Source organism: Kitasatospora sp. NPDC057500 (assembly GCF_042802195.1).
GTDB lineage: Bacteria > Actinomycetota > Actinomycetes > Streptomycetales > Streptomycetaceae > Kitasatospora.
The window spans coordinates 57,672-115,342 of record NZ_JBHVER010000001.1 but is presented as its reverse complement, the minus strand read 5'-3'; the positions used below and the strand labels follow the sequence as shown (position 1 = coordinate 115,342).

The 57,671-nt window shown below is 75.3% G+C and carries 21 protein-coding genes and 1 pseudogene (2 of these 22 cut by a window edge); 15 read left to right on the top strand and 7 right to left on the bottom strand.

The window, feature by feature from the left end; genetic code table 11:
* The 7 genes from ACFU74_RS00235 to ACFU74_RS00205 form a co-directional block, all read left to right on the top strand.
* Nucleotides 1-5,037 carry the 3' portion of an SDR family NAD(P)-dependent oxidoreductase gene (locus tag ACFU74_RS00235; protein WP_380749264.1) on the top strand. It extends 6,759 nt beyond the left edge of the window, so the window shows 5,037 of its 11,796 coding nt (coding positions 6,760-11,796); the start codon falls outside the window, past its left edge; it ends in the stop codon at nt 5,035-5,037.
* Between the two features lie 76 nt (nt 5,038-5,113).
* Entirely contained in the window at nt 5,114-15,406 is a 10,293-nt protein-coding gene (locus tag ACFU74_RS00230; protein WP_380749261.1) for a type I polyketide synthase, read from the top strand.
* Between the two features lie 31 nt (nt 15,407-15,437).
* Nucleotides 15,438-21,791, top strand: a complete 6,354-nt coding sequence (locus tag ACFU74_RS00225) for a type I polyketide synthase (RefSeq protein ID WP_380749258.1) — start codon at nt 15,438-15,440, stop codon at nt 21,789-21,791.
* Between the two features lie 17 nt (nt 21,792-21,808).
* Entirely contained in the window at nt 21,809-22,678 is an 870-nt protein-coding gene (locus tag ACFU74_RS00220) for a 3-hydroxyacyl-CoA dehydrogenase family protein (RefSeq protein WP_380749255.1), read from the top strand.
* A 22-nt stretch (nt 22,679-22,700) separates the two neighbouring features.
* Complete coding sequence (locus ACFU74_RS00215; RefSeq protein WP_380749252.1) at nt 22,701-22,982, top strand: acyl carrier protein; 282 nt, start codon at nt 22,701-22,703, stop codon at nt 22,980-22,982.
* Nucleotides 22,975-24,090: an acyl-CoA dehydrogenase family protein gene (locus ACFU74_RS00210; RefSeq protein ID WP_380749249.1), complete on the top strand. Its 1,116-nt coding sequence runs from the start codon at nt 22,975-22,977 to the stop codon at nt 24,088-24,090. Before ACFU74_RS00215 ends, ACFU74_RS00210 begins: the two co-directional genes overlap by 8 nt.
* 35 nt (nt 24,091-24,125) lie before the next feature.
* Entirely contained in the window at nt 24,126-25,226 is a 1,101-nt protein-coding gene (locus ACFU74_RS00205; protein ID WP_380749435.1) for an HAD-IIIC family phosphatase, read from the top strand.
* 42 nt (nt 25,227-25,268) lie between these two features.
* Here ACFU74_RS00205 and ACFU74_RS00200 read toward each other — a convergent pair whose 3' ends face one another.
* Nucleotides 25,269-25,931, bottom strand: coding sequence for an O-methyltransferase (locus ACFU74_RS00200; protein ID WP_380749245.1), 663 nt, complete (start codon nt 25,929-25,931; stop codon nt 25,269-25,271).
* A gap of 99 nt (nt 25,932-26,030) precedes the next feature.
* Nucleotides 26,031-27,836 (bottom strand): BTAD domain-containing putative transcriptional regulator, encoded by a 1,806-nt coding sequence (locus ACFU74_RS00195; protein ID WP_380749432.1) that lies wholly within the window; start codon nt 27,834-27,836, stop codon nt 26,031-26,033.
* Nucleotides 27,837-28,677: 841 nt separating this feature from the next.
* Between ACFU74_RS00195 and ACFU74_RS00190 the strand changes: the two genes are divergently transcribed.
* The 3 genes from ACFU74_RS00190 (at nt 28,678) to ACFU74_RS00180 (ending at nt 31,355) form a co-directional block, all read left to right on the top strand.
* Complete coding sequence (locus ACFU74_RS00190; RefSeq protein ID WP_380749242.1) at nt 28,678-29,058, top strand: helix-turn-helix transcriptional regulator; 381 nt, start codon at nt 28,678-28,680, stop codon at nt 29,056-29,058.
* 258 nt (nt 29,059-29,316) lie between these two features.
* Entirely contained in the window at nt 29,317-30,279 is a 963-nt protein-coding gene (locus ACFU74_RS00185; protein WP_380749239.1) for an ACP S-malonyltransferase, read from the top strand.
* Entirely contained in the window at nt 30,276-31,355 is a 1,080-nt protein-coding gene (locus ACFU74_RS00180; protein WP_380749237.1) for an arylcarboxylate reductase, read from the top strand. Before ACFU74_RS00185 ends, ACFU74_RS00180 begins: the two co-directional genes overlap by 4 nt.
* Nucleotides 31,356-31,506: 151 nt before the next feature.
* Here the strand turns inward: ACFU74_RS00180 and ACFU74_RS00175 are convergent, their stop codons facing one another.
* The 5 genes from ACFU74_RS00175 to ACFU74_RS00155 all read right to left on the bottom strand — a co-directional run bounded on the left by ACFU74_RS00175 (nt 31,507) and on the right by ACFU74_RS00155 (nt 36,119).
* Complete coding sequence (locus ACFU74_RS00175) at nt 31,507-32,511, bottom strand: alpha/beta hydrolase (protein WP_380749234.1); 1,005 nt, start codon at nt 32,509-32,511, stop codon at nt 31,507-31,509.
* A 177-nt stretch (nt 32,512-32,688) separates the two neighbouring features.
* Entirely contained in the window at nt 32,689-33,528 is an 840-nt protein-coding gene (locus ACFU74_RS00170) for a shikimate dehydrogenase family protein (RefSeq protein WP_380749231.1), read from the bottom strand.
* Nucleotide 33,529: 1 nt separating this feature from the next.
* On the bottom strand, nt 33,530-34,600 hold the full coding sequence (locus ACFU74_RS00165; protein WP_380749228.1) for a 3-dehydroquinate synthase family protein: 1,071 nt from the start codon (nt 34,598-34,600) through the stop codon (nt 33,530-33,532).
* A complete protein-coding gene (locus ACFU74_RS00160) occupies nt 34,597-35,679 on the bottom strand; it encodes an ROK family protein (protein WP_380749225.1) in 1,083 nt (360 codons plus the stop codon). The genes ACFU74_RS00165 and ACFU74_RS00160 overlap by 4 nt, the downstream gene beginning before the upstream one ends.
* Nucleotides 35,679-36,119 (bottom strand): type II 3-dehydroquinate dehydratase, encoded by a 441-nt coding sequence (locus ACFU74_RS00155; RefSeq protein WP_380749222.1) that lies wholly within the window; start codon nt 36,117-36,119, stop codon nt 35,679-35,681. Before ACFU74_RS00155 ends, ACFU74_RS00160 begins: the two co-directional genes overlap by 1 nt.
* Nucleotides 36,120-36,280: 161 nt before the next feature.
* On the opposite strand from ACFU74_RS00155, the gene ACFU74_RS00150 reads away from it, so the two are divergent.
* From ACFU74_RS00150 to ACFU74_RS00130, 5 genes and pseudogenes are all read left to right on the top strand, one after another.
* A complete protein-coding gene (locus ACFU74_RS00150; protein WP_380749219.1) occupies nt 36,281-37,447 on the top strand; it encodes a DegT/DnrJ/EryC1/StrS family aminotransferase in 1,167 nt (388 codons plus the stop codon).
* The gene (locus ACFU74_RS00145; RefSeq protein ID WP_380749216.1) at nt 37,444-38,562 is read left to right on the top strand and encodes a Gfo/Idh/MocA family protein; all 1,119 of its coding nucleotides are present in this window, start codon (nt 37,444-37,446) and stop codon (nt 38,560-38,562) included. The genes ACFU74_RS00150 and ACFU74_RS00145 overlap by 4 nt, the downstream gene beginning before the upstream one ends.
* A gap of 152 nt (nt 38,563-38,714) precedes the next feature.
* Nucleotides 38,715-39,431 (top strand): HAD-IA family hydrolase, encoded by a 717-nt coding sequence (locus ACFU74_RS00140; protein WP_380749213.1) that lies wholly within the window; start codon nt 38,715-38,717, stop codon nt 39,429-39,431.
* Between the two features lie 590 nt (nt 39,432-40,021).
* Entirely contained in the window at nt 40,022-53,722 is a 13,701-nt protein-coding gene (locus ACFU74_RS00135) for an SDR family NAD(P)-dependent oxidoreductase (protein ID WP_380749210.1), read from the top strand.
* A gap of 32 nt (nt 53,723-53,754) precedes the next feature.
* Nucleotides 53,755-57,671: pseudogene (locus ACFU74_RS00130) on the top strand (type I polyketide synthase); its annotated part runs 1,369 nt beyond the window's last position; the annotation flags it as partial.

Genomic DNA, 57,671 nt, shown 5'->3' with positions numbered 1-57,671 from the left:
GTCCCCCTGCTCCTCTCGGCCCGCACGCCGGAGGCGCTGCGCGCCCAGGCTGCGGCGCTGTCGGCCCGGATCGGAGACGGGTCGGACGTCCGTGCCGCGGACGTGGCCTTCTCCCTGGCCACGGGCCGCAGCGCGCTGGGGCACCGCGCGGTGCTGGTGGGTACGGAGGAGGACCTTGCCGGGCACCTGGCCGCGCTGTCGCAGGGTACTGCGGTGTCCGGCGGCGGCTTGGTTTCCGGTCGTTCGGTGCTGGTGTTCCCGGGTCAGGGTTCGCAGTGGGTGGGGATGGCTGCGGGGTTGTTGGACGAGTCGGAGGTGTTCGCGGGGCGGATGGCGGAGTGCGGTCGGGCTCTGGCGCCTTTTGTGGACTGGTCCTTGACGGATGCGTTGGGTTCGGAGCGGTTGCTGGCGCGGGTGGATGTGGTGCAGCCGGTGCTGTGGGCGGTGATGGTGTCGCTGGCGGAGGTGTGGCGTTCGTTCGGTGTGGTGGCCGATGCGGTGGTGGGTCACTCGCAGGGTGAGATCGCGGCTGCTTGTGTGGCGGGTGGTCTGAGTCTGGAGGACGGGGCGCGGGTGGTGGCGTTGCGGTCCCGTGCGGTGGGGGCGTTGGCGGGGCGGGGCGGGATGGCGTCGGTGCCGTTGCCGGCGGACGTGGCACGGGGGCGGATCGCCTCGTGGGCGGGGTTGTCGGTGGCGGCGGTGAACGGTCCGTCGTCGACGGTGGTGTCGGGTGATGCGGACGCGGTGGTGGGGCTGGTCGACGTCCTGGTGGGGGAGGGGGTGCGGGCGCGTCTGATCGAGGTCGACTACGCGTCGCACTCCGCGCATGTGGAGGAGGTCCGCGAGCAGTTGCTCGCCGACTTGGACGGCGTCGTGCCCCGGTCGGGTTCGGTGCCGTTCTTCTCGACGGTGACGGGTGGTTGGCTGGACACGGAGGCCCTGGACGCCGGGTACTGGTACCGGAACCTGCGGGAGACGGTGGAGTTCGGGAGGGCCACGGAGGCGCTGCTGGGGGAGGGCTTCCGGTTCTTCGTCGAGTCCAGCCCGCATGCGGTGTTGGGCGTGGCGATGGGGGAGTCGGTGGAGGCCGCGGGTGTGGATGCCGCGGTGTTGGGGACGTTGCGTCGCGGGGAGGGCGGTGCGGCGCAGGTGCTGCGTGCGGTGGGGCGTGCGTGGGAGCGGGGGTTGGGGGTGGAGTGGTCGGGTGCGTTCCCGGGGGCGCGGCGCGTCGAGCTGCCGACGTACGCCTTCCAGCGCAGCCGCTACTGGCTCGACGTTCCGACCACGAGCCGGGACATCGCCTCGGCGGGTCTCGCCACGACCGGGCACCCGCTGCTCGGTGCGGCGGTGCAGGTTGCGGACTCCGATGAGCTGCTGCTCAGCGGCCGGATCTCGCTGCACACCCACCCCTGGCTCGCCGACCACGCGGTGTCGGGCGTCGTCCTGTTCCCCGGCACGGCCTTCCTCGAACTCGCGCTGCGTGCCGGCGCCGAGGCGGACTGCCCGGAGGTCGAGGAACTCACCCTCGGATCGGCGCTCGTGCTCCCGGACGAGGGAGCCGTCCACGTGCAACTCCGGGTCGCCGCGCCCGACGGCGACGGCCGGCGCAGGCTCAGTGTGTTCGCCCGTACGACACGGGACGCCGACGCGCCCTGGACCGAGCACGCCACCGGCACCCTGGCACCCCGGCCCGCCGGGGACCCGGCCGGAGCCGCGGCCGGTCTGCTGAGCTGGCCGCCGTCCGGTGCCGAACCCGTGGACACCGGCGACCTCTACGAGCGCTTCGCCGAGGCCGGCTACCACTACGGCCCCGCCTTCCGCGGCATCCGTGCCGCGTGGCTCCGCGGCGGTGAGGTGTTCGCCGAGGTCGTGCTGCCGGAGCCGCAGCACGCCGACGCCGCCGGATGCGTGGTGCACCCCGCGCTGCTGGACGCGGCCCTCCAGATCGCCGCGCTGCTGCCCGGCCAGGACGGCCGGGCCCGGCTGCCCTTCAGCTGGACCGGTGTGACCAGCGGGATCACCGGGGCCACCACGCTGCGCGTGCGGCTCGCCACCGACGCGCCGGACGCCGTGACCCTGTACGCCCACGACCTGTCCGGACGGCAGGTGCTCGGCGTGGAGGCCCTGCTGCTGCGGCCTGCGGCCGCGGGCGGGCCGCTCTCCGCGACCGCCCACGCCGACCTGCTGTACCGCCTCGACTGGACCCCGGCCACCGAGCCGGCCGACAGCGCCGCGCCCACCTGGGCCGCCCTCGGCGGTGCCGTCCCCGGCGCGGTGTCATGGCAGGACATCGACGCCCTGGGGGCCGCCCTCGAAGCGGGCGCCGCCCTCCCCGAGGTGATCGTGGCGGCCATCGCCACCGCCGACCTGCCCGACCCCGCCGACCGGGTCCGCGCCACCGCGCACCAGGGCCTCGCCCTCGTCCAGCAGTGGCTGGCCGACGAGCGGTTCGCCGCGGCCAGGCTGGCCCTGGTCACCAGGGACGCGGTCCGCACCGGACCGGTCGACCGTCCCGTCGATCCCGCCCAGGCCGCCCTGTGGGGCCTGGTGCGCAGCGCGCGGGCCGAGCACCCCGGGCGCTTCGTCCTCATCGACGCGGCCGGGACCGGCGAGCCGGCGGACGCCCTGCCCACGGCGCTCGCCGCCGGGGAACCCGAGCTGGCGCTGCGGACCGGCCCGCCGCTGCTGCCGCGGCTGGTCCGCGGCGGCCGGCCGGACGGCACGCTGTCCCTGCCGGACGGCGCCGCCTGGCGGCTCACCACCGACGGCCGGGGCGCCCTGGAGGACATCGCGGCGGAGCCCGCTCCTGCGGCCCTCGCCCCGCTGGGCAAGGGCGAGGTACGGATCGCGGTGCGCGCCGCCGGGCTGAACTTCCACGACGTCATCGCCGCGCTCGGCCTGGACCCCGACCCCGAACAGCAGGGCCTGGGCAGTGAGGGCGCCGGAACCGTCATCGAGGTGGGCCCGGGTGTGGACGACCTGGTGCCAGGGGACCGGGTGATGGGGATCTTCGGGGGCGCGTTCGGCCCGACCGCCGTCGCCGACCGCCGCACCGTCGCCCGGATTCCGGCGGGCTGGTCCTTCGCCCGCGCCGCATCCGTGCCGGTGGTGTTCCTGACCGCCTACTACGGTCTGTTCGATCTCGGCGGACTGCGGCGCGGGGAATCGGTCCTGGTCCACGCCGCGGCCGGCGGTGTCGGCATGGCGGCGGTGCAGCTCGCCAGGCACGCCGGTGCGCAGGTGTTCGCGACCGCCTCCCCCGCCAAGTGGGACGTCCTGCGGGCCGGCGGACTGGACGCCGCGCACATCGCCTCGACCCGGACCACCGACTTCGCCGAGAAGTTCCTGACGGCCACCGGCGGACGGGGCGTCGACGTCGTACTCGACAGTCTGGCAAGGGAGTTCGTCGACGCCGGTCTGCGGCTGCTGCCGAACGGCGGCCGGTTCGTGGAGATGGGCAAGACCGACGTGCGCGACCCCGGGGAGGTCGCCCGGCAGCACCCCGGGGTGCGCTACCGGGCGTTCGACCTGATGGAGGCCGGTCCGGAGCGCATCGGCGAGATGCTCGCCGACGTCCTGGGCCTGTTCGAGCAGGGAGTGCTGCGTCCCCTGCCGGTCACCGGCTGGGACGTCCGGCAGGCCCCGGCCGCCCTGCGCTCGCTCAGCCAGGCCCGGGGCGTCGGCAAGAACGTCCTGCTGCTGCCCGCTCCGCCGGATCCCGAAGGGACCGTCCTGGTCACCGGGGCCACCGGCACCCTGGGACGGCTCCTGGCCCGGCACCTGGTCGTCGCGCACGGCACCCGGCACCTGCTGCTGGCGGGCCGCCGGGGCGGGGCCGCCGACGGCATGCCGGAGCTGGTACGGGAGCTGACCGGGCTCGGGGCGTCGGTGACCGTCGCGGCCTGCGACGTCGCCGACCGCGCCGCGCTCGCCGCCCTGCTCGGGTCGGTGCCCGCCGCGCACCCGCTGACCGCCGTCGTCCACGCGGCCGGGGTCCTGGACGACGCCACCATCGCCGGGCTGACTCCGGACCGGCTCGACCGCGTCCTGCGCCCCAAGGCGGACGCGGCGCTGGCCCTGCACGAACTCACCCGGGACCTCGACCTGGCGGCGCTGGTCCTGTTCTCCTCGGGCGCGGCCCAGTTCGGCGCGGCCGGGCAGGCGAACTACGCCGCCGCCAACGCGGTCCTCGACGCCCTCGCCGCCGAACGCCGGGCCGAGGGGCTGCCCGGCCTGTCGATCGGCTGGGGCCTGTGGGAGGAGCGCAGCGAGATGACCGCCGCGGTCACCGCGGGCCGGGGCACCGGGGCGGGCGCGCTGACCTCGGCGGAGGGCCTGGCCCTGTTCGACGCGGCACTGGACTCCCCGTACGCCTACCGGCTCGCGGCCAGGATCGCCCCGTCCGTGCTGCGGGCGGACGACCGGCTGCCCGCCGTGCTCCGCGGCCTGGTCCGCCCCGCCCGTACCGGCGCCGCCACCGCCGAGGCGCCGGCCCGCTCGATGGCGCGGCAGCTCGCCGAGCTGCCCGAGGCCGAGCTGTACCGGACCCTGCTGGACCTGGTGCGCGGCAACGCCGCGGCGGTGCTCGGCCACAGTTCGCCGAACCTGATCCGCCCGGCCCGCCCGTTCAAGGACGTCGGCTTCGACTCCCTCACCGGGGTCGAACTGCGCAACCGGCTGGCGTCCTCGACCGGGCTGCGGCTGCCGGCCGCGCTCGTCTTCGACCACCCCACCCCGGAGGCACTGGCACGCCACCTCGCCGAGCGGGCCGCCGCCGCCCGCCCGAGCGGCGACGCGGCGGTCCGGGCCGGGCTCGACAGCCTGGAGACCCTGCTCGACGCCCTGCCGCCGGACGGCGTCAGCGACGAACTCGCCGCCCGGCTAAGGGAAGTGCTGTCCCGCCCGCTGCCCGGCGGGACACCGGCCACCCCCGTCCGCCCCATCGGTGACGTGGACGACCTCGCCCCCGACCTGATCACGGCGGCCAGCGACGACGAGGTGTTCGACTACATCGACCGGCAGTTGGGATCCGCATGACCAGGGCGACGGTCCGCGCACCCCGCGCACCCCGAGACGAGACCCGAGCAGCCCGAGACGAAAGCAGCGGTGTCCAGTGAGCGACCAGAGGATGCGCGACTACCTCAACCGGGTGACCATCGACCTGCGGGACACCCGGCAGCGGCTCCGGGAGGCCGAGGCCCGCACCAGCGAGCCGATCGCGATCGTGGCGATGAGCTGCCGCTTCCCCGGCGGCGTCCGCACCCCGGAGGACCTGTGGGAACTGCTCGCCGAAGGCCGTGACACCGTCGCGCCCGTCCCCGGCGACCGCGGCTGGGAAGCCGCCTGGCCGTCCGGCGGCACGGTCCCCGGGCGGGGGGCGTTCCTCGACGGCGCGGCGGACTTCGACCCGGAGTTCTTCGGCATCTCGCCCCGCGAGGCGGTCGCGATGGACCCACAGCAGCGGCTCCTGCTGATGGCGTCCTGGGAGGCCGTCGAGCAGGCCGGCATCGACCCGCTCACCCTGCGGGGCAGCCGTACCGGGGTGTACGCCGCGGCCATCGACCAGGGGTACGCGACGCTGGGCCCCGGCGCCGCCGAAGCCGTCCAGGGGTTCCTGATGACGGGGAACTCGATGAGCGTGATGTCCGGGCGGGTGTCCTACGCGCTCGGACTCGAAGGCCCCGCCGTCACCGTGGACACCGCCTGTTCGGCCTCGTTGGTGGCGCTGCACCTCGCGGCACGGGCCCTGCGGGCCGGTGAGTGCTCGCTGGCCCTCGCCGGCGGGGTCAGCGTGATGGCGCTCCCGGCGGTGTTCGTCGAGTTCAGCCGGCAGGGCGCGATGTCCCCGGACGGCCGCTGCAAGCCGTTCGCGGCGGCCGCGGACGGTACCGGCTGGGGCGAGGGTGTGGGGATGCTGCTGCTGGAGCGGCTGTCGGACGCGCGCCGCAACGGCCGTACGGTGCTGGCCGTGCTGCGCGGTTCGGCGATCAACCAGGACGGCGCCAGCAACGGCCTGACCGCGCCCAACGGCCCCTCCCAGCAGCGGGTGATCCGGGCGGCGCTCGCGGACGCGGGCCTGACCGCGTCCGAGGTGGACCTGGTGGAGGCGCACGGCACCGGAACCACCCTCGGCGACCCCATCGAGGCCGATGCGCTGCTGGCCACGTACGGCCGGGACCGGTCCGCCGGGCGTCCGCTGTGGCTGGGGTCGCTGAAGTCGAACATCGGGCACACCCAGGCCGCCGCCGGGGTCGCCGGGGTCATCAAGACGGTCCTCGCGCTGCGGCACGGTGTCATGCCGCGCACCCTGCACGTGGACGCGCCCACCCCGCACGTCGAGTGGTCCTCGGGCGCCGTCGAACTCCTCACCGAGGCCCGCGACTGGCCCGCCGTCGACCGGCTGCGCCGGGCCGGGGTGTCCTCGTTCGGCATGAGCGGCACCAATGCGCACGTCATCCTCGAACAGGCACCGGAGCCGGAACCGGCCGACGGACCGGAAGCCGTGACCGACGGTCCGGACACCGTGACCGGGCCGGGCGCGCCCGGGGCCGTGCTGCCCTGGGTGCTGTCCGGGCGCACCGCGTCCGCGCTCGGGGACCAGGCGGCCCGGCTGCACGCTCGGCTCGCCACGGACGCGCCCGCACGGCCGGCCGACACCGGGTTCTCGCTGGCGACCACCCGGTCCGCCTTCGAACACCGGGCCGTGGTGATCGGCGACGGGCACCCCGCGCTGCTGAACGGGCTCGCCGCCCTGTCCGGACCGGGCACGGACCTCCCCGCCGGCCCGGCCCCGGCCGCGCCCGCCGACGTCGTCGTGGGCACCGGCCGGGTCGTCGAGGGCCGGACGGCGCTGGTGTTCCCGGGCCAGGGCGCCCAGTGGGCCGGCATGGCCCGGGACCTGCTCGCCGACAGCCCCGCCTTCCGGGACCGCCTCGCCGCCTGCGACGCCGCCCTCTCCGCCCACGTCGACTGGCGGCTCCCCGCCGTCCTGGAGGGCGAGCCCGGGGCACCCTCCCTGGAACGGGTGGACGTGGTGCAGCCGGTGCTGTGGGCGGTGATGGTGTCACTGGCCGCGCACTGGGAGTCCTGGGGCATCCGGCCCGACGCCGTGGTCGGGCACAGCCAGGGAGAGATCGCCGCCGCCGTGGTGGCGGGAGCGCTGAGCCTGGAGGACGGGGCGAAGGTTGTCGCCCTGCGCAGCCGGGCCATCCGGGCGCTGGCCGGCCTCGGCGGCATGGTCGCGGTGTCCCTGCCCGAGGACCGGGTCCGCGCCGAGATCGCCCCCTGGGCCGAGAAGCTGTCGGTGGCCGCCGTCAACGGGCCCGCCGCCGTGGTGGTCTCGGGGGAGACCGGAGCCCTGGCCGAACTGCTCGCCCACTGCACCGCACAGGGCGTACGGGCCCGCTCCGTTCCCGTGGACTACGCCTCGCACTCGGCCCAGGTCGAACGGATCAGGTCCGAGGTGCTGGCCGCGCTCGCCGGCGTCCGGCCGCTCCCGGCCCGGATCCCGCTGTTCTCCACCGTCACCGGCGACCGGCTCGACACCACGGCCATGGACGCCGACTACTGGTACCGCAACCTCCGCGGGACCGTCCGCTTCGAGGCGGTCGTGCGCTCCCTGGTCGAGCAGGGCCACGAGGTCTTCGTCGAGGTGTCGCCGCACCCGGTGCTGACCATGGCCCTCCAGGACACCGCCGAGGCCACCGGCGCCGCGGAGCCGCCCGTCGTCGTCGGCACCCTGCGCCGCGACGACGGCGGACTGCGCCGCGCCCTGCGCTCGGCCGCCGAACTGTGGGTGGCGGGCGCGGCCGTCGACTGGTCCGCGGTGTACGCCGGCACCGGTGCCCGACCGACCGCCCTGCCCGGGTACCCCTTCCAGCTGCGGCGCTACTGGCTGGAGCCGGAGGCGCTGCCCGACACCGGACCGGCCGCCGCCGACCCGCACGACACGGCCTTCTGGCACATGGTCGACCACGACGCCCCGGCCGAGATCGCCGCCCACCTCGCCGTCGACGAGGACGCCCTCGCCCCCGTACTGCCGGCCCTGCGCGGCTGGCGCAAGCAGCGGCGCGAGCAGAGCGTCATCGACTCCTGGCGCTACCGCATCGGCTGGCAGCCCCTGCCCGACCCGCCGGCCGCCACCCCCGCCGCCGGCACCTGGCTCGTCGTCCTGCCCGCCGGACACGACGACGACGCACGGGTACGCGGCCCGCTGCTCGCCCTCACCGAAGCGGGCGCCACCGTCGTCACGGCCGAACTCACGGCCGGCGCCGTCCGCCGCACGGACCTCGCGGACACGCTCGCCACCGCCCTCGGCGACCGCGTCCCGACGGGTGTGCTGTCGCTGCTGGCCGCCGCCGACCAGCCCCACCCCGATCACCCGGCCCTGCCCGCCGGGACGGCACTCACCGTCGCCCTGGTGCAGGCCCTGGGCGACCTCGCCCTCACGGCACCCCTCTGGTGCGCCACCGCCGGGGCGGTGTCCACGGGCCCGGACGACCCGGTCACCCACCCCCGCCAGGCACTGGTCTGGGGCACCGGGCTGGTGGCCGCGCTGGAAGTGTCCGCGCGCTGGGGCGGACTCATCGACCTGCCGCCGGAACTCGACGCCCGCGCCAGGGCCAGGCTCGCCGCCGTACTGACGGCCTCCGGTGCCGGCACCGGCACGGACGGCGCCGGCCGCGAGGACCAGCTCGCCCTGCGCCCCACCGGCCTCCTGGCCCGCCGCCTTCGGCGCGCCCCCCGGAACGACGGCCGCACGCAGCACTGGAAGCCCCGCGGCACCGTCCTGCTGACCGGCGGCACCGGAGCCGTCGGCCCGCACCTCGCCCGCTGGCTGGCCCGCAGCGGCGCCACCCACCTCGTCCTGCCCGGCCGCCGCGGCCCCCAGGCGCCCGGCGCGGCCGAACTCGCCGCGGAACTGGCCGCCCTCGGCGTACGACTGACCCTGCCCGTCTGCGACCTGGCCGACCGGCAGGCCGTGGCGGCGCTGCTCACCGGCCTGGAGACGGCGGGTGACCCGGTCACCGCGGTCGTCCACGCGGCCGCCTTCGTCGCGCTCGCCCCCCTGGACGGCACACCGATGTCCGCGTTCGAGCAGATCGTCGCCGCCAAGGCCGCCGGCGCCGAACACCTCGACGCCCTGCTCGACCGCGAACTCGACGCCTTCGTCCTGTTCTCCTCGATCGCCGGAGTCTGGGGCAGCGGCGACCACGGCGCGTACGCCGCGGCCAACGCCTACCTCGACGCCCTGGCCCAGCACCGCCGGGCCCGCGGCCTCACCGCCACCACCGTCGACTGGGGCATCTGGCAGGCCGAGAACCCCTGGCAGGAGCGCCTCGCCGGGGAGGACGCCGACCTGTTCAAACTGGAGGAGCACGGCCTGCCCCGGCTCGCCCCCGACCTCGCGCTCCACGCCCTGCGACAGGCACTGGACGACGACGAGACCGTACTCACCGTCGCCGACGTCGACTGGGAGCGGTTCGCCGCCGTCTTCACCTCCACCCGCCCCAGCCCGCTGCTCACCGGCATCCCCGAAGCCCGCCGCGCCCTGGAGACGACGGCCGACGACACGTTGGCACCCGCCGCCGCGCTGCTGCGCCAACGGCTCGCCGCCCTCGGTGAATCCGAACAGCACCGCCTGCTGCTCGACCTGGTCCGCACCCACGCGGCAGCCGTCCTCGGCCATCCCTCGGCGGACACGATCCGGCCGGGCAAGGCCTTCCAGGACATGGGCTTCGCCTCCCTCACCGCGGTCGAACTCCGCAACCGGCTCAACACCGCCACCGGACTGCGGCTGCCGTCCACCCTGATCTTCGACCACCCGTCGTCCACCGCGCTCGCCCGGGAGATCCGCGCCGAACTGCTCGGCCGGCCGGCCGCCGAGCCGCGCCCCTCCGACCCGGACGCCGCCGCACACCCGCCCGCGCCCGACGAGCCGATCGCGATCGTGTCCATGGCCTGCCGCTTCCCCGGCGGCATCGGCACGCCCGAAGACCTGTGGCGCCTGCTCGCCGACGGTGGCGACGCCGTTTCGGACCTCCCCACCGACCGCGGCTGGGACGTCGAAGCCCTCTACGACCCCGACCCCGACCGCCCCGGCACCTCGACCACCCGGCGGGGCGGCTTCCTCCACGACGCCGCCGACTTCGACGCGGAGTTCTTCGGCATCTCGCCGCGCGAGGCCCTGGCCATGGACCCCCAGCAGCGGCTGCTCCTGGAAACCACCTGGGAGGCGATCGAACGCGCCGCCATCGACCCGGCCGCCCTGCGCGGCAGCCGCACCGGAGTGTTCACCGGCGTCAACTACGCCGACTACGCGGCGGTCGTGGCCCGGTCGGAGGAGGGAGACGGCCACCTGCTCACCGGCAGCGCACCCAGCGTCGTATCCGGCCGGGTCGCCTACACCCTGGGCCTCGAAGGCCCCGCGGTGACCGTCGACACGGCCTGCTCCTCCTCACTCGTCGCCATGCACCTCGCCGGCCGGGCGCTGCGCGGCGGCGACTGCTCCCTCGCCCTGGTCGGCGGCGTCGCCGTGATGGCGACCCCCGGTGCCCTGATCAGCTTCTCCCGTCAGCGGGGACTCGCCGAGGACGGCCGCTGCAAGGCCTTCTCGGACGACGCGGACGGCATGGGCATGGGCGAGGGCGTCGGCGTCCTGCTGCTGGAGCGGCTGTCGGACGCCCGCCGCAACGGCCACCCGGTACTGGCGGTGGTACGCGGCTCCGCCGTCAACCAGGACGGCGCCAGCAACGGACTCTCCGCCCCCAACGGCCCCTCCCAGCAGCGGGTGATCCGGGCGGCGCTGGCGGACGCGGGCCTGACGGCGTCCGAGGTGGACGTGGTGGAGGCGCACGGCACCGGCACCACCCTCGGCGACCCCATCGAGGCCCAGGCCCTGCTGGCCACGTACGGCCAGGACCGGCCCGCCGACCGGCCCCTGCTGGTCGGCTCCCTCAAATCCAACCTCGGCCACGCCCAGGCGGCATCGGGCGTGGCAGGGGTCATCAAGACGGTGCTGTCCATGCACCACGGGCAGGTGCCCCGCACCCTGCACGTCGGCAGGCCCTCCGACCACGTCGACTGGACGCGCGGAGCGGTGGCCCTCGCGACCGAGCAGCAGCCCTGGCCGTCCCACGGTCGCCCCTTCCGGGCCGGGGTGTCCTCCTTCGGCCTGAGCGGCACCAACGTCCACACCGTCCTCGAACACACCCCCCTGGAAGACGACGGCCCGCCGGCCGAGCGCACCCCTCTGCCGGCGGTGCCCTGGCTGCTGTCGGCGAAGAGCCCGCAGGCACTGCGCTTCCAGGCCGACCGGCTGCGCCGCCACCTCGAAGGCGGCCCCGTACCCGACCCGCGCGACATCGGGTCCGCCCTGCATGCGCGCACCGCCTTCGAGTACCGGAAGGCACTGATCGGGGACCGGGACCAACTCCGCACCCTGCTGGGCCGGATGGCCGACGACGACTCGGGGGCGTGGGACGGCGGTCGCACGGTCGACGGTCGTGTGGTGCTGGTGTTCCCGGGTCAGGGTTCGCAGTGGGTGGGGATGGCTGCGGGGTTGTTGGACGAGTCGGAGGTGTTCGCGGGGCGGATGGCGGAGTGCGGTCGGGCTCTGGCGCCTTACACCGACTGGTCGTTGGTGGATGCGTTGGGTTCGGAGCGGTTGCTGGCGCGGGTGGATGTGGTGCAGCCGGTGCTGTGGGCGGTGATGGTGTCGCTGGCGGAGGTGTGGCGTTCGTTCGGTGTGGTGGCCGATGCGGTGGTGGGTCACTCGCAGGGTGAGGTCGCGGCTGCTTGTGTGGCGGGTGGTCTGAGTCTGGAGGACGGGGCGGGGGTGGTGGCGTTGCGTTCCCGTGCGGTGGGGGCGTTGGCGGGGCGGGGTGGCATGGCCTCGTTGCCGTTGCCGGCGGACGTGGCACGGGAGCGGATCGCCTCGTGGGCGGGCCGGTTGTCGGTGGCGGCGGTGAACGGTCCGTCGTCGACGGTGGTGTCGGGTGATGCGGACGCGGTGGTGGGGCTGGTCGATGTGCTGGTGGGGGAGGGGGTGCGGGCGCGTCTGATCGAGGTCGACTACGCGTCGCACTCCGCGCATGTGGAGGAGGTTCGTGAGCGGTTGCTCTCCGATCTGGACGGCGTCGTGCCCCGGTCGGGTTCGGTGCCGTTCTTCTCGACGGTGACGGGTGGTTGGCTGGACACGGAGGCCCTGGACGCCGGGTACTGGTACCGGAATCTGCGGGAGACGGTGGAGTTCGGGAGGGCCACGGAGGCGCTGCTGGGGGAGGGTTTCCGGTTCTTCGTGGAGTCGAGTCCGCATGCGGTGTTGGGCGTGGCGGTGGGGGAGTCGGTGGAGGCCGCGGGTGTGGATGCCGCGGTGTTGGGGACGTTGCGTCGCGGGGAGGGTGGTGCGGCTCAGGTGCTGCGTGCGGTGGGGCGTGCGTGGGAGCGGGGGTTGGGGGTGGAGTGGTCGGGTGCGTTCCCGGGGGCGCGGCGTGTCGAGCTGCCGACGTACGCCTTCCAGCGCAGCCGCTACTGGCCCGAGCCGGCGCCCACCGTGGCGGCCGATGTGGGCTCGGCCGGGCTCGACCCGGCCGACCACCCCGTCCTCGGAGCGGCCATCGAGCTGGCCGACACGGGTGAACTGCTGCTCAGCGGCCGGTTGTCGCTGCGTACCCACCCCTGGCTCGCCGACCACGCCGTGGCCGGTACGGTCCTGCTGCCCGGCGCGGCCTTCGCGGAACTCGCCGTACGCGCCGCCGACGAGGCCGGATGCCACACGGTGGAGGAACTGACGCTCCAGTCACCGCTGTTGATACCCGCCGACACCGCCGTCCGCCTGCAAGTGCGGGTCGGCGCCGCGGACGCGCACGGCAGCCGCTCCCTGGACCTGTTCTCCTGCCGCGAGGACGTGGTGACCCCGCACTGGACCGCGCACGCGACCGGCCGACTCACCGCGGACGCCACGACCCGCAAGCCGTCGCCCGCACCCGTACCGGACGACGCCGGCTCCTGGCCCCCGCCCGGCGCCGTCCCGATCCCCGTCGACGACCTGTACGAGCGGTTCCACGCCTCCGGATACGGCTACGGACCCGCCTTCCGCGGGCTCACCACTGCCTGGCGCCGGGGCGAGGAGATCTTCACCGAGGTGCGCCTGCCCGAGGACCAGCACCGGTCCGCCTCCGACTTCGGCGTCCACCCCGCCCTTCTGGACGCCGCCCTCCAGGGGCTGTTCCTGCGCGCTCAGCAGGAAGCCGAGCCGGGCCCGGACCGACCGTCCGCCGGACTTCCGTTCTCCTGGAGCGGCGTCAGGCTGCACGCCTCCGGAGCCACCGCGCTCAGGGTACGGCTCGGCTTCGCGCCGGACGGATCGGTGTCGATCGACGCGACCGACCCGAACGGCCTCCCGGTCACGTCGGTCGAGGCGCTCGCCGTCCGCCCGATCGACCTCGACACCCTCCGCCCGGGCGGAGGCCCGGAGTCCCTCTACCGGCTGCAGTGGTCGCCGGCGCCCGCCACCGCACCCGCCGACCCCCTCGGGATATGGGCTGTCCTCGGCGGCCGGGAGCTCTTCCCGGACGGCCATCCGGACCTGGCCGCGCTCGCTGCCGCGCTGGACGGCGGAGCGCCGTCGCCCTCCGCGGTGCTGGCCTGGTGCGACCACACCCCGGACATCCCGTCCCCGCCCGACGCGGCATCCGTGCACGCCGCACTGGACGACGCCCTGCGGCTGGTCCAGGACTGGCTGGCCGACCCGCGGTGGGACGACGGCACCCGGCTCGTACTCGTCACCCGGGGCGCGGTCTCCACGGCCGCCGGCGAGCAGGTCACCGACCTCACCGGCGCCGCGGTCCGCGGCCTCGTCCGCTCCGCCCAGTCCGAGCACCCCGACCGCTTCCTGCTGATCGACACCGACGACCCGGCCGCCGTGACCGGCCTGCTGCCCCGGGCACTGGCCGGAACGGAACCCCAACTGGCGATACGCGAGGGACAACTCCTCGCCGCCCGCCTCACCAGGGCCACCGCCGCCACGGACCCGAACCCGGGCACGGACACGCCGTCCGGTATCGCCGCGGCCGGGGGAACCGTCCTGGTCACCGGGGCAGGAGGCGCGCTCGGCGGCCTGGTGGCGCAGCACCTCGTGACCGCGCACGGCGTACGGAACCTGCTGCTCGTCGGCAGGCGGGGCGTGGACGCCCCGGGCCTGGCCGACCTCGCCGCCGAACTGCGCGGACTCGGCGCCCGGGTGGATGTGGAGGCCTGTGACGTCGCCGACCGGGACGCGCTCGCCGCCCTGCTCGCCGGCATCCCCGCCGACCGTCCGCTGAGCGCGGTCGTCCACGCGGCCGGCGTCCTGGACGACGGGACGGTCGACTCGCTGACCCCCGGGCGGATGCGCCGCGTACTGCGGCCCAAGGTCGACGCGGCCCTCAACCTGCACGCCCTCACCCGTGAGCTGCCGCTGTCGGCCTTCGTCCTGTTCTCCTCCGCCTCCGCCACGGTCGGCAACGCCGGGCAGGGCAACTACGCGGCCGCCAACGCCTTCCTCGACGCGCTCGCCCAGCACCGCCGGGCCCTGAAGCTGCCCGCCCAGTCACTCGCCTGGGGCCTGTGGGCGCGCCGCAGCACCATGACCGGAACGCTCACCGCCGCCGACCTGCGGCGCATGTCCCGGGGAGGCACGGCGGCCATCGGCAGCGAAGAAGGCCTGGCACTGTTCGACGCGGCGCTCACCCTGGACGAACCGCTGCTCGTCCCGGTCAAGATCGACCTCGGCCGGCTCCGGACGGCGGCCCGGACCGCGCCCGTCCCGGCCCTGCTCTCCGCCCTGGTCCCCGGCACCGCACGCCGCCCCGCCTCCGGGGCGGACGCCGCCGAAGCGGACTCGCTGCGCCGCCGGCTGACCGGCCTCACCCCGGACGAACTCGTCGAGACCCTGCTCGACCTGGTACGGAGCCGGGTCGCCGACGTCCTCGGCCACGGCGGAGCCGGGGCCGTCGACCCGGACCAGGCGTTCAAGGACCTCGGCTTCGACTCGCTCACCTCCGTCGAGCTCCGCAACCGGCTCAGCGCCGCCACCGGCCGCCGGCTGCCCGCGACCCTGGTCTTCGACCACCCCACCCCGGCCGCCGTCGCCGCCTACCTCGCCGGGCGCCTGGTACCCGACGGGCCGGGCGGACCGGCCGCCGCCGGGAAGGCCGCCGGGACGCCGGGCCGGGCGGACCGCGAGGACCACGAGATCAGCTCCCTGCTCGCCGCGATCCCGCCCGCCGCACTGCGGCGGGCCGGTCTCCTCGACGCGCTCCTGGACCTCGCCGACCGACCGCAGACACCGGCTCCCGCCGCCGACATCCACGGCATGGCCGTCGACGAACTCGTCCGGATGGCCCTGGGCGGCGAACGTGACTGACCGACAGCCGCAGAAGGAGAAGCCCAACCCCATGCCCACCGACACGGACCAGGTGGTCGCCGCCCTGCGCGCCTCGCTGCTGGACAACCAGCGCCTGCGGCAGGAGAACCGACGGCTCCGCGACGACTCCGCCGAGCCGATCGCCATCGTGGCGATGAGCTGCCGCTACCCCGGCGGCGTGCGCACCCCGGAAGACCTCTGGGAGCTGCTGGTCAAGGAACGGGATGCGGTCTCGCCGTTCCCCACCGACCGCGGCTGGGACGTCGAGGGCGGGTTCGACGCCGACCCCGACGCCCCCGGCACCTTCTACGTCCGTGAAGGCGGCTTCCTCCACGACGCGACCGGCTTCGACCCCGGCTTCTTCGGCATCTCCCCGCGCGAGGCCCTCGCCATGGACCCGCAGCAGCGGCTGCTGCTGGAAGCGTCCTGGGAGGTGGTGGAACGCGCGGGCATCGACCCGACGACCCTGCGCGGCAGCCGCACCGGCGTCTACACCGGAGTGATCTACAGCGAGTACGGGTCCCGGCTCGGCCGGGTGCCCGACGACGTGGAAGGCTTCCTCGGTACCGGCACCATCCCCAGCGTCGCGTCGGGCCGGATCGCCTACACCCTGGGCCTGGAAGGCCCGGCGGTGACCCTGGACACCGCCTGCTCGTCCTCCCTGGTCGCCGTCCACCTCGCCTGCCAGGGGCTGCGCTCCGGCGACACCGCCCTCGCCCTGGCCGGCGGGGTGACCGTGATGTCCACCCCCGGCCTGTACGTCGGGTTCAGCCGCCAGCGCGGCCTGGCACCCGACGGGCGCAGCAAGTCCTTCTCGGCCGCGGCGGACGGAGCCGGGTTCGGGGAGGGCCTGGGCCTGCTCCTGCTGGAACGGCTCTCGGACGCCCGGCGCGCGGGGCATCCCGTCCTGGCCGTCATCCGCGGCTCGGCCGTCAACCAGGACGGCGCCAGCAACGGGCTGACCGCCCCGAACGGGCCCGCGCAGCAGCGCGTCATCAACGAGGCGCTCGCCCGTGCCGGACTCGCCCCGTCCGAGGTGGACATGGTGGAGGCGCACGGCACCGGCACGACCCTCGGCGACCCCATCGAGGCCCAGGCGCTGCTGGCCACGTACGGGCAGGACCGGCCCGCCGGGCGGCCGCTGCGGCTGGGATCGCTGAAGTCCAACCTGTCCCACACCCAGGCCGCCGCGGGCGTGGGCGGGGTGATCAAGTCGGTGCTCGCGATGCGGCACGGCGTGATGCCGCGCACCCTGCACGTCGACCGCCCCTCGCCCCGCATCGACTGGACCGAGGGAGCCGTCTCCCTGCTCACCGAGGCCACCCCCTGGCCGGAAACGGGACGGCCGCGCCGGGCCGGGGTGTCCTCCTTCGGTGCCAGCGGGACCAACGCCCACGTCGTCCTCGAACAGGCCCTCACCGCCCGGGCCGACGCAATGGCCGGCACCGACGCAACGGCTGCCACCGACGAGCCGGTCGACCGGCCCGCCGCGCCGGAACCGGCGCTCGCCGCCGTCCCCTGGATCCTGTCGGCGCGCACTCCGGATGCGCTGCGCGCCCAGGCGGCGGCGCTGTACGAGCGGGTGGTGGCGGAACCGGGCCTGAGCGTGCTGGACGTGGGGCATTCGCTGGCGGTGGGGCGTTCGCGGTTCGCGGAGCGTGCGGTGGTGGTGGGGGCGGACCGGGGCGAGCTGCTGGCCGGTGTCGCCGACCTGTCGCGGGGCGTGGGCTCGGCGGACGTGATGGCCGGCGGCGGGCTGCTCCCGGGCCGTTCGGTGCTGGTGTTCCCGGGCCAGGGTTCGCAGTGGGTGGGGATGGCTGCGGGGTTGTTGGACGACTCGGAGGTGTTCGCGGGGCGGATGGCGGAGTGCGGCCGGGCTCTGGCGCCTTTTGTGGACTGGTCCTTGACGGAGGCGCTGGGCTCGGAGCTGCTGCTTTCGCGGGTGGACGTGGTTCAGCCGGTGCTGTGGGCGGTGATGGTGTCGCTGGCGGAGGTGTGGCGTGCCTTCGGCGTCGTTCCGGACGCTGTGGTCGGCCACTCCCAGGGCGAGATCGCGGCCGCCTGCGTGGCGGGCGCTCTGAGTATCGACGACGGGGCCCGTGTGGTCGCGCTGCGTTCCCGTGCGGTGGCGGCGCTGGCGGGCGGGGGAGGGATGGCTTCGCTGCCTCTGCCGGTGGACGTGGCGCGGGAGCGGATCGCCCCGTGGGCGGGCCGGCTGTCGGTGGCGGCGGTCAACGGCCCCTCGTCGTCGGTGGTGTCGGGCGACGCGGACGCGGTCACGGCACTGGTGGAGGAACTCCTGGAGGAAGGGGTGTGGGCGACCACCATCGATGTCGACTACGCGTCGCACTCCTCACACGTGGAGGAGATCCGGGAGCGCCTGCTGTCCGACCTGGACGGCATCACCCCCCTTCCGGGTGCGGTGCCCTACTACTCCAGCGTGACCGGCGGCCTGCTGGACACGAAGGCCCTGGACGCCGAGTACTGGTACCGCAACCTCCGACAGACCGTCGAGTTCGAGCGGGCGACCCGCGCGCTCCTCGCGGCCGGGCACCGCGTCTTCATCGAGTCCAGCCCCCAGCCCGCCCTGATGTACGCGATCGAGGACACGGCCGCCGAAGTGGGCGCCCCGGAGACGCTGGTGCTCGACACCCTGCGGCGCGGGGCCGGAGGGCTCCGCCGGCTCCAGCTCGCCCTCGCCGGGGCACACGTCCGGGGCCTGCGCGTCGACTGGGAGCGGCTGTTCGCGGGAACTGGCGCCCAGCGGGTGGACCTGCCGACCTACGCCTTCCAGCGACGCCGCTACTGGCTCGACGCCCTGCCGGCGGCCCGGGACCAGGCGGCCGTCGGCCAGTCCGCCGTGGACCACCCGCTGCTCGGGGCCGAGGTCGAACTGCCCGACGACGCGGGCACCCTCTTCACCGGCCGGCTCTCCGCGGCCACACACCCCTGGCTGGTCGACCACGCCGTGGCCGGAGCCGTGATCCTGCCCGGCGCGGCCCTGGTGGAGCTGGCCGCGCACGTGGGCCGCCGCCTCGGCTGCGCTCTCGTGGAGGAACTGACCCTCGCCGCCCCGCTGCTGCTGCCCGGCGACGCCGCCGACGACCAGGCCGTGCAACTGCGCGTACGGGTGGGTGCCGAGGACGGCACGGGGCGGCGCCCGGTGGAGTTCCACTCCCGGCCCGAGGCCGCCCCCGGCGCCGCCGACCGGCCCTGGACCCGGCACGCGACCGGCACGGTCGGCCCCCGGGACCCCTCGGCCGACCGGGACGACAGCGCCGAACCGGCCGGCACGTGGCCCCCGCCCGACGCGGTCCCCCTGGACGTGGACGAACTCTACGGGCTGCTCGAAGCCCGGGGCGTCGCCTACGGCCCGGCATTCCGGGGCCTGCGCGCCGCATGGCGCACCGCGGACGCGATCCACGCCGAAGTGGCCCTGCCCGAAGGCCTCCCCGGCACTGGATCGGACGGCTTCGGCGTGCACCCGGCCCTCCTGGACGCAGCACTCCAGACGACCGGTCTGCGCGAAGGCGCCGCGACCGCGGAGCCCGCCGACGGCGTCCCCCTGCCGTTCTCCTGGCAGCGCGTCGCGATCGAGGCCTCCGACGCGCAGGTCCTGCGCGTCCGGCTGCGTCCCGACGGCCCCGACGCCGTCTCCGCGCGGATCACCGATCCCTCGGGGCGCACCGTGGCGACGGTCGGCTCGCTCACCCTGCGCACGGCGTCCACCGCCGCGCTGCGGGCGTCCTCCGGATCCGCCTTCCACGTCGGCTGGACACCGGTCACCGCCGGGCCCGGCCCGCGCCCGGTCACCCGCTGGGGCCTCCTCGGCCCGCGGGACGAGCGGCTGCTGCCGGCCGGGTTCCCCGCCGAACCCCCGTCCGCGACACCCGACGCGCTGCTGCTGACCTGCCCCCCGTCCGCCGGTGCGGTGACCGCCGACACCGCGACCGCGGACGCGGACCCCGCGGTGGTGCACGTGGTCGTGTCCGGGGTCCTGGACCTCCTCCAGGCCCACCTGGCCGACGACACCACCGCCCGTACGCCCCTGGTGGTGCTCACCCGGGGTGCGGTCGGCCCGCTCGGCGCGCAGCCGCAGCCGACGGACCTCGGCGCGGCGGCCGTCTGGGGCATGCTCAGGGCCGCCCAGCTCGAACACCCCGACCGGTTCGTGCTGCTGGACACCGAAGGGCCGGACGCGGACGGTCTCGCCGAAGCACTCGCCGACCTCCTCGCCACGGGCGAGCCGCAGGCGGCCCTGCGCGGCGGCGCCCTGTACGTGCCCCGGCTGGTACGGCCGGCGGCCGCCACCGCCGCCACCGCCGCCGCCACCGCCCCCGAGGTCCGCTCGGCCAGGCCGTTCGGACCGCCCGAGGGGACGGTACTGCTGAGCGGCGGCGGCGCCCTCGCGGCCGTCCTGGCGCGCCATCTGGTCGCCGCGCACGGGGTGCGCCACCTCCTCGTGCTGAGCCGCCGAGGTGCCGACGCCCCCGGCATGCCGGAACTGAGGGCGGAGCTGGCCGGGGCCGGAGCCGAGATGGACGCCTTCAGCTGCGACGTGTCCGACCGCCAGGCACTGGCCGCCGCCCTGGCGGCCGTCCCCGAACGCCACCCGCTGTGTGCCGTCGTCCACACCGCCGGGGTGCTCGACGACGGTCTGCTGGACGGGCTGACGGGGGAGCGGATGGCCAGCGTCCTGCGGCCCAAGCTCGACGCCGCCCGCCACCTCGACCGGCTGACCCGCGCGGCGGACCTCTCCGCGTTCGTCGTCTTCTCCTCCGCCGCGGGCGTGCTGGGCAGCCCCGGCCAGGCGTCCTACTCGGCCGCCAACGCCGCGCTCGACGCCCTCACCGCGGAACGCCGACGGCTCGGGCTCCCCGGCCTGTCGCTGGCCTGGGGGCCCTGGGAGCGGGTGAGCGGGATGACGGCGGAGCTCGGCGGCCCCGACCGGCGGCGCATCGACCGGCGCGGCGCCCGCGGCCTGTCCGACGAGGAGGCCATGGCCCTGCTGGACGCCGCGTGCGCCGCGGACGCCGCCCCGCCGGGTGACGGGAGCCCCGTCGTGCTGGCCCACCTCGACCTCACCGTGCGCGGCGACGGCCCGGTGCACCCGATGCTGCGCTCCCTGGTCCGGCGCAGCCCGACCGCGGCGACCGGAGCGAAGCGGCCGCCGACCGCCGCCGCAGCGCTGCGGCACCGGCTCGACGCCGCCGCCGACGCACAGGAACGCGAGCTGGTCCTGCGCGAACTCGTCCTCGCCCAGGCCGCCGAAGTCCTCGGCCACACCGACTCCGGGGCGCTGTCCGCGACGGTGCCCTTCCTCTCCGTCGGATTCGACTCGTTGACCGCGGTCGAGCTCCGCAACCGGCTGGCCGCCGCCACCGGACTGCGGCTACGGCCCTCCGCCGTCTTCGACAGCGGCACCCCCGCCGCGCTCGCGGCGCGCCTGGCCGCCGAGGCCCGGACGGAAGACACCCCCCGGCCCGAAACGGCACCCGCGACCGGAACCGGCGCCGCTGCGTCCGACGCCGCCGACACCGACCCGGTGAGCGTGCTGTTCCGCCGGGCCTGCGCGATCGGCCGGATCGACGAGGGCATCGCCCTGCTCAAGAACGCCTCCGCCCTGCGCCCGGCCTTCCACAGCGGCAGCGACCTCGCAGCCGCCGGCACCGGCCCGCGGCTGCTGCGGCTCAACGAGCGCGCCGACGCCCCCGTACTCGTCTGCTTCGGCTCCGTCGTCGCCCTCGGCGGCGCCCACCAGTACGCCCGCTTCGCCTCCCGCTTCCGGGACCGCTACGCCGTCGCCGCCTTCGACGCCCCCGGATTCACCCCCGAGGAGGAACTGCCCGCCGACATGTCGGCCCTGCTGGACTTCCAGGCGACGACGCTGCTCCGGGAACTGCCCGGCCGAACGCTCGTCCTGGCCGGCTCCTCCTCCGGCGGCACGCTCGCCCACGGAGTGGCCGCCGTGCTGGAGCAGCGCGGCGAGGGTCCGGCGGCCGTGGTGCTGCTGGACACCTACCTCTCCGACAACCAGGGCATCACCCAGTTCAACGACGTCCTGCTGGGCGGCATGTTCGCCCGCGAGGACCGGGCGGCCCCGATGGACGGGACCCGGCTGACCGCGATGGGCGGCTACTTCCGTCTGCTCGACGACTGGGAACCGCCGGCGGTCCGCGCCCCGCTGCTGCTGGTCCGCGCCTCCACCCCGCTCGGCCGCCCGTCCGCCGAGGCCGGCGACTGGCGCTCGTCCTGGGCCGGTGCCGACACCGTCGTCGACGTCCCCGGAGACCACTTCTCGATCATGGAACAGCACGTCGCGACCACCGGCGACGCCGTCGCCGACTGGCTCGGCACCACCCTCCGCACCCCCGACGACCTGTGAAGACGAAGGAGAACCCGTTGACCACAGCACCGTACGACGATCCCCCTCCGCGACACGCCCTCACCGTGCTGGGAGCCGGGGTGATGGGCGTCGGAATCACCGTCCTCGCCCTCGGACACGGCCTGCCGGTCCACCTGGTCGACATCGACCGGGAACGGCTCGACCGAGCCGCGGAGCTGATCGACGGCGAACTCCGGCTGGCCGAGCTGATGGGCGCCCTGCCCGCCGGGACGCCCCTCGGCACCCTGGCCACCGACACCTCGCTCAAGGCCGCCGCCGGAGCCACCGCCGTCATCGAGGCGGTCACCGAGAACGCCGCGGTCAAGGCCGCCGTCCTGTCCGAGGTCTCCGGACTGGTCCGGCCCGGAACCCTGCTGATCACCAACACCTCCTCCATCCCCGTCGACGAACTGGCCGGGGCCGTGGAGCGGCCGGAGGAACTGGTCGGCACCCACTTCATGAACCCGCCCTACCTGATCGGAACCGCCGAGGTGGTCCGCGGCGCCAGGACCGGGGACCCCGCGATGGCCGCCGCATCGGCCCTGCTCACGGCAGTGCGGCGGCGGCCGGTGGTCGTCCGGGACGCGCCCGGCTTCGTGACCAGCCGCCTCCTGCACCCGATGATCAACGACGCGGCCCGGGTGGTGGAGGAGGGCACGGCGACGGCCGAGGACGTCGACGCCCTGATGCAGGGCTGCCTGGGACACCCCACCGGCCCGCTGCGCACCGCGGACCTGATCGGCATCGACAACCTCGTCGACTCCCTCACCGTGCTCCACGAACGCACCGGCGACGACGGCTGCCGGCCCGCCGAACTGCTGCTCCGGCTGGTCCGCGAGGGCCGGCTGGGCCGCAAGTCCGGGCGCGGCTTCTTCGACTACACCTGATCACCCCGACGAGGAGACGGCCATGACCACAGCGAACACGCCCGACACCAACGACGTGGAGAAGGAACTGCTGGGCTTCCTGGAAGGACGCACCGGAACCGCCTGGGACGCCGACACCGACCTGTTCGAGACCGGCGGCCTGTCGTCCCTGTTCGCCATGCAGCTGGTGGTGCACCTGGAGAAGACCTACGCCGTCGCCGTCCGCGGCGCGGACCTGCGGCTGGACAACTTCCGCACCGTACGGCGGATGGCGGAGCTGGTGGACCGGCTCCGGGTGCCCGCCGCCGGGGGTCGGCATGGGTGAGGACCTGAGCGGCGCCATGCTCTCCGTCACCCTGCGGGTCGGCGACCTGGCGGGGGAGTGGGACCGGACCGGCCTCATCCCGCTGGACCTGCTCCGCGAGCTGGGCGCCGAGGGCCGGCTGTGCGCCGAAGTCCCGGAGCAGTACGGCGGCTGGGGGCTCAGCAGCATGCACAGCGGCGCGTACACCGCCCACGTGGGCGGCCTGTGCAGCTCGCTGCGCAGCGTGATGACGTCCCAGGGCATGGCGGCATGGACCATCCAGCGCCTGGGCACCGTCGAGCAGTCGGCCGTCCACCTCCCCCGGCTGACCGGCGGCGCACTGGCCGCGGTCGGCTTCAGCGAGCCCGGCGCCGGCAGCGACCTCGCGGCGATGACGACGACCGTCCGCCGCGACGGCGACGCGGTCGTCGTCGACGGGCACAAGAAGTGGGTGACCGCCGCCCACTACGCCGACCTGCTGGTCGTCGTCGGCCGCCACGAGGACGGCGCGGTGGCCGTCGTGGTGCCCGCCGACACGCCCGGCGTCCGGATCGAGCGGATCGCCGACCCGCTCGGCTGCCGCGCGGCCGGACACGCGGACGTCCACCTCGACGGGGTCCGCCTGTCGGCCGACAGCGTCCTGGGCGGTCACGCCCTGCCGCCCGCCCTGCTGGTGACGACCGCGCTGGCCTACGGGCGGATGTCCGTCGGCTGGGGGTGCGTGGGCATCCTGCGGGCCTGTCTGGCGGCGGCCACCGCACACGCCGCCGGACGGGAGCAGTTCGGCAGGCCGCTCGCGGAGCACCAGCTCGTCGCCGGGCACCTCGCCGACCTCTACACGGCCGAGCAGGTGGCCGCGCGGGCCTGCGAGCACGCCAGCCGCTGCTGGGACGAAGGGTCGCCGGACCAGGTGGTGGCGACCGTGCTGGCCAAGCACGTCAGCGCGACCCAGGCCGCCCGGGGCGCGGCGACGGCCGTCCAGGTACTGGCCTCGGCCGGGTCCCGGGACGGGCACGCGGTGGCCCGGGCGTACCGGGACGCCAAGCTGATGGAGATCATCGAGGGCAGCAACGAGCTGTGCCGGCTGATGCTGGCGGAGCACGCCCTCTCCGCGCGGGGCGCATCGTGAGCGGGACCGCGGCCGACGAGACGAGGAAGGACGACATGGCCGAGACCGTCAAGTGCCTGGTCTGGGACCTGGACGACACCCTCTGGCAGGGCACCCTGCTGGAGGACGGCGAGGTGCACCTGCCGGACGAGGTGCGCAAGGTGGTGATCGAGCTCGACTCCCGCGGCATCCTCCAGTCCGTCGCCAGCCGCAACGACCACGAGCACGCCTGGGCCCGGCTGGAGGCATTCGGCGTGGCCGAGTACTTCGTCCTGCCGGAGATCGGGTGGGGCGCCAAGTCCGAGTCGGTGCGCCGGATCGCCGACCGGCTGAACTTCGCGCTCAAGACCATCGCGTTCGTCGACGACCGACCCGCCGAACGCGCCGAAGTGGCCTTCCACCTTCCCGACGTGCGGTGCTACCCGGCCGAGCAGGTCCTCGCCCTCCCCGAACTCGCCGAGTTCACCCCCGCGACCAGCACCGTCGACTCCCGGCGGCGCCGCCAGATGTACCAGGCGGGCTTCCGCCGCGAGGCCGAGCGGGCCGCCGCCCCCGGCCCCGACGAGGAGTTCCTGCGCTCCCTGGACCTGCGGATGCGCATCGGCCGGGCCACCGGCGAGGAGCTGTCCCGGGTCGAGGAACTCACCCTGCGCACCAGCCAGATGAACGCGACCGGGGTCCACTACCCGGACGCGGTGCTGCGCGGCCTGATCACCGACCCCCGGCACGAGGTCCTGGTGGTCACCCTCACCGACCGGTTCGGCCCGCACGGTGCGGTCGGCGTCCTGCTGCTGGAGCGGCACCCGGGCCTGTGGCACCTCAAGCTGCTCGCCACCTCCTGCCGGGTCGTCGCCTACGGCGCCGGCGCGACCCTGCTGAACTGGCTGGCCGACGCCGCCGCGCGGTCCGGGGTCCACCTGGTCGCCGACTTCCGGGCGACCGAACGCAACCGGATGATGGAGATCGCTTACCGGTTCGCGGGCTTCGAGGGCCTGGACGAGGCGCCGTGCCCGTGCGCCGCCGTCCTCGCACCGGCTCCCGAGGACACCGGCCTCCAGCGCCTGCACCTGGTCCCCGGACCGCGCGAGGTGTCCACCGTCATCAGCGTGGACGCACCCGACCTGAACGTACCGGAAGGGGGCCCGGGAACGTCGTGACCGCCGCGGCGGCCGGCGCTCCCGGGCTCCGGTCCGCCGCTCTCAGCGCTTGCGGACGAGGGTGATCCCGTCGGCCATCACCAGCAGCGACAGCTCCACCCGGGGGTCCTCGTGCAGCAGCCGGTTCAGGGCCCGGACCCCGGCGGTGTCCGGGTCCGTGGCGGCTGGATCGGCGACCCGGCCGAAGAAGAGGGTGTTGTCGACGACGATCAGACCGCCGGGGCGCAGCAGGGCCAGCGAAGTCTCGTAGTAGCGGACGTAGTTGGCCTTGTCCGCGTCGATGAACACCAGGTCGAAGCTCTCCGGTCCGCGCTCCGCCAGCAGCGCGTCCAGGGTCGCGGTGGCATCGCCGATCCGCAGGTCGATCCGGGAGTCGACCCCGTCCCGCTTCCAGAAGTCGGCGCCGAGGGCCGGCCACCGGTCGTCGATGTCGCAGGACACCAGCACCCCGTCGGCCGGGAGCGCGCGGGCCATGCACAGGGTGCTGTAGCCGGTGAAGGTGCCGAGCTCCAGCACCGCCCGCGCCCCCGTCAACCCGACCAGCAGGGCCAGTAGTTGGCCCTCCTCGGCCATCACCTGCATGGCGGTCCCGCCGGGCAGGTCCGCGGTGGTCTCCCGCAGTTCCCTGAGGAGGTCGTCGTCACGGAGGGAGACGTCCCGGACGTAGGCGAGCAGGTCGCGGGTGGCTGCTGTCTGGTCGGCCATGGCGAAGGTGTCCTCTCGAAGGAGATGCGGGTCGCAGGAGGTCGGATCGAAGGAGATCGGGTCGAGAAGGATCGGGGCGACGGCGGGCCGCCGGGACGGTCATCCGGCGCGCATGAACGGGTGGCCGTGCTGCCGTACGGCGACCGCCTGCGCCCGCTCACGGGCGTACGCCCGCAGCAGCGCGTCCAGCCGGTAGTGGCCCCTCGTCGGCGCACCCAGCAGATTCGCCTCGACCAGGGCGTCCAGGGCCTCCTCGGCCTGTGCCTCGGAGCAGCCGAACATCACCGCGGCCCTACTGCTGGAGACCGAACACGCTCCGGCAGCACCCAGTGCGGTGAACACCTCGGCCGGGTCGACCCCGGCCGGAGCCGTCCGCCGGAGCCCGGCGTGGTCGGCGTCGAGGCAGGGCCGGACACCGAGGTCGCCCGTGCACAGTTCGTCCAGCAGCCGCGGGGCCTCCGTGAGCCGCCGGGCGAAGTGCCCGATGCTCCAGTGGGGGCGCTCCAGCAGCCGGGTCCCCGCGATCCGGATCGCCAGCGGCAGGCCCGCGCAGACCGTCAGCACCGAACGGGCCGCCTGCGGCTCGGCGCCGACCCTGGCCGGGCCGACGATGCTGCCCAGCAGTTCCAGCGACCCGGCCTCGTCCAGCGGGCCGAGCAGGAGGGTGCGCGCCCCCTCCAGATCGGCCAGCCGCCGTCGGCTGGTCACCAGTAGCCTGCTGCCCCCGCTGCCCGGTATCAGCGGCCGCACCTGCGCGGTGCTGGAGGCGTTGTCGAGCACTACCAGCAGACGGCGGCCCGCGGTGAGCGAGCGGTAGAGGCTCTCCCGCTCCGACTCCTCCTCGGGTATCTCGTCCCGGGGCACACCGAGGTCCGCCAGGAACCGCGGCAGCACCGCCCGGGCGGTCAACGGCCGCTCGGCTCCGCCGAGATCCGCATAGAGCTGGCCGTGCACCGAGGAACCGCGCACGGTGTGCGCCACGTGCAGGGCCAGCGCGCTCTTGCCGACACCGCCCCGGCCGGTCACCACCGCGGTCGCCACCATGCCCGCGGGCATCGTGCCGGTCGTGAGAAAGTGCTGCAGCCGCGCCAGCGCACCCGAGCGGGCGGACAGCGGCAGCGGCACCGAGGGAAGCTGCGCCGGACTCGGCCAGCAGGACGGCCTCTCCCAGACAGCGGCGGGCGTCGCCGCGGGCTGCTCCAGCGGGTCAGGCGTACGGGGCCGGTCGTCGGCCGAGAGGATGCTCCGGTGGACCTCGCGCAGATCGGCGCTCGGCTCGGCGCCGAGCTGCTCGACGAGCAGCACCCGGGTGCGCCGGTAGAGGTCCAGGGCCTCCGACTGCCGCCCCGAGCGGAACAGCGCCAGCATCAGCTTGCCCACCAGGGCCTCCCGCAAGGGGTGCTTCCGCACCAGCCGCACCAGCTCCGGCACGACCTCGGCGTGCCTCAGCAGGGCCAGCTCCGTGTCGAACCGCAGCTCCATGGTCTGAAGGCGCAGCTCCTGGAGGTAGCGGCCCTCCACGTCGCGCAGCGTCCGCGACGGGATGTCCGCCAGCGGCTCCTCGCGCCACAGGGCGAGCGCCTCGGCCAGCTCGGCGGAGGAGCCCTCCAGGTCTCCGCGCTCGGCCAGCTCCGCCGCGCGCCGGCGGTGGGCCGTGAACTGCCCGAGATCGCTCTCGTGCTCGCCGAGTTCGAGGAGGTAGCCGGGCGCCCGGGTGAGGATCCGGGCGGAGGCGTGCTCGCCCAGCGACTGCCGCAGGCGCATCACATAGGTGCGGACGGTCGCGGCGGCACTCGGCGGCGGGGCGTCGTCCCAGACGTACTCGGCGATCCGGTCGACCGAGATCACCCGGTTGGCGTTGAGGAGGAGCGCCGCCATGACCACGCGCTGCCTCGGCGCCGACACGTGCACCTCACGCGCGTTCAACCGGACGGAAAGCGGGCCCAGCAACAGGAAGTTCAACGGGAGTCCTCTTCATCGCACGACCGGTGGGCAGGATCGCCTCCAGCGTCTTGGGTGGCCATGTGCAGGTCAACGCGGTCCTGTCGGATCTAGATGTATTCCTAGAGCGCAGGGTCTTGCGCTCGTGCCGGGTTTACGCTGCGCGGCACCAGCACGGCAGCCGGGACCGGGCCGGTGGCGGTCCGACAGGAACGGCGGAGCCGCCGCCCCTCGACGATCGCCCTGTCCTCCGGCCGGGCGACATGGAGGTCGCCGACGGCGTACGGCCTTGCCATGAGGTGCCCTCGCCTCCTCGGCCGGATCCGCGGTGCGGCGGGTCCGGCCGGACCGCTGCTGCTGGGTCGGAGCCAAGTAGATCCCACGGGATTGCTCCGCACTGCAACGTTCTCACCATTCGCCGAAGAAACGGCCGAAATTGAACCCGGACATGAGCGGCCGGATACGCTCCGATGCGTACTTGCTGACATTCCGAGGGGCATGGCAGGCTGTCATATGCCGTGCCCGTGACCGGCCGATCGCCGTCGATCGGGGCTCCCTGTATTGGCAAGTACCAGTCGGCCCACCGGTGCCGAGGATGTCCCACGTGTCACCACACCCCGCCCGCCGGCGCCGCGCGGATTTCGCGAAAGGAATGAAAGGCCGACATGACCTCCCGCTCCATGGGCAGCGACCGGTGGTGCCGTCGCTTCCGTCCCTCACTGCCGGCCACGCGCCGACCGGTCTGCCCTCCGCACGCCGGCGGCTCGGCGAGTTGCACGGGCGACCGGGAAGGGGGGACCGGGGAGTGACACCGTCAGCGACCTCCGAGGAGATCAAGCCCGCGCAGCGGCCGCCGCGGTCCGAGCCCGCCGACGACGCCCGTCCGGCGGGCGGGGGGCCTGCCGGCGCTGCGGGCGTCCGGCGGCTGACCGCCGTGGACGTCCGCATCCTGGAAGGCGTGGCGGTCGGAACCTCGACCGCACGGCTGGCGGCATCCCTCTATCTGAGCCGACAGGGCATCGAGTACCGCATCGGGCTGATGATGCGACGTTTCCAGGCCGCGAACCGGTCCGCCCTGGTCTCCCGGGCGCACTCCCTCGGTGTGCTGAGCGTCGGGGCATGGCCACCCCGCGTTCTCCCGGAATTCCTTGAGCCCGAGAAGGGGGTGGGACGCACTGTTCCCTGATCTCCTCCCGTAGGCCTCCCGCCCGGGGGCGGGTCGAAGGGAAATCCATTCCGAAGACGGGAAACGCATTCCACCGGTATGCTGTCGGATATTTTCCCAGACCCGGATATCGTATCGATGTCGCGCCGCGAGACGGGTTCCCGAGCGTCCCGTCGAGCGCCGGATTCTGTGACATTGTGCTGTCGGGCCCGCTTCTGCTGCACTCCGCACGGGCCGCACCACCGCCCCCTCCTTTCACACCGATTCACAGGAGCTGTCATGAGTCTGGGGTACCTGTTCGGCGGCGGCGTCGGGACCGAGCCGCACGGCCTGGAGCTCTACCGGACCTACGAGGTCGTGCAGCGCTGGTACGAACAGGTCTCCGCGTGGACCGGGCTGACGGTCGGAGAGATCCTGGAGGAAGACCTCCCGACCGCCCAGGAGGAGCGCCAGAGCGTCGGCACGGTCCGCGAAGCCGCCCTCGCGATCGGCGTGCACGACGTACTCGCCTCGTTCAACCTGCGACCCGCGGCCATCGGCGGCCTCAGCCTCGGCGCGATGACCGCCAGCTGCCTCGCCGGATCGCTGGGGCGACGGGAACTGTTCGAGATGCTGGCCGGCTCCCGCGACACCCCGGAACCGCCCGCCGGAGACCCGCAGCAGGGGATAGCCATCGCCTTCGGCTCCCTCGCCGACGGCGCCCCCTCCCACCCCGGCGAGAACGTCCCCGGCATCTACCTGGCGGGCGACTTCGGCCCCACGGCCGACGGCACCCAGCGCATCATGATGCTCGCCGGCCACGCCGAAGCACTCGGCGGGCTCGCCGCCGAGGCCGTGCCGGGAACGGTCGTACCGCTCCCCGGGCGCACCATCGCCGTCCACACCCCGCTGCGCCGGCCCTACCGTGACTTCATGGCCCCGCGCATCGACGCGATCCCCTTCACCGACCCCGAAATCCCCCTGCTGTCCTGCCTGGAGCCCAAGGTCCTGCGCACCGCGGCCGACGTCAGGGACCTCTTCCACCGCAACTCCACGGACCCGATCAGCCTGGTCGACGTCTACAGCGGGATGAAGGAACAGGGCGTACAGCTCGGCCTGGTGATGGGCCCCTCGATCCCCGAGGGCATCCTCGCGTTCCCCTTCCCGGTGGTGCACATCGAGCAGCCCGAGCACATCGAGCAGGCCCTGACCACCGCCTACGACCTCGGTATCGACCTCTCCGGCGCACAGGCCCTGTCGTGACCGCCGCCACCCGCGCCGAGGCGGACGTCCAGATCGCGCGATGGCTGGACACCGACCTCGACGAGTGGACCCGCACCGTGGTCCGACGGCACTTCGACCCGGTGTCCGGAAGCCCCTACTGGCTCGGGCAGGCCCCCCGGCTGGACTTCGACCCCCGCGACATCACCCGCTACGACCAGCTCGGGGCCTTCGGCCCGTTCCCGCTCGACCGGCTGCGCACGGAGGACCCCGCGGACCTCGTCCCGCTGGCGGTGCCCAGGCCGCTCGCCGGCCGGGTCTGGGACAGCGGAGGCACCACCGGCACCCCCTGCCGGGCGTTCTACACCCCCGACATGCTGCTGCACCGGGCGCTCTGGCGCCGCTGGTCCTTCGTGAGGGAAGGCTTCGCACCGGGCCGCACCTGGCTGCAGGCCACCCCCACCGGACCGCACCTGATCGGGAACGGCGTCCAAGAGGTCTCCGAACTCCACGCCGGCCAGGTGTACGCCGTGGACATGGACCCCCGGTGGGTGAAGCGCCTCATCCGGGCGGGACGCATGGCCGAGGTCAGCGACTACACCACCCACTTGCTGGAGCAGATCGCCGACGTCCTCAAGCAGGGCCGGGTCCACTACCTCAACACCACCCCGGCCCTCTTCCAGGCCCTCCGCCAGCACCGGCCCGAACTGGTCGCCGCCCTCGACGGCGTACGGCTGAGCGGCACCCAGATCAGCGCCGACATGTACCGGACCTTCACCACCGCCCTGCAGGGCGGGATCTGCGGACTGACCTACGGCAACACCTTCGGCAACGCCGCCTGCCTGGACATCGAGCGGGACGGCGAGCTGATCAGCTACGTCCCGAACTACCCGCAGGTCACCATGGCGGTGGTCGACAAGGGCGACCTCTCGACCCCGGTCGCCCCCGGCACGGTCGGCCGGGTACGGCTCACCGTCCTCCACGAGGACCTCTTCCTCCCCAACATCCTGGAACGCGACCAAGCCCTCCGTCACCCGACCGACCACTGGCCCACCGACGCCGTCGCCAACGTCCGCCCGCTCCAGACCACCAGCTCGTCCCCCGAGGGCCTCTACTGAACCCGTCGCCCCGAGGCGGCGGCAGGTTGCCGGGGGCATCCGACCCGGGCCGCCGTCCGGCCGCGTCGCGGTAGCGGATCCTGCCTTCGTGCGGGCACCTCGGCCACCGGCTCCCGGGTGCCCGCACCCCCCGTGTGCGCGCTTCCGCAGGTCAGCGCAGGGCCCGGAGCAGTGTGGGCAGTGCGTGGCGCAGTTCGCGGTGTCCGTAGGTCCCGCTGTGGGTGCCGGGGTAGATGTGGGTGGTGACCGGGGCGCGGAGGGATGTGAGCCGGCCGGCGAGCAGGCGTGCCTCGTCGGCGCACACGGCCTCGGTGACGGAGACGACGCCCGGGTCGGCGAGGGCGACCCACTTCTCGGTGCCGGGGATGTGGGGGTCGGGGTCCGGGCCGTCGAGGGGGCCGGGGGTGCCGTCGCCGGAGGCGAGGTGGACGGGGGTGCGGCGCAGGCCCTCGGCGTGGCGGTAGGGGTCCCAGTCGAGCCAGACCTCCCACTGGGCCCAGGGGTCGCCGAAGAGCGCGTAGCCGTCGACGCCGAGGAAGCTCGCGCCGGAGAGCCACATCTCCGGGTGGCGGATCGGGTGCACGGGAGCTCCGAACGTCGCGACGGCGCCGAACAGCCCGGGGATCCGGGCGGCCATGCCCAGGGCGCCGAAGCCGCCTTGGGACTCCCCGGCCGCCGCCCTGCGCGGTCCGGCGCCGTAGTCCCGCTCCACCAGGGGAATCACTTCGCGCAGGAAGTACGTCCGCACCCGGGGCGGGCCCTGCCTGCCGTGGTTCCACCAGTCGGTCCAGAACCCGAAGAACGGCATGCCCGGCATGACCACCAGGACATCGCGCAGTTCGGCCAGGTCCTGCACCCGGAACATCGTCGTCCACGTCGTGTGGTCGCCGTCACCGCCCGCGAGCAAGTAGAGGGTGGGCCAGCGGTCACCGGGCTCACGGCGCTCCCAGCCGCGCGGCGTGAGCAGAGCCACCGTCCCGGGGCCGCCCAGAGCCGGGGAGTCGAAAGTCAGCTCGACGATCCGGTCGTCCACCCGCTGCTCCGCCACGGCCCGGTCCACGGCCACGGCTGGGGGCGCTCCGAGGAACGACGGCCCACCTGTCCCCAGCAGCACGGTGCCGACGAGCAGTGAGCGGCGTGTGTGTACGTACGTCATACGCCATGTCTCGGCGGGGTGGCACCACAGCTTGAGTGCCGGGGGGCGGACGGGTGTACGGGAAGACCCCGCCCACCGGAGTCCCGGACTCGCCGGTCGCGGACCGGCCGCCTGCGCGTCCCGGTACGCGACCGCCGCCCGTTCCGGGCTCCCCGGCGGTTGCGGAGGAACGGGGGATCACCCCGGAAGGCGGAAGAAGGAGCGGTAGAGCGGCAGTTGTTCGGAGAGCATGTGGATGCCGGGGTGGGTGGCGAGGCCGAGGGCGGCGGCGGTGCGCAGCAGTCGGGTCTCGGCGGGCGTCATGATGATGTCGGCGACCAGCGCGCCGGGTGCCAGTGGTGCCGGGTCGAAGGGGAGCGGGTCGGCCGGGTCCAGGCCCAGCGGAGTGGCGTTGACCGCGAGGTCGACGTCGGAGGGCGGGCGCGGCGCGGCGGCCACGCGGCCGGGCCAGCGGGTGCCGAGCCGCTCCAGCAGGGCGTCCACCCGGCCCCGGTCGGGATCGGTGACGGTGAGTTCGGCGGCGCCTTCGGTGAGCAGGGCGGCGGCGATGGCGAGCCCCGCACCTCCGGCACCGGCCAGCGCCACCCGCAGCCCGGCCGGGCTGCGCCCGGCGGCGGCCAGGCCCCGGACGAACCCCGCGCCGTCGAAGTTGTCGCCGTACCAGCGGCCGTCCGGCTCGCGGCGCAGCGCGTTGGTGCTGCCCAGCAGGGCGGCGGCATCGCTGAGTTCGTCGGCGTGCCCGCACATCGCCAGCTTGTGCGGGACGGTGATCAGCAGCCCGTCCAGGTTGGCGACGGCCTTCAGCCCTCGCACGACCTCGTCCAGCCGGTCCGCCGGGGCGTGCACGGGGACGAGGACGGCGTCCACGCCGCTCGCCGCGAACAGCGGGTTGAGCAGAGCGGGCGCCTTGGCCTGCGCGATCGGGTCGCCGAGCACCGCGAACAGCCGGGTGCGACCGGAGATCGGCGGTCCGGTGACCGGTGCTCCGGGGGCCGGCGGGTCGTGGGGAAGGGGCATCTCAGGCCTCCCCGGCGGCGCGCGGCATGGCGTCCAGCGTGCGGGCGACCAGTGACTCGGGGACGTCGCTGACGAGTTCGGCGCCGCGCGGGCCGTCCAGGACGAAGGAGAGCCCGTCGACGGCCTTCTTGTCCAGGCGCATGAGGGCGATCAGCGCCCCGGTGCCGACCTCCGGCGGCAGCGTGGTGGGCAGCCCGTAGTGGGCGACCACCTCGTGGTGCTCGGCGACCCGCTCGGGGCCGATCCGGCCGAGCGCGCCCGCCAGCCGGCCGGCGAAGACCGTGCCGACGCCGACCGCCTCGCCGTGGCGCAGCCGGAAGTCGGTGGCGCGTTCCAGCGCGTGGCCCAGCGTGTGGCCGTAGTTGAGGATGTGCCGCAGCCCGGCGTCGCGCTCGTCGGTGGCCACCACGGCGGCCTTGCGGGCGACGCTCGCGGCGATCTGCTCGGGCAGCGGCAGGTGGCGGAGGTCCCCGGCACCGATGAAGTGGCAGCGGGCGATCTCCCCGTAGCCGTTGACGCGTTCGCGCGGCGGGAGGGTGCTGAGGTAGTCGGTGTCGCAGAGCACGGCGGACGGCTGCCAGTACGCGCCCACCAGGTTCTTGCCCTCCGGGAGGTTCACCGCCGTCTTTCCGCCGACGCTCGCGTCGACCTGGGCCAGCAGCGAGGTGGGCAGGTGGACCACGGGCACTCCCCGGTGGTACAGCGCGGCGGCGAGGCCGACCGCGTCGGTGGTGGTGCCGCCGCCGCAGGAGACCACGGCGTCCGCCCGGCCCAGGCCGAACGCGGTGAAGCGGCTGCACAGTTCGGCCACCCAGGCGAGGGACTTGCCCTCCTCGCCGTCCTTCGCCTCCACCACCAGGGTGTCGAGGCCGGTGTCGGGCAGCCACTCGGCGGGCCGGGCGCTGACCACCGCGACCCGGCGGGCGCCGATCCCCGCGAGCACCCCGGCCAGGCGGTGGCGGGCGCCGGGGCCGATCAGCACCGGGTAGCCGCGCTCGCCCAGCTCCACGTCGATGCGCCGCAGCCCGCCGTCCGTGCGGAGGAGGGGGAGGAGGGGTTCTGTCGTGGTCAACTCGGCTCCCGGGAATGGTCGGTGCGGTGGTGTGCGGCGGGGTGCGGCTCGGCGGGGTGCGACCGGGGCGCGCTCCGGGACGCGGGCTGCAGCCGCGCCAGCGCGAGGGCGCCGTGCAGCGAGGACAGCCCGCCGAGCACGGCCGGCCGGATCACGGGGGCCGGGCCGCCGGGACGGGCCAGCGCGGCGGTGTGCGCCTCCACCCGCGCCGTGAAGCCGGGCAGCCCGTCGGCGAACCCGCCGCCCAGCACGGTCAGTTCGGGGTGGAACAGCTCACCGAGCGAGACGACCGCCGCCGCCAGCGCGGCACAGGTCTCCTCGACGGCCTCCACCGCCCACGGCGCGCCCCCGGCCAGCCCGGTCCGCAGCTCCGCGTACTCGACCGGCGCGCCGCGCAGCAGTTCCGCGCGCCGCAGGGTCGCCGGACCGGAGGCGACGGCCTGCAGGCAGCCGCGCCGCCCGCAGTCGCAGACCGGCCCCCGGCGGTCGACGATCAGGTGCCCCGCCTCGCAGGAGCCGCGCCCCGGGCCCGGCAGCGGCGCGCCCTCGTGCACGACACCGCCGCCGACGCCCGTCCCGACACCCAGGTAGACCACGTTCCCGGACCCGGCGTGCACCGCCTCGGCGAGCGCGGCGAGGTCGCCGTCGTCCGCCCAGGCCGGTGCTGCGGTGGGGAAGAGCCGCCGCAGTGCGGGCACGAGGTCGAAGCCGCGCCAGCCGGGGCGGCCCGGCCAGGCGAGCACCCGGCCGTCCGGGCCGACGGTCGCGGGCACGGCCACCCCGACGGCCGCGAAGTCGCCCTCCCAGCGTTCGCGCAGGTCGGCTACCGTGCCGGCCAGCGCCGTCCAGTCGGCGTAGGCGCCGGCCACCCGGGCACCGGGCCAGCGCAGCACCGCTTCCTCGGTGCGGACCGGCCCGCCGGGCGGCCCGTCCTCGGCGCGCAGCGCCACCTTGGTGCCGCCGATGTCGATGCCGAGCACGCCCCGGGCGGCCGGCGGGGCCTGAGCCGTGGGGCCGTGCGCCGCCGCGGCCCGCGTCGTCGTGGTGTCCCCTGCCGGGGTGCCCGTCGCGAAGCCCATCAGGACGCCGGGACCTTCGCCAGCAGCGCCTGCGCGGCGAGGCGGTAGCCGAGCGCGCCGAGCCCGACGATCACCCCCGAGGCGAGCGGCGCCAGGACCGACTCGTGCCGGAAGGACTCGCGCGCCCAGACGTTGGACAGGTGCACTTCGACGAACGGCCGCGGGTAGGCGGCGAGCGCGTCGCGCAGGCCCCAGCCGGCGATCATCAGCGCGCCCGGGTTCACGATCGCTCCGACGGATCCGTCCCAGGCGTCCTGCACGGCCTCGATCAGCTGACCCTCGGACTCGCGCTGGACGGAGGACACCTTCCAGCCCCGGCCGGCCACCTCGGCGGCGACCGCGGCCTCGATGTCGGCCAGGGTGTCGGTGCCGTAGACCTCCGGTTCGCGGCGGCCGAGGATCCCGAGATTGGGGCCGTTCAGCAATAGCAGTTCGCTCATATTCCGGTTATAGCAGCGAGTTCCCGGGGGGAACCCCGAAGACGGGTGCCGGACTGCAGGACAAGGGCTTTCTAGGGGGGTGCGTAGGGGAGGTGACGGGCCGCATTTCCTGGGTTAGCGTGCCGTTCCACGGTCCCCTACAGGAAAGGCTGCGCGGAATCATGAGTGCCCAAGGACTTCAGGCCCCGGATTTCCCGGTCTGGCCGCAGTACGACGATGCCGAGCGCGAAGCACTGCTCAGGGCGCTGGAGCAGGGCCAGTGGTGGCGGATGGGCGGCAAGGAGGTCGACACCTTCGAGCAGGAGTTCGCCGACTACCACGGCGCCGCCAAGGCGCTCGCCGTCACCAACGGTACCCACGCGCTGGAGATCGCCCTCCAGTTGCTCGGGGTCGGCCCGGGCACCGAGGTCATCGTGCCCGCGTTCACGTTCATCTCCTCCTCCCAGGCCGCCCAGCGGCTCGGCGCCACCGCGGTGCCGGTCGACATCGACCTCGACACCTACAACCTGAGCCCCGAGGCGGCCGCCGCCGCGATCACCCCGCGGACCCGCGCGATCATGCCTGTCCACATCGCCGGCCAGATCGCCGACCTGGACGCCCTCGACGGGCTCGCCGCCGACGCGGGCGTCTCGATCGTGCAGGACGCCGCGCACGCCCACGGCGCCCGCTGGCGCGGCCGCCGGGTCGGCGAGCTGGGCTCGATCGCCGCCTTCAGCTTCCAGAACGGCAAGCTGATGACGGCCGGCGAGGGCGGCGCCGTCACCTTCCCGGAGACCGCCCAGTACGACGAGGCGTTCCTGCGGCACAGCTGCGGCCGCCCGCCGACGGACCGGAAGTACTACCACCAGACCTCCGGGTCCAACTTCCGGCTCAACGAGTTCTCCGCGAGCGTGCTGCGCGCCCAGCTCGCCCGCCTGGACAGCCAGATCAGCGTCCGCGAGGAGCGCTCCAAGCTGCTCAAGAGCCTGCTGACGGAGATCCCCGGCGTGGTGCCGCAGGGCCACGACGAGCGGGCCGACCGCGTCCCGCACTACATGGCGATGTTCCGGGTGCCCGGCCTCGGCGAGGACAGGCGCAACGCCCTGGTCGACGACCTGATCGCGCGCGGCCTGCCCGCCTTCGTGGTCTTCCGCGCCATCTACCGCTCGGACGGCTTCTGGGAGTCGGCCGCGCCCGACACCACCGTCGACGCGCTGGCCAAGGCCTGCCCCAACAGCGAGGCGCTCACCGCCGACGGCATCTGGCTGCACCACCGCACCCTCCTCGCGAGCGAGCGGGCGATCGAGGACACCGCCCAGATCATCGCCGACGCCCTGGCCGCGGTGTGAACGCGCCGGCGAGCACCGCCGGACGGGGGCCGGACGCCCCGGTGCGGGTGGCCGTCGTCGGCCTCGGCTGGGCGGGCCGCACCATCTGGCTGCCCCGCCTGACGGCCCACCCGGCCTACCGGGTCACCGCCGTCGTCGAGCCCGGCCCGGGCGGCGCGGAGCACGTGCCGTCCGGCGCCGTGCTCCTCGCCGACGCCGACCTGCTCGGCCCCGACGTCGACCTCGCGGTCGTCGCGGTGCCCAACCACCTGCACACCCCCGTGGCCGAGCGCCTGCTCGCCCGCGGCATCCCGGTGTTCCTGGAGAAGCCGGTCTGCCTCAGCGCCGCCGAGGCGGACCGGCTGGCCGCCGCCGAACGCGCCGGCGGGACCGTGCTGCTGGCGGGCAGCGCCGCCCGCTACCGGCCGGACGTCACCGCCCTCACCGACCTGGCGGCGGACCTCGGCCCGATCCGCCACGTCGACCTCGCCTGGGTCCGCGCCAGCGGTGTCCCCGACGCCGGCGGGTGGTTCACCAGCCGGCGGCTCTCCGGCGGCGGCGCCCTGGTCGACCTCGGCTGGCACCTGCTGGACACGGCCCAGGCCGTGCTCGGCGGCGACGTCCGGTTCCCGTCGGTGCTCGGCTCGCTCTCCGCCGACTTCGTCAACGACGGCAGGCGCGGCGCCGGCTGGCGCGGCACCGAGGGGCCGGACGGCGCGGGCGACGTCGAGGACACCGCCCGCGGCTTCCTGCTCACCGACACCGGCGTCTCGGTGGCGGTGCGGGCGAGCTGGGCCTCCCACGAGCCCGTCGACACCACCCGGATCACCGTGGAGGGCGCCACCGGGTCCGCGACCCTGGAGTGCACCTTCGGCTTCAGCCCGAACCGCCGGGTCCCGCGCCTCACCCGGACCCGCGACGGCGTCACCACCGATGTCCCGCTGCCCGGGGAGGGCGTCGGCACCGAGTACGTGCGCCAGCTCGACGAGCTGCCCGCCCTGCTCGCCGACCCGGCCTCGCGCGGCGCGGCCGTGAACCGCGCCCACCACACCATCTCGGTCATCGAGCGGCTCTACACGGCGGCCCGCGCCCCGCGGCCGCGGCTCGCCGACGAGGCCGCAGCCCTCACCGTCTGACCGTCGGCGGCGTCCGACCGTCGTCCCCGCCGAGCCGCAGCCCCACCCGAGCAGCCCCGCGCCCCGGCCCCGGAGGCCGTGCCCATCCCGTCGGCCCCGGGGTGTCAGGCCCGGTCACCCGTCCGGGCAGCCCCTCGTCCCATGGAGATCCCATGCCGATCGACCAGCCTGCAGCCACCGCCCCGACCACCGGGCCCGACGGCCACCCGCTCGCCGCCTTCCTCCCGCTGCGCGCCGTGGTCTTCGACCTCGACGGCGTCATCGTCGACAGCTTCGACGTGATGCGCCGGGCGTTCCTCACCGCCTACGAGGAGGTGGTCGGCGACGGCCACCCGCCGTTCGAGGAGTACAGCCGCCACCTGGGCCGCTACTTCCCGGACATCATGCGGATCATGGGGCTGCCGCTCGCCCTGGAGGAGCCCTTCGTCCGGGAGAGCTACCGGCTCGCCCACCAGGTCACCGTGCACGCCGGGGCGCGGGAACTGCTCATCGACCTCAACCGGCGCGGCATCCGGCTGGCCGTGGCCACCGGCAAGAGCGGCCCCCGGGCCCGCTCGCTGCTCGACCAGCTCGGCCTGCTGCACCACTTCGACCACGTGCTCGGCTCCGACGAGGTCCCCCGGGCCAAGCCCGCGCCCGACATCGTGCTGCGCGCCCTGGAACTGCTCGACGTGCCGGCCGAGCGGACCGTCATGGTCGGCGACGCCGTCACCGACCTGGCGAGCGCCCGGGGCGCCGGGGTCGGCGCGATCGCCGCGCTGTGGGGCGAGACCGACGAGGCGGCGCTGCTCGCCGAACGGCCCGACGCGGTGCTGCGCCGGCCCGAGGACCTGCTCGCCCTGCTGCCCGAACCCGTCCCGGCCCACTGACCGGCCGCGAGCCCGGACCACCCGGCCGCCCCGCCGGCCGGGCCGCTCCACCCTCCCCGCCCCGCCGCGGCCACGCCCGGCGGGGCGGCGCCGTTCCCGCCCGCCGCGCGGCCCGCTCGGGCGACGGATCCGCCCCCGCACCATGCCCGCCGCTCCGCTGTCCGCCGACCGCGCCCGCGGCTCCACCGGTGGTGCCGTCGCCCTCGCGCCCCCGCCGCGTGCCTGCCCCACCCGTGCGTCTCCGGCGCGTCCCCGCGGCCCGCCGGCCGCGCCCGCCGCCCCTGCCCCCGGTCCTCAGCGAATAGGGCCTGTATAGGGGGTCGGATAGGGGCGGCCCGGAGCTCCCGCCGCACGAGACTGTGACCGGCGGGAATTCTCGTACGGCCGCCCCGGAAAGGCCGCCCCGGAAAGACCGCCCGGCAATGCGCCGGACCCGTGCCGCGAAAATCCCGACCCGGAATGGAATTCCCATTCCGCCGTCGCCCGCCCCTGGCACCGGGCGGAAATCGAATGCCCCGCCCGAGGCCCCGACCGAGCCGCCCGAGCAGCCCGACCCGAACCGACCCGAACCGACCCAAGGAAGTGACGGCATGTTGCGCACCGAGCTGATCCGGCCGCTGCCCGAACTGCTGGCCGAGCACGCCCGCGACAGCTCGGACAAGACCGCGTTCCGCGACGCCGTCCGCGGCGTGACCTACGCCGAGCTCCACGCCCGCACCGGCCGGATCGCCGGCCACCTCACCGACCTGCGCCTCCAGCCCGGCGACCGGGCCGCGATCCTGCTCGGCAACAGCGTCGAGGTGGTGGAGGCCTACTTCGGCATCCTGCGCGCCGGCGCCATCGGCGTCCCGCTCAACCCGCACGCCACCGAGGCCGAACTCACCCACCTGCTGGACGACAGCGGCGCCCGCGTCGTCATCACCGACGCCGCCCGCGCCGCCGGCCTGTCCGCCCTCGCCCGAGGCCGGGCCGACCTGAGGGTGATCGTCACCGGCGAGGGCCCCGTCCCGGCCGGCACCCTCTCCTTCGAGACCCTGGCCGGCACCGACCCCGCCACCCCCGCGCGCGACGACCTCGGCCTCGACGACCCCGCCTGGATGCTCTACACCTCCGGCACCACCGGCCGGCCCAAGGGCGTGCTGTCCACCCAGCGCAACTGCCTCTGGTCGGTCGCCGCCTGCTACGTGCCGGTGCCCGGCCTGAGCGCCGAGGACCGGGTGGTCTGGCCGCTGCCGCTGTTCCACAGCCTCTCCCACATCGCCTGCGTGCTGAGCGTCACCGCCGTCGGCGCCACCGCCCGGATCCTCGACGGCTTCGCCGCGCGGGACGTCCTGGAGGCCGTCCACGAGGAGTCCGCGACCTTCCTGGCCGGCGTGCCCACCATGTACCAGCAACTGGTGCGCGCCGCCCGGGAGGACGGCTTCACCGCGCCGGCCCTGCGGATGTGCCTGGTCGGCGGCGCCATGACCACCGCCACGCTGCGGCGCTCCTTCGAGGAGGCGTTCGGCGCGCCGCTCATCGACGCCTACGGCTCCACCGAGACATGCGGCTCGATCACCGTCAACTGGCCCACCGGCGCCCGCGTCGAGGGCTCCTGCGGCCTGCCCGTCCCCGGCCTGGGCGTGCGCCTGGTCGACGTCGAGACCGGCCTGGACGTCGCCGACGGCGAGGAGGGCGAGGTCTGGGTGCGCGGCCCGAGCGTGATGCTCGGCTACCACAACCAGCCCGAGGCCACCGAGCAGGCGCTGCGCGGCGGCTGGTACCACACCGGCGACCTCGCCCGGCGCGACGGCTCCGGCTACTTCACCATCACCGGCCGGATCAAGGAACTCATCATCCGCGGCGGCGAGAACATCCACCCGGCCGAGGTCGAGGAGGTGCTGCGCGGCGTACCCGGCGTCGCGGACGTCGCCGTCGTCGGCAAGCCCCACGAGGTGCTCGGCGAGGTGCCGGTGGCCTTCCTGGTGCCCGGCCCCGGCGGCCTCGACCCGGAGGCCCTGCTGGCCGCCTGCCGGGAACGGCTCTCCTACTTCAAGGTCCCCGAGGAGCTGTACGAGACGGAGCGCATCCCGCGCACCGCGTCCGGCAAGATCACCCGGCACGTGCTGCTCGACGCGCCCGCCCGGCTGCGGGCCGCCGGCGGAAGCCACTACGAGCACCTGTTCCGCGTCGACTGGCTGCCGCTCTCCTCCGTCCCCGGCGCCCGCCCCGCCGCCGGCACCTGGGCGGTGCTCGGCGCGGACGCCTTCGGCCTCGCCGACGCCCTCGGCGCCGCCGCCCACCCCGACCCGGCCGCGCTGGCCGCGGCCGGCCCGCTGCCCGATGCCGCCGTGCTCGGTGTCGGCGCCGGCCTGCGCACCCCCGGACCGCTCGCCGCCGACGTCGAGGACGCCGTGCGCGCGCTCGACGGGCAGCTCACCGCCTGGCTCGCCGAGGAACGGCTCGCAGACACCGTGCTGGTCGTCGTCACCCGGGGCGCCGCCGGACCCGGCGGCGCCACCGACCTCGTCCAGGCCGCGCTGCGCGGCGTGGTCCGTGCCGCCCGGGTGGCGAACCCCGGCCGGTTCCTGCTGGTCGACCTCGACGCGGAGGAGAACGCCGCCGACGCCCTGGCCACCGCCGTCGCCTCCGGCGAACCCGAACTCGTCGTCCGCTCCGGCGTGGCGCTGCGCCCGCGCGCCGCCCGGGTGTCCGCCGCGCTCGCCCACGGCGAGCCCGGTGCCCGCTTCGACCCGCGCCGCGCCGTCCTGGTCACCGGCGCCGACGGGCCGGCCGCCGCCGCCGTCGCCCACCACCTGGTGGCCGGCCGCGGCGTGCGCCGGATCCTGCTCACCAGCCCCCACGGCCCTGCCGACCGGGCCGCCGCCGAACTCGCCGAACGCCTCACCGGCGCCGGCGCCGAGACCACCCTCAGCGCCCTCGACCTCGCCGACCGCGACGCCCTCGCCGACTGGCTGTCCGGCCCGGGCACCCGCTTCAACGCCGTCGTCCACACCCCGGGCGCGGCCTTCCCCGGCCTCGGCGCCGCCCTCGCCGCCGCCGTCAACCTGCACGAACTGACCGCCGGCACCGAGCTGTCCGCCTTCGTCGTGCACACCCCCACCGTCGGCCCGCTCGGCACCCCCGGCGCCCCCGGGGAGGCCGCCGCCGCGGCGTTCCTCGACGCCCTCGCCCACCACCGCAGCCGCCACGGCCTGCCCGGCCTCGCCCTCATCACCGGCCCCGCCGACGGGGACGGACGCCCCGTGCCGCCCGGCCTCGGCCGGCTCACCGCCCAGGAGAGCGCCGCCGCGTTCGACGCCGCCCACCTGGCCGACCACACCTCCCTGCTGCTGCTCCGGCTCGACCCCGAAGGACTGGACGTCCTCGCCCCGCAGGACGTCCCGGCCCTGCTGCGCGACCTCATCGACACCCCGGCCGGCCCGAGCGCCCCGGACACCGCGACCGCCGCCGCACTGCGCCGCCGCATGGCCGGCCGCCCGGCCGCCGACCGGCAGCGCGAACTGCTCGACCTCGTCCTCGCGGAGACCGCCGGGCTGGCCGGCGACGGTCCCGACCCGATCCGCCCCGACGGCCCGTTCAAGGACCTCGGGTTCACCTCCGCCACGGCCGTCGAACTGCGCGGCCGCCTCGCCGTCGCCACCGGCCTTCGGCTGCCCGCCACCCTCGCCTTCGACCACCCCACCCCCAGCGCCGTCGCGGCCTTCCTGGTGAACGCGCTGACCGGCCGTCCGGCCACCGCCGCCCGGCCCGCGCACGCACCGCGCACCGTGCCGTCCGCCGAGGACCCCGTCGTCATCGTCGGCGCCGCCTGCCGGCTGCCCGGCGGCGTCGCCTCCCCGGCCGACCTGTGGCGGCTGGTCTCCGAGGGCACCGACGCGATCACCCCCTTCCCCGCCGACCGCGGCTGGGACCTCGACGCCCTCTACGACCCGGACCCGGCCGTCCCCGGCACCTCCTACGCCCGCCACGGCGGATTCCTGCACGACGCGGGCGAGTTCGACGCCGCCTTCTTCGGGATCTCCCCGCGCGAGGCGCTGGCGACGGACCCGCAGCAGCGGCTGCTGCTGGAGACCTCCTGGGAACTGCTGGAGCGCGCGGGCATCGACCCGACCTCGCTCAAGGGGCAGCCGGTCGGTGTCTACGCGGGCCTGATGTACCACGACTACGCCACCGAACTCGCCGAGGTCCCGGACGGCCTGGAGGGCTACCTCGGCACCGGCAACGCCGGCTCGGTCGCCTCCGGCCGCATCTCCTACACCCTCGGCCTCGAAGGCCCGTCGGTGACGGTGGACACCGCCTGCTCCTCCTCCCTGGTGGCCCTGCACCTGGCCGCGCAGGCGCTGCGCGACGGCGAGTGCACGCTCGCCCTGGCCGGCGGCGCCGCGATCATGGCCAGGCCCACCTCTTTCGTCGAGTTCTCCCGCCAGCGTGCGCTCTCCGCCGACGGCCGGGCCCGGGCCTACGCGGACGGCGCCGACGGCACCGCCTGGGCCGAGGGCGTGGGCCTGGTGCTGCTGGAGCGGCTGTCGGACGCCCGGCGGCTGGGGCACGAGGTGCTGGCGGTCGTCCGGGGTTCGGCCGTCAACCAGGACGGTGCGTCCAACGGTCTGACCGCCCCGAACGGTCCGTCGCAGGAGCGGGTGATCCTCGCCGCGCTCGCCAACGCCGGGCTGACGGCGGCGGACGTCGACGCCGTCGAGGGCCACGGGACGGGGACCTCGCTGGGCGACCCGATCGAGGCGCAGGCGGTGCTGGCCACTTACGGGCAGGGCCGTCCGGCCGAACAGCCGCTCTGGCTGGGGTCGTTGAAGTCCAACATCGGCCACGCCCAGGCGGCGGCCGGGGTCGCCGGCGTGATCAAGATGACCGAGGCGCTGCGGCACGGCGTGCTGCCGAAGAGCCTGCACATCGACGCGCCCAGCACCAGGGTGGACTGGGAGTCCGGTGCGGTGGCCCTGCTCACCGAGGAACGGGCCTGGCCCGAGGTCGACCGGCCGCGCCGGGCCGCCGTCTCCTCGTTCGGCGTCAGCGGCACCAACGCCCACGTGATCCTGGAGCAGGCCCCCGTCCAGGAGCCGGCGAACCGAGCGGTGCCCGTCGGACTCGACGGCGAACTCGACGCCGACTCCGGCACCCCGGTGCCCTGGCTGCTCTCCGCGCGTTCCCCCGAGGCCCTGCGCGAACAGGCCGAACGGATCGCAGGGTTCACCGAGGCCAGGCCCGCCGCCGAGGCGCCGGCCGTCGCCCGCGCGCTCGCCGGCTCCCGGGCCGCGCTGGAACGGCGGGCCGTCGTGGTCGCCGCCGACCGGGCGCGGGCGTTGAGCGGGCTGCGGGCTCTGGCGGGGGGAGAGGGTGCGGCCGGGCTGGTGTCCGGTCGGGCGGAGGTGAGTGGTCGGTCGGTGTTCGTCTTCCCGGGGCAGGGTTCCCAGTGGGTGGGGATGGGGCGTCGGCTGCTCGTCGAGTCGGTGGTGTTCGCGGAGGCGCTGGGTGAGGTCGGGAAGGCTCTGGAGCCTTTTGTCGACTGGTCGTTGCTGGATGTGGTGAACCAGGTGCCGGGTGCGGCCTCGCTGGAGCGGGTGGATGTGGTGCAGCCGGTGTCGTTCGCGGTGAACGTCGCGCTGGCGCGCCTGTGGGCGTCGCTGGGTGTGGTTCCGGACGCGGTCGTCGGCCACTCGCAGGGGGAGATCGCGGCGGCGCATGTCGCGGGCGTCCTCTCGCTGGACGACGCCGCCGCCGTGGTGGCGCTGCGGTCGAAGGCCATCGCCCGTGGCCTGGCGGGCCGGGGCGGGATGGTGTCGGTCGGGTTGCCGCTCGCCGAGGTGAGTGACGCTCTGCCGGACGGGGTCGAGGTCGCCGCCGTCAACGGCCCGTCCTCGGTCGTGGTCGCCGGTGACCCGGCCGGCTTGGACATCGTGGTGGCCGCCTTCGAGGAGCGCGGCGCCCGGGTGCGCCGGATTCCCGTCGACTACGCCTCGCACACCGCCCACGTGGAGTCCATCGAGGCCGAACTCGCCGAGCTTCTCGATTCGGTGAAGCCCCGGACGGCGACCGTCCCGTTCCTGTCGACGGTCGAGAACCGCTGGCTGGAGGGTCCGGAGCTGGACGCGGGGTACTGGTACCGCAACCTGCGGCGGACCGTGCGGTTCGCGGAGGCCGTCGAGACCCTGGCGGGCGAGGGCTTCCGGGCGTTCGTCGAGGTGAGCGCGCACCCCGTGCTCGCGCACGCCGTCGTCGAGGCCCTGGAGGAGGCCGTCCAGGCGCCGACCGTGGTCACCGGGACCCTGCGCCGGGAGGACGGGGGCTGGGACCGGGTCCTGCTCGCCGCCGCCGAACTCCACGTCCGCGGCCTGCCCGTGGACTGGTCCCCGGCCCACGCCGAGGCCGCCACCGTCCGCCCCTCCGAACTGCCCACCTACCCCTTCCAGCACCAGCGCTACTGGCTCCGGCCGGGCCGCGCCGGCGGCGACCTCGCCGCCGTCGGCCTGGACAGGGCAGGCCACCCGCTGCTGGAGGCCGAACTGCTGCTCGGAGCCGAGGAAGGCGAGGAAGGCGCCGTCTTCACCGGCCGGATCACCGAACACACCCTGCCCTGGCTGGCCGACCACCGGGTCGGCGGCGCGACGCTGCTGCCCGGTACCGCGCTGCTCGACGCCCTCGCCCACGTCGGCCGCCGGCTCGGCGCGCCCACGGTCGAGGAACTGACCGTCTCCGCCCCGCTCGTGGTCCCGGACGGCGGCGGCCTCGACCTCCAGGTGCACGTCGGCGAGGCCGAGGACGGCCGCCGCAGCGTCCGGCTGCTCACCCGCACCGGCCCCGGCCTGCCGTGGCAGGCCAACGCCACCGGAACGCTCGCCCCCGAGGGCCCGGAGCCCGTCGGCACCGACGAACTGGCGGTCTGGCCGCCCGCCGGAGCCCGCCCGCTCGACATCGACGGCCTCTACGACCGGCTCACCGTCGCCTACGGCCCCGCGTTCCACGCCGTCGAGGCCGCCTGGCTCGGTGACGGCCGCCTCTACGCCCAGCTCCGCCTCCCCGACACCACCTCGGACGCCGCCGCCTACGGCCTGCACCCCGCCCTGCTGGACGCCGCCCTCCACCCGCTCGGCGAGGCCGGCTTCTTCCCGGGCGCCGACGTGCCCAGGCTCGCCTTCTCCTGGGCCGGCGTTCGCCTGCACGCCGCCGGCGCCGAGAGGCTGCGCGTGGTCGTCACCCCCGCAGGCCCCGACACCCTCACCATCCGGGCCGCCGACGACACCGGCGCCCCCGTCGTGGACGTCGAGGCCCTCACCGTGCGGCCGGTGGACCCGCGCGGCCTCACCGCCGGTCCGGCGGACGACGCGGCCCTGTTCGAGGTCGACTGGGTCCCCGCACCCGAGGCCGCCGGGGCGCCCGCCGACTGGACCCTCCACAGCGACCTGCCCGAGGACGGCGCCCTGCCGTCCCTCGTGGTCCTGCCCGCCGGCGGCGGCGCGCCCTCCGACACCGTGCCCGAGCGCGCCCACGCCGTCGGCCACGACGTCCTGCGGGAGCTCCAGGCCTGGCTGGCCGACGACCGGACGGCCGACTCCCGGCTCGTCGTCGTCACCCGGCGCGGCGAACTCGTCCACGAACCCGTCCGGGGCCTGGTGCGCACCGCCCAGTCGGAGAACCCCGGCCGCTTCGTCCTCGTCGAGGCCGACGACCCGGCCGACGCCGCCCGGGCGGTGGCCGCCGCACCGGGCGACGAACCGCAGCTGGCGCTGCGTGAGGGGCGACTGCTGGTCGCCCGCCTACGCCGCCCGGCCGCCCGGCCCGCCCCCGCGGAGGGCCCGCCGTCCCCGCTGGCCGGCGGCACCGTCCTGGTCACCGGCGCCAACGGCGGCCTGGGCCGGCTGGTGGCCCGTCACCTCGCAGCCGTCCACCGCGTCGCGGAACTCGTGCTCCTCTCCCGCTCCGCCGTGCCCGCCGACCTGCTCGAAGAACTCGCCGCGCACGGCACCGTGGTCCGCGCCGAGGCCCTCGACACCGCCGACCGCACCGCGCTGGCGGCCGTCGTCGACACCGTCGCCGACCGCCTGACCGGCGTCGTCCACGTCGCCGGGATCGTCGACGACGGCGTCATCGAAGCCCTGGACGCCGCCAAGTGGCACAGCGTGCTGCGCCCGAAGGTCGACGCCGCCTGGCACCTGCACGAGCTCACCGCCGGCCTCGGCCTGGCCGTCTTCGCGCTCTACTCCTCCGCCTCCGGCGTCCTCGGCGGCTCCGGACAGGGCAACTACGCGGCCGGCAACGCCTTCCTCGACGGCCTGGCCGCCCACCGCCGCTCGCTCGGACTGCCCGCAGTGTCGCTCGCCTGGGGCCTGTGGGCCGAGGCCGCCGGCATGGGCGGCCGGCTGAGCGACACCGACCTCGCCCGGATGGCCCGGGTCGGCACCCGTCCCCTCGCCGCCGACCAGGGCCTCGCCCTCCTGGACGCCGCGCTCACCGGCGAGCCCGCGGCCGTGGTGCCGATCAGGCTCGACGTCACCGGTGTCCGGACCGAGGACCTCCCGCCGCTGCTGCGAGAGCTGGCACCCGCCGCCCGCGCACCCCGCGCGCTGCGACGGGCCGCCGCCCGCACCGCCGCGGACGGCGCCGGCGCCCTCGCCCGGCGGCTCGCCGGACTCTCCGCGGCCGACCGCGACGAGCTGCTGACCGCCCTCGTCCGCGACACCGCCGCCGCCGTCCTCGGCCACGGCTCGGCCGCGGCGCTGGACGTCGACAAGGCGTTCAAGGAACTCGGCGTCGATTCGCTCACCGCCGTCGAACTCCGCAACGCCCTCGGCACCGCCACCGGACTGCGTCTGCCCGCCACCCTGGTGTTCAACTACCCGACGCCCAAGGCCCTCGCCGCCCACCTCGCGACCGAACTCGTCGGCGAGGAACCGGGCCCCGCCGCCCCCGCCACCCCCGCCGCGCAGGCCGCCGGGGCCGAGGACGAGCCGATCGCGATCGTCGCCGTCGGCTGCCGCTTCCCCGGCGGCCTGGACTCCGGCGAGGACCTCTGGCGCTTCGTCGCCGGCGGCGGCGACGCCGTCACCGGCCTGCCCACCGACCGGGGCTGGGACCTCGACGGCAGCTACGACCCCGACCCCGACGCCCCCGGCCGCACCTACGTGCGCGGCGGCGGATTCCTGCCCGGCATCGCCGACTTCGACGCCGCCTTCTTCGGCATCAACCCGCGCGAGGCCCTGGCGATGGACCCGCAGCAGCGGCTTCTGCTCGAAGTCGCCTGGGAGACCCTGGAGCGCGCCGGACTCGACCCCACCGCCCTGCGCGCCACCCCGACCGGCGTCTTCATCGGCACCCACGGCCAGGACTACGGCACCCAGGGCACCGGCGGCGCCGCCGACGAGGGCTACCTGGTCACCGGCAACGCGGGCAGCGTGCTCTCCGGCCGGCTCTCCTACGCCCTCGGCCTGGAGGGACCCGCGATCACCGTCGACACCGCCTGCTCGTCCTCCCTGGTCGCCCTGCACCTCGCGGCCCAGGCGCTCCGCGCCGGGGAGTGCACGCTGGCCCTGGCCGGCGGCGCCTCGGTGATGTCCACGCTCGAAGGCCTGGTCGGCTTCTCCCGGCAGCGCGGCCTCGCCGCCGACGGCCGGAGCAAGGCCTTCGCCGACGCCGCCGACGGGTTCGGGATGTCCGAGGGAGTGGGCCTGCTGCTGCTGGAACGGCTCTCCGACGCCCGGCGCCTGGGGCACGAGGTGCTGGCGGTCGTCCGGGGTTCGGCCGTCAACCAGGACGGTGCGTCCAACGGTCTGACCGCCCCGAACGGTCCCTCGCAGGAGCGGGTGATCCGGGCCGCGCTCGCCAACGCCCGTCTGACGGCCGCCGACGTCGACGCCGTCGAGGCGCACGGCACCGGCACCCCGCTCGGCGACCCGATCGAGGCACACGCCCTGCTCGCCACCTACGGCAAGAACCGTCCGGCCGAACAGCCGCTCTGGCTCGGGTCGGTGAAGTCCAACATCGGCCACACCCAGGCCGCCGCCGGTGCGGCGGGCGTGATCAAGATGGTGGAGGCGCTGCGCCGTGGCGTGCTGCCGCAGACCCTCCACATCGACGCGCCCTCCTCGCACATCGACTGGTCCTCGGGCGGCATCGCCCTGCTCACCGAGCAGCGGGCCTGGCCGGAGGCCGGCCGCCCGCGCCGGGCAGGCGTCTCGGCGTTCGGTGTCAGCGGGACGAACGCGCACGTGATCCTGGAGCAGGCGGAGCCGGAGTCCGTCGAGGAAACCGCGCCCGCCACCGCCGGGGCCGGTGGGACGGCGGTTCCCTGGGTGGTCTCGGCCGCCTCGGAGGCGGCGCTGCGTGAGCAGGCCGTGCGGCTGGCGGCCTTCGCGGAGGGGCAGTCGGCGCCGGTCCTCGCCGCCACCGCCCGCACCCTCGCCACCGGGCGCACCCGGTTCACCGAGCGTGCCGTGGCCGTCGGCGCCGACCGGGCCGCCCTCGTCGCTGCCCTGAGGGCTCTGGCGGGGGGAGAGGGCGCGGCCGGGTTGGCGTCCGGTCGGGCGGAGGTGAGTGGTCGGTCGGTGTTCGTCTTCCCGGGGCAGGGTTCCCAGTGGGTGGGGATGGGGCGTCGGCTGCTCGTCGAGTCGGTGGTGTTCGCGGAGGCGCTGGGTGAGGTCGGGAAGGCTCTGGAGCCTTTTGTCGACTGGTCGTTGCTGGATGTGGTGAACCAGGTTCCGGGTGCGGCCTCGTTGGAGCGGGTGGATGTGGTGCAGCCGGTGTCGTTCGCGGTGAACGTCGCGCTGGCGCGCCTGTGGGCGTCGCTGGGTGTGGTTCCGGATGCGGTGGTCGGCCATTCGCAGGGGGAGATCGCGGCGGCGCATGTCGCGGGCGTCCTCTCGTTGGAGGACGCCGCCGCCGTGGTGGCGCTGCGGTCGAAGGCCATCGCGCGGGGTCTGGCGGGCCGGGGCGGGATGGTGTCGGTCGGGTTGCCGCTCGCCGAGGTGAGTGACGCTCTGCCGGACGGGGTCGAGGTCGCCGCCGTCAACGGCCCGTCCTCGGTCGTGGTCGCCGGTGACCCGGCCGGGCTGGACACCCTGGTGGCCGCGTACGAGGAGCAGGGCGTTCGGGTGCGTCGGATCGCCGTCGACTATGCCTCGCACACCTCGCACGTGGAGTCGATCGAGGCCGAACTCGCCGAGCTGCTGGGCTCCGTGAGGCCCCGGACGGCGACCGTCCCGTTCCTGTCCACCGTCGAGAACCGCTGGCTGGAGGGTCCGGAGCTGGACGCGGGGTACTGGTACCGCAACCTGCGGCGGACCGTGCGGTTCGCGGAGGCCGTCGAGACCCTGGCGGGCGAGGGCTTCCGGGCGTTCGTCGAGGTCAGTGCCCACCCCGTACTGGCCCACGGCATCGTGGAGGCCCTGGAGGAGGCCGTCCAGGCGCCGACCGTGGTCACCGGGACCCTGCGCCGGGAGGACGGAGGCTGGGACCGGGTCCTGCTCGCCGCCGCCGAACTCCACGTCCGCGGCCTGCCCGTGGACTGGTCCCCGGCCTTCGCCGGAGCCGGCACCGTCCGCCCCTCCGAGCTGCCGACCTACGCCTTCCAGCACCAGCGCTTCTGGCTCGAACCCGTGGCCTCCACCGGTGACGTGACGGCCTTCGGCGTCGCCGCGGCCGAGCATCCACTGCTCGGCGCCCTGGTCGAACTGCCCGACGGCGGAGCGGTGTTCACCGGCCGGCTCTCGACCCGGACACACCCGTGGCTGGCCGGTCACGCCGTCTCGGGGACGGTACTGCTGCCCGGCGCGGCCTTCCTCGAACTCGCCCTGCGGGCAGGGGAGCAGACCGGCCTCGGCCGTCTGGAGGAACTGGTCGTCGAAGCCCCGGGGATCCTGCCCGGGCGCGGCGGTCTCCAGGTCCGCGTCACGGTCGACCCGGCCACCGCCGACGACGACCGCCGGGCCGTCCACGTGCACTCGCGGCCCGAGGACGCGGAGGGCGGCGTGTGGACCAGGCACGCCACCGGCTTCCTGGCGGCCGAGAGCGCACCGGAGTTCGGCTACGAGGCGTGGCCGCCGGCCGGTGCGGAGCCGGTCGACCTGGACGGCTTCTACGAGCGGCTCGCCGAGGCGGGCTACGGGTACGGCGACGCGTTCCGGGGCCTGCGGGCCGCCTGGCGTTCGGGCGAGGAGGTGTTCGCCGAGGTCGCGCTCCCGGAGGAACTGACGGAATCCGCCGGGCGGTTCGGACTGCACCCGGCCCTGCTGGACGCCGCCCTGCAGTCCGCCAACCTGGGCGCGGCGCCGGTGGCCGGACCGGGGGAGGTGCTGCTGCCGTTCGCCTGGAACGACGTGGCCCTGTACGCGGCCGGGGCCACCGCGTTGCGGGTGCGCTCCCGCCGGGAGGGCCCGGACAGCGTCTCCTTCGCGCTGACCGACCCGGTCGGCCGGCCCGTCGGTGCCGTCGGGGCGCTGGTCCTGCGGCCGGTGGCGCCCGAGCGGCTGTCCGCCGCCCAGGGCACCGCCGCCGAGCACCTGTACCGCGTCGACTGGGCGCCCGTCGGCCTGCCGCGGGCGGCGGACCGCCCGTCCGAGGGCGACGTGCTCGACCTGACCCACGTCCCCGAGGGGTTGCCGGCGCCACAGGCGGCCCGCGCACTCGTCGGCGCCGCGCTCGGCGGGATCCAGGAGCACCTGGCCGGTGACGCCGCCGGTCCGCTCGCGGTCCTGACCGCGAACGGCGCCGGGGACCCGGCAGCCGCCGCCGTCCGCGGCCTGGTCCGCACCGCGCAGCTCGAACACCCGGGTCGGATCGTCCTGGTGGAGACCGACGGTTCGGCGGTGCCCGCCGCACTGGTGGCCGGCGCGCTCGCGTCCGGCGAACCCCACGTCGTCTGGCGTGACGGGGCCGCGGTGGTGCCGCGTCTGGCCCGGGCCGTTGTCGCCGCTGAGGGTGGTGGTGTGCTGGACCCGGTGGGGACGGTGTTGGTGACGGGCGGTACCGGGACGCTGGGTGGTCTGGTGGCCCGGCGTCTGGTGGAGTCGCACGGGGTGCGGCACCTCTTGCTGGTGAGCCGCCGGGGCCCGCAGGCCCCTGGTGCGGCGGAGCTGGTCGAGGAGTTGACGGCGCTGGGTGCGTCGGTGGAGGTTGTGGCGGCCGATGTGTCGGACCGCTCGGTGGTGGACGGCCTGGTGCGTGGGGTTCCGGTGGAGCGTCCGTTGACGGCGGTGGTGCACACCGCCGGGGCGTTGGCCGACGGTGTGTTCGAGGCGCAGTCCGCGGAGCGGCTGGGCGAGGTGTTCGCGCCGAAGGCGGACGCGGCGTGGCATCTGCACGAGGCGACGAAGGACCTCGGCCTGGCCGCGTTCGTCCTCTTCTCCTCCGGCGCGGGCGTGTTCGGCAGCGCCGGGCAGAGCCTGTACGGGTCGGCGAACGGGTTCCTGGACGGGCTGGCCGGGTGGCGCCGTGAACGCGGTCTGCCGGCGGTGTCGCTGGCCTGGGGCCTGTGGGCGCAGGCCAGCGGCCTGACCGGGCACCTGGGCGAGGCCGACCTGGCCCTACTGGCCCGTGGCGGCCTGGCGGCGATGGCCACGGAGGAGGCGCTGGCGCTGTTCGACGCCGCGCTGCGTTCCCCGGAGGCGCTGCTGGTCCCGACCCGGCTGGACCGCGACGCGCTGCGCAGGCAGGCGGCGGGAGGCGAGCTGAACCCCCTGCTGCGCGGCCTGGTCCGCGCCCCCCGCCGCACCGCCGCCACCGGCGCGCCCGCCGACGACGGCCGTGAGGTCCTGTTCCGCAGGCTCTCCGCGGTGGGCGAGGCCGAACAGCTCCGGCTGCTCCTGGACCTGGTCCGGGCCAGCGCGGCCCAGGTGCTCGGCCAGAGCATCGACGAGACGGTGAAGCCCGCCCAGGCGTTCAAGGACGTCGGTTTCGACTCGCTGACCTCGGTGCGGATCCGCGGCAGCCTCACCGAGGCCACCGGCGTCCGGCTCCCGGCGACCCTGGTCTTCGACCACCCGACCCCGGCCGCCGTCGCCGAGTACCTGCGAGACCGACTGGGCCTGGCGGCCTCGGTGGCCGTGCCGCCCGTCCTGCTCGAACTCGACCGGCTGGAGCAGGCGTTGGCGGCCACGGCCGGGACAGTCGGCGGGTCCGCGGCGCCCGACGGACTGCGCGCCCAGGTGGCCGCCCGTCTGGAGGCCCTCACCGCCCGCTGGGCGGAGTCGGGCGAGGAGCCCGAGGCCGAGGGCGTCGACCTGGGCGCCGCCTCGGACGACGAGCTCTTCGACCTGATCGACAACGAACTCGGCCTTTCCTGATGACGGATACGAGGAAGAACCCCATGTCGAACGACGACAAGCTGCGCGACTACCTCAAGCGCGTCACGGCCGACCTCCAGCAGACCAAGCGCCGCCTGCGCGACGTCGAGGCCCGGCGCACCGAGCCGATCGCCATCGTCGGGATGGCCTGCCGGCTGCCCGGCGGCGTCGCCTCCCCGGCCGACCTGTGGCACCTGGTCCACGACGGCACCGACGCCATGGCCCCGTTCCCCCGCGACCGGGGGTGGGACGTGGACGGCCTGTACGACCCCGACCCGGACGCCGCCGGGAGGACCTACGCCGAGGAGGGCGGCTTCCTCGCCGACCCGGGCGGCTTCGACGCCGCGCTCTTCGGGATCTCCCCGCGCGAGGCGCTGGCGACGGACCCGCAGCAGCGGCTGCTGCTGGAGACCTCCTGGGAGGCCCTGGAACGGGCCGGCATCGACCCGGTCTCGCTCAAGGGGCAGCCGGTCGGTGTCTACGCGGGCCTGATGTACCACGACTACGCCCACCACGTGCTCAACCTCCCGGAGGGCCTGGAGGGGTACTTCGGGATCGGCAACTCGGGCTCGGTCGCCTCCGGCCGGGTCTCCTACACCCTCGGTCTCGAAGGCCCGTCGGTGACGGTGGACACCGCCTGCTCCTCCTCCCTGGTCGCCGTCCACCTGGCCGCGCAGGCGCTGCGCGACGGCGAGTGCACGCTGGCCCTGGCCGGCGGGGTCGCCGTGATGGCCACGCCGGAGGTGTTCGTCGACTTCGCCACCCAACGCGGCCTGGCGCGCGACAGCCGTTGCAAGGCGTACGCGGACGCCGCCGACGGGACCGGCCTGGCCGAGGGTGTCGCCGTCCTCCTCCTGGAGCGGCTGTCGGACGCCCGGCGCCTGGGGCACGAGGTGCTGGCGGTCGTCCGGGGTTCGGCCGTCAACCAGGACGGCGCGTCCAACGGTCTGACCGCCCCGAACGGTCCCTCGCAGGAGCGGGTGATCCGGGCCGCGCTCGCCAATGCCCGGCTGACGGCGGCGGACGTCGACGCCGTCGAGGGCCACGGGACGGGGACCTCGCTGGGCGACCCGATCGAGGCGCAGGCGGTGCTGGCCACCTACGGGCAGGGCCGTCCGGCCGAACAGCCGCTCTGGCTGGGGTCGTTGAAGTCCAACATCGGCCACACCCAGGCCGCCGCGGGCGCGGCCGGTGTCATCAAGATGGTGGAGGCGCTGCGCCACGGCGTGCTGCCGAAGAGCCTGCACATCGACACGCCCACCTCGAAGGTCGACTGGAACTCGGGAGCGGTCGCGCTCCTCACCGAACGCCGCGACTGGCCGGAGGTCGACCGCCCGCGCCGGGCCGCCGTCTCCTCGTTCGGCGTCAGCGGCACCAACGCCCACGTGATCCTGGAGCAGGCCCCGGTCGGGGACGCCCCGCAGTCGGACGCCGAACCGACCGGTGCCGCGGTGCCGTTGGTGCTGTCGGCCGCCTCCGGGAACGCCTTGCGTGCCCAGGCCGGCGCCTGGGGCCGGGTCCTGGCCCAGCAGCCGGACACCGGTCTGGCCCGTACGGCCCGCACCCTCGTCACCGCGCGGGCCGCGCTGGAGCAGCGCGCCGTGGTGGTGTCCGCCGACCGCGCGGACGCGGCGGCGGCGCTGGACGCGGTGGCACGGGGGGAGGAGGCGGCGGGTGTCGTCTCCGGCACGGCGGAGGTGAGTGGTCGGTCGGTGTTCGTCTTCCCGGGGCAGGGTTCCCAGTGGGTGGGGATGGGGCGTCGGCTTCTCGTCGAGTCGGTGGTGTTCGCGGAGGCGCTGGGTGAGGTCGGGAAGGCTCTGGAGCCTTTTGTCGACTGGTCGTTGCTGGATGTGGTGAACCAGGTTCCGGGTGCGGCCTCGTTGGAGCGGGTGGATGTGGTGCAGCCGGTGTCGTTCGCGGTGAACGTCGCGCTGGCGCGCCTGTGGGCGTCGCTGGGTGTCGTTCCGGATGCGGTGGTCGGCCATTCGCAGGGGGAGATCGCGGCGGCGCATGTCGCGGGCGTCCTCGCGCTGGACGACGCCGCCGCCGTGGTGGCGCTGCGGTCGAAGGCCATCGCGCGGGGTCTGGCGGGCCGGGGCGGGATGGTGTCGGTCGGGTTGCCGCTCGCCGAGGTGAGTGACGCTCTGCCGGACGGGGTCGAGGTCGCCGCCGTCAACGGCCCGTCCTCGGTCGTGGTCGCCGGTGACCCGGCCGGGCTCGACACCCTGGTGGCCGCGTACGAGGAGCAGGGCGTTCGGGTGCGCCGGATCCCGGTGGACTACGCGTCGCACACCTCGCATGTGAAGTCCATCGAGGCCGAACTCGCCGAGCTGCTGGGCTCCGTGAGGCCGCGGACGGCGACCGTCCCGTTCCTGTCCACCGTCGAGAACCGCTGGCTGGAGGGTCCGGAGCTGGACGCGGGGTACTGGTACCGCAACCTGCGGCAGACGGTCCGCTTCGCGGAGGCCGTCGAGACCCTGGCGGGCGAGGGCTTCCGGGCGTTCGTCGAGGTCAGTGCCCACCCCGTCCTCGCGCACGCCGTCGTGGAGGCCCTGGAGGAGGCCGTCCAGGCGCCGACCGTGGTCACCGGGACCCTGCGCCGGGAGGACGGGGGCTGGGACCGGGTCCTGCTCGCCGCCGCCGAACTCCACGTCCGCGGCCTGCCCGTCGACTGGTCCACGGCCTTCCCGGACGCCGCCCTCCTCCCCGCCTCCGAACTGCCCACCTACCCCTTCCAGCACCAGCGCTACTGGCTGGAGACCCGCCCCGCCGCCGACGTGGGCGCTGCCGGGCTGGCGCCCGTCGGGCACCCGCTGCTGGGCGCGGCGGTGCAGCTGCCCGAGGGCGGGGCGCTCCTCACCGGACGGCTCGACCCGAAGGACCACCCGTGGCTCGCGGACCACGCCGTCGCCGGCACCGTCCTCGCCCCGGGCGCCGCGCTCCTGGAGCTGGCCTCGCGGGCCGGCGACGAAGCGGGCACGCCCACCGTCGAGGAGTTGGTGATCGAGGCTCCGCTGCTCGTCCCCGGGCGCGGCGCCCTGCAACTGCACCTGCGGGTGGACGCGCCGGAGGGCGAAGCCCCCGACAGCCGACGGCCGTTCGCCCTGTACTCGCGGCCCGAGGACGGCGAGGGCGGCGTGTGGACCAGGCACGCCACCGGCTTCCTGGGCGGCGACCAGGCGCCGTACACCGCCGCCCCCGGAGCGTGGCCACCGGTCGGCGCGGAGCCGGTCGCCCTGGACGGCTTCTACGAGCGGCTGGCGGACCGCGGCTTCGGCTACGGACCGGCGTTCCAGGGACTGCGGGCCGTCTGGCGGCTCGACGGCGAGGTGCACGCCGAGGTGTCCCTGCCCGCCGGCCGGCCCACCGAGGACTTCGGCATCCACCCGGTGCTGCTGGACGCCGCTCTGCAGGCCACCAACTTCCTGGGCATCGCCGAGCCGGAGCCGGGTCACGTCCTGCTGCCGTTCGCCTGGAACGACGTGGCACTCTTCGCCACGCGTCCCACCGCCCTGCGGGTGCACGCCCGGCAGACCGGCCCGCACGCGTTCTCGCTCGTCCTCACCGACCCGGCCGGCGGACCGGTGGCCTCGGTCGGCTCCCTGGCGCTGCGGCAGGTGCCGGTCGACCGACTCGCAGGCCTCGGCGGGGCCGGTACCGACCACCTCTACCAGGTCGGCTGGACGCCCCTCGTCCTGCCCGCGGACGCCGCTTCCGCCACCCCGGCGGTGCTGGACCTGACCACGGGGACGGCCGAGGGCCTCGAGGGCGCCCGGGCGCTGCTCGGCCGGGTGTCGGACTTCCTGCACCAGGGGCTCACCGATCCCGCCCGGAGCGCGGAGCCGCTGGTGGTCGCGACCGGGCTGCCGGACGCGGATCCGGCGGTCAACGCGGTCTGGGGGCTGGTCCGTTCGGTCCAGCAGGAGCAGCCCGGCCGGGTCGTGCTCCT

What these genes read in the sequence shown, in the direction of transcription:
- ACFU74_RS00225 (WP_380749258.1), top strand. Translation starts at nt 15,438, where the DNA reads ATGCCCACCGACACGGACCAGGTGGTCGCCGCCCTGCGCGCCTCGCTG.
- ACFU74_RS00215 (WP_380749252.1), top strand. Translation starts at nt 22,701, where the DNA reads ATGACCACAGCGAACACGCCCGACACCAACGACGTGGAGAAGGAACTG.
- ACFU74_RS00210 (WP_380749249.1), top strand. Translation starts at nt 22,975, where the DNA reads ATGGGTGAGGACCTGAGCGGCGCCATGCTCTCCGTCACCCTGCGGGTC.
- ACFU74_RS00205 (WP_380749435.1), top strand. Translation starts at nt 24,126, where the DNA reads ATGGCCGAGACCGTCAAGTGCCTGGTCTGGGACCTGGACGACACCCTC.
- ACFU74_RS00200 (WP_380749245.1), bottom strand. Translation starts at nt 25,931, where the DNA reads ATGGCCGACCAGACAGCAGCCACCCGCGACCTGCTCGCCTACGTCCGG.
- ACFU74_RS00185 (WP_380749239.1), top strand. Translation starts at nt 29,317, where the DNA reads ATGAGTCTGGGGTACCTGTTCGGCGGCGGCGTCGGGACCGAGCCGCAC.
- ACFU74_RS00175 (WP_380749234.1), bottom strand. Translation starts at nt 32,511, where the DNA reads ATGACGTACGTACACACACGCCGCTCACTGCTCGTCGGCACCGTGCTG.
- ACFU74_RS00170 (WP_380749231.1), bottom strand. Translation starts at nt 33,528, where the DNA reads ATGCCCCTTCCCCACGACCCGCCGGCCCCCGGAGCACCGGTCACCGGA.
- ACFU74_RS00160 (WP_380749225.1), bottom strand. Translation starts at nt 35,679, where the DNA reads ATGGGCTTCGCGACGGGCACCCCGGCAGGGGACACCACGACGACGCGG.
- ACFU74_RS00155 (WP_380749222.1), bottom strand. Translation starts at nt 36,119, where the DNA reads ATGAGCGAACTGCTATTGCTGAACGGCCCCAATCTCGGGATCCTCGGC.
- ACFU74_RS00150 (WP_380749219.1), top strand. Translation starts at nt 36,281, where the DNA reads ATGAGTGCCCAAGGACTTCAGGCCCCGGATTTCCCGGTCTGGCCGCAG.
- ACFU74_RS00140 (WP_380749213.1), top strand. Translation starts at nt 38,715, where the DNA reads ATGCCGATCGACCAGCCTGCAGCCACCGCCCCGACCACCGGGCCCGAC.
- ACFU74_RS00135 (WP_380749210.1), top strand. Translation starts at nt 40,022, where the DNA reads ATGTTGCGCACCGAGCTGATCCGGCCGCTGCCCGAACTGCTGGCCGAG.